Raw genomic sequence first — 57,671 nt, 5'->3', positions numbered from 1 at the left:
GACCTCCATTTTCCGCAAAAAGAAAACAGTCGCTATTTTCCTGGGGAAGAGTTTTTTGCCGGCACAGAACATATCCGGGTAGCGCCCTATACGATACCCTACCGTTGCCTGTACAGCCGCAATATCCCCAACCTGTTCATGGCCGGCCGCAACATCAGTACCACGCATGTGGCTTTTGGAAGTACCCGCGTGATGCGTACCTGCGGGATGATGGGTGAGGTGGTCGGTATGGCCGCATCCGTTGCCAAGGCGCACAACACAACGCCAAGAAGTGTCTATGAAAACCATTTGGACGAACTTCTTGCGATGATCAAAGATTAGAAAGGCGTGGAGTTGTACTTGCAGAAGATCTCAAATGCCCGGCTTAAGTGCGCTGTCATTGCGCTGTGGTTGCTTCTGGGAGCGGCCGCGGCGCATGCGCAACGCGAAGCAACCTTGGTGATTGCCCGTGCCGGCTATACCCTCCATGTCGATACCACCACGCTGGCCATGTGGGCGGAAAGCGCGCAAAAGCACATTTCTCCACATGTATTGGGAAATCCGCTCTTCGCCCATGCGACCGATACCGGCACCCACGGCATCCATGTGGCACGTGTGCTGCAATACGGTGGCGACTCACTCATCGCCCGTGTGACAAACACGGCCGGTTTGACCGCCAAAATACGCCTCCGGCTTGGTGATGATTTCTTTTCGATGACACTGACACCTGAGGGTCACACAGCAGTATCGGAGCAGCTGTATCGTATCGACTTCGGAGCCGCACCGCTCAGTCCTGCATATGGGCTGGGAGACCACGGTGGCTTCGGCGCCAGTACCGATGTTACGGGATTCAGGGACGATGATTTCGGAAACCGTAACAACGAGCATCGTTTTATCTCTACGTTTACCATTTTCCCGGCCCACAATTTTGCGCAGGTACTGTTCAGCGAGCAGACCAAGCGGGTGGCCATCACCCCAACAGAAAACAGGCTTGGCGTTGCCGCAGCAAAAGCCGCCACGGTTTACTATTTTTTCGGTACACCCAAGCAGATTTACCAGGCCTACAAACAGGTGAAGGCAGTGGAAGGTTATCCGGATCTGAAGCCGAAGTACCGATTTTTCGAGTTGGGCTACGAGGCATTTGGTTCGCTGGGTTGGAACACTTACCAATCTTCCGTGGAGCAGGACATTGCGGCTTATCTGGAGCACGGATATCCGCTGAAATGGGCGGTGGTGGGATCCGGATTCTGGAAGGGTGAGCGGCGCAAACCCACAGAAGGCGCTACCACGAGTTTCGGTATTTGGGATGATGCGGCTACTGCGGGCAGAAAGGATGGCCTGCCCAACCCGCGCTATCCGGATCCGCAAGCGTTCAAGGATTTTTTCCGGGCCCGGGATATCAGCCTCTTGCTGGGCTTGCGCGTAAACTTCAAGGCCCCCAAGAAGTATGGAGGCTTTTACACATCGGAGAACGACGGAAAATATATGCAGGAAGGTCTTGCGAAGAACTATTTTACGGGCGGCAGCGACGGAAAGCCCGAGACCTATCGGGTGAATTTTCCGCAGGGAAGTGTATTCCTGTTGGATGGTGAAAATCCGGAGGCCGTGGATTGGTACGTAGCAGGCGCAGACCGGTGGGGAGTGGATGGTTTTAAAGAAGACTTGATGCTCTTTGATGGAAAGAAACTTGATAACGATGCCAAGCTGAACAAGGTAAACGAAGCGTTGATGGATCGCGGGTACTTGGTCATGGCCAGGAACAGCGCATATTCGGTGGCTGGCGACATCCTCAGGCTGGAAGACACGAAGCACGGGTTTGACCAAGACCGTCCGTTGATCAATGGCCTTAATTATGCGGCGAGCGGCGTTTCAGCGGTTTACCTGGATATTGTAGCCGGTAAGTACCTGGAGAAGCCCTTGACCGATGATCAGAAGCTGTATTTCGTCCGCAATGCGATGGCCGTCGCCGTAAGCCCGGTAATGGCCATGGGATACGGGCCGTGGCACCTGGAATCCCCTACCTACGAATTCGCCGTGAAGAAGGCAGCCCATTGGCACGCGGCGCATGCCGCTTATATATACAGCGAAGCCGTCAAAGGTTATCACACCGGCTTTCCCTACGCCATGACCCCGCTGCCGCTGGCATTTCCCCATGATTCAGCCACGTACCGCTTAGCGGGAACGCAACGTCGCCAATATGCGTGGATGCTGGGGGAGTCCTTGCTGGCAACGCCGTTGTATGGCAATGATTATGCTACTGCCAAGACACGGAGTGTCTACCTTCCGGCGGGCAGATGGATGGATTATGAAACCAAACAGTGGTTCGAAGGCCCCACAACGCTGGAGAACTATCCGTTTCCCTTGGATAAGATACCGGTATTCGTTGGCGGCAAAGGCGTGGTCATCGAACAAGCCGACCAGCGTTACCACGCCCGGGTTTACCCGACATCGGATGAGCCGTTTACCTATCGCTTTTACTTCCCCGACGGTGAGCGTGCAGCCGTTATCCACAAATCTTTCGCCGGCTGGAGACCGGGGAAATACCGCATTGAAAACCGTGCATCGGGGCAGGCACAGATCATCGGGTTGGATGACCTGCAGTCATCGTTTGCCTTTCTGATCGAACCCGCTGTGGAATATCACTTAACACCCCTTGATTGATGACTATGAGACGTTTCGAAAAACAATCCTTTACATGGATTCTGCTGCTGCTGGCACACCTGATGCCGGCCTGCTTATTTGCCCAACAGGACGTGGTGCTGGAAAACCGGCACCTGCGCTTGAAATGGGTACCCACCGCCGATGGGTATGTGCTGCAGGAAATCGTCCTCAGTCCCGGTACGGATTCCCTCGCACTGGACGGTCCGGAGGGTAGCTACGTGGGGCTATATACGGCCGGCAAGCCCGATACGACCATAAATACCGGGCTGCTTTCCGAAGCGAAAGGCCATGTCTTTGACGAATATAAATACATTGTTAGCCGGTGGCGGGATTGCTTCCGTCCGGTGCCGCTGAATACGGCGGGCGAGGCGGTTTCGTTTTTTCCGTCAAGCGCCAGATCCTCGGCCCACGGGGTAGAATTTATGCACCAAACGGATCGGTTTACCGCGCAGATCACCTGGTCGCTGGATCGCCTTTATAGCCATGATGTGCTCGTGGAAATGCGTGTGACGGCCAGACAGGCCGGTTATTTTTCATTTGCGACGCCCACACTTTTCAACACCGAGCCGGGCAATCTGGAATGGGCCATGCTGCCCGGTTATTTCCAGGGCCGTGCCATCCAGCCGGACCTGCTGCGGGCGTATGCCTACGGGCAGGGCATCCCCAGCCTCCCGGTGGTGGTGCGCGAACGTACGGCAAGCACGCTGGCACCTTTCATCCAAAACAAACAGGGCGTGACGTTGGCCGTAATCCCCGAACCGGGCACGGCCGCTGATCCCTGGGTGGCCAGCAGGGATTCGCGCGACCAATGGCGGCTCGGGCTGTCGCTGATGAACCGCGGGGGCGGGCTTTCTCCCACACTGTACCATCCGGTGCTGGGTGAGGTGGATTCCTACCTGAATGCGGGTGAAGAACGCGTCTTCCGGTTCAGGTATTCGCTGCAACGCGCCGACTGGTTTGAGGTATACAAACACGCCATCTATGACGTCTATGACTTTGATGAAGCCGTGCGGCTTAAGAATACGCGGCAGTCACTTACCGACCGCGTGCGCTCAATGCTGGACTACCTGAAGGACGACTCGACATCGCTATGGAACGTCCATAACTACCAGGGGCTGGAGATAGGGGCGCAATCGTATCTTGGAGGAGTAGTGGGTGCCGATAAAGACGCGATGAAAAACGCGGATTACGGAGCCATGTGGATGCTGGCCCGCATTACGCAGGATGCCGTGCTGAACGAAACCCGGCTGCAGCCGGCGCGGAACTTTAAACTGACACAGCAGCAGACCGCAGATGGGTTTTTCCAGGGCGCAGCGGTTGGACAGTATTACTTATGGAAAAGCAAGCGGTTTACCGAAGAGTGGGGCGATTATGTGGAACCCATTGCCCTGACGTACTATACGCTGCTGGACATTGGCAACATTCTGCTTTTCGAGCCGGATGACAAGGAACTGAAAGACCGCCTGAGGCGGGGAGCAGACAAGTTACTGGAATGGCAACGGCCCGACGGAAGCTGGCAGGTGGCGTACGACCGGCATACCGAGCAGCCTGCATTTACCGATCAGCTGGATTTGCGCCCTACGTTCTATGGGCTCCTGGTGGCCCACCGCCTGCTGGGCGATAAAAAATACCTTCAGGGCGCTATCCGGGGTGCCGACTGGTACGTGCGTGAGGCCGTAAACAAGGGGCATTTCCTGGGGGTATGCGGCGATGTGCGCTTTGTACCGGACTTTGCGACAGGACAAAGCGCCCAGGCGTTGCTGGACCTCTATGAGCAGACGGGCGATACCGTATACCGCCAGGCTGCCATTGATGCGGCGAGGATTTACACGGCCTCTGTGTATACCCATCCGACACCCTCGCAACGGGTCAAGGAAGTAAAAGGAAAGCGAAAGGAAGATTGGGAAATTACGCAGGTAGGCCTTAGTTTTGAGCATGGAGGAACACTGGGCTCGGCAAACGGTGGCGGCCCGATCCTGCTGGCCAGCCATGCCGGCCTGTTTGTACGGATGGCGGGCCTGACGGGTGAGCGCCTGTTTTTGGATATGGCGCGCGCCGCTGCCTGGGGTCGCGATGCCTTCGTGGATCCGGCCACCCGCGTGGCTTCCTACTACTGGGCGCGAATGGATGCCGGGTCAGGCCCGTTCCCCCATCATGCGTGGTGGCAGGTGGGGTGGATCACGGATTACCTGATTGCGGAAATCGCTTTACGCTCTGATGGACAGATCAATTTTCCCAAAGGCTTCATCACGCCGAAGGTGGGGCCGCACCAGCCGTATGGTTTTGCCGACGGACAGATTTTCGGTGCTCCGGCAACGCTGTATCTCCCGGTAGGGGCGGTAACCGTTGAAAACCCCCGGGTGGATTTCATGGCGGCGAAAGCAACCCGTGGAACCGCAATGTACGTGATGCTATTGAACAACAGCACGACGGCGCAGCGCAGTTCGGTATCGCTCGAAGGGCTTGCGCTGCCGGCATATTCCACCGCCGTTTTATTAGATGAAAAGGGCGAGAAACTCGAGGACGTGCGGGTGGAAGATGGACGTTTCGCGGTAGATTTACCGCCTTTGGGACTGAAGGTAATCAAATTAACGAACTAGACTTAACTTGTATTGAGATGAACGGAATTAAACGATTGATCCTGCTGGTTTTGGCCTGTGGTTTTACGGGTGGCGTGTCTGCCCAATACCATATCCGGCATCCCAACGCCATCACGCTGCACGGCGAATGGACATTTGCGCTTGATCTGGCCGATCAGGGCGTAAGCGGTCAATGGTACCTTGATGGCATAACCCGGACCAATAGACAGGACATCGTGACGGTGCCGCACTGCTTTTCTTCCGATCCGCGTTACCTGTTTTACACGGGCACAGCATGGTACCGCAAATCATTTGCGTGGAAGCCCACGTCCGGCGAGCGCGTGATCCTGCATTTTGATGCGGCCTATTACCTCACGAAGGTATGGCTGAACGGGCAAGCGGTAGGTACGCATGAAGGGGGGTACACGCCTTTTCATTTTGATATAACCGACTACCTGAAGGACGGTGATAACCTGCTGGCCGTGTCGGTCAGCAACGACACCTGGAAGTTGAATACCGTGCCGGCGGTGAAGGATAATTACGATATCAACGGTTCGTATCCGGCCTGGATCAACTACGGCGGACTGGTCAGGCCGGTGTACCTGACCGTGGAACCCGAGGTCTACATCGAAAACCTGAAGGTGGAAGCGATGCCTGACCTGGACAAAGGCGATGCGGTACTGAAGACGAAAGTCCGCATACGCAATGCGTCAAAGCAGGCCGTTTCGCCCAAAGCCGATTTCACCGTGCGCCTCGGCGAGCAGACCGTTCCGCTGCGGTGGCAAACCGGCGCCGTGCGCATACCGGCAGGCGAAACGCTCACACTGGAATCCAGCAGCAAGCTTTCTGCCGCCCAAACCGAGCTGTGGGACGTCAATTCGCCCACATTGTATAACCTCGCGGCAGCGGTGGGCAACGATACCGTGGCGACAAACTTCGGGATCCGCAAAGTGGAGGTCCGCGATGCGCAGCTGCTGCTGAACGGCCGGCCTGTGCGGTTGGGTGGGGGCAACCGCGTGCTGGATTATCCGGGCTTAGGCTCACTGGAACCTGACTGGCTCATTGAGCGGGATTTCCGGCTTATGAAGGAAGCGGGCATGGAGTTTCAGCGCCTGACGCATTATACACCGGCGGAATATTTCTACGACCTGGCAGACCGGTACGGCATGCTGATCATTACCGAAGCCGGCAACTGGCAGCTTACGCCGAAGCAACTGGACAACGACACCATCCGCACGAAGTTCAAACAGCAATTCCGTGAGATGGTTGAACGCGACTGGAATCATCCGAGCGTCATTGCGTACAGTGTAGGCAATGAGTACCTGTCAGACGCGCCGGAGGGCCAGCGCTGGACCAAAGATATGATCGCCTACGCGAAGGAACTGGACGCCACAAGGCTGTATACCTTTGCCACCATGCGGCTGAATAGTCTGCCCGAAAAACCGGAGGACGAAGCCAGCCAGTATGTGGACTTTATAAGCGCCAATATCTACGGCAACCACGCCAAGGCGCTGGATCACATTCACCGGCTTTATCCCGATAAGCCGGTACTGATCAGTGAATGGGGCGTGCGGGCAGACAACGCAAAAGGTGAAGCCGGGCAGGTACAGCACATCACCGAGGTGATGGGTGAACTCCGGAAGCGCCCATACGTGGCCGGCGCAGCCTGGTGGACCTACAACGATTACCAAAGCCGCTACTACGGCAGCAATGCCAACGGCTACCGGCCGTGGGGGCTAGTGGGGCCGGATCGCTCGGCCCGGCCGGCTTATCAAGTGTACCAACAGGAAATGGCTCCGCTGACAGTGGAGAAAACCGGTTTTCAGCCCGGAGGTAAGGGTGTGCATGCGTTGCGGCTGAAAATAAGTGCGCGGCCCGATTTCCCGGCCTACAGGGTACAGGGCTATGTGCTGGAAACGCCACATACACGGGTGAGCTTACCCGACCTCGCGCCGGGTGAAAGCACGGAGATCACCTTGCCTATCACCGGATTCCAGGAGGATATTTTGCTGAAAGTCGTCAAGCCCACCGGTTATGTAGCCTTGCAGCAAACCATCACGTTGAACGAAACGAATTGATTTTACAGTACCCTATAAAGACATGATTCAAGAAGAAGAAATTGATAGAAGATATACCCGGACAATGACCTTGTCAACAGACCTGGTGATTACAGGCGGAGGGTTGTCTGGCACGTGTGCAGCCATCACTGCAGCGAGGCAGGGATTGAAAGTAGTGCTGGTGCAGGACCGGCCGGTGTTGGGCGGCAACGCCTCGAGTGAGGTGCGCTTATGGATATTGGGAGCCACCTCGCACATGGGCAATAACAATCGCTGGAGCAGGGAAGGGGGTGTCATCGACGAGCTGCTGGTGGAAAATACCTATCAGAACCCCGAAGGCAACCCCATCATCCTGGACATGATTCTGCTCGATAAGGTGATTCAGGAACCGAATATTACGCTGCTGCTCAATACGGCGGTATATGAGGTGGAGAAGGCGGGCCCCGATACCATCCGGAGTCTGAAGGCCTTTTGCAGCCAGAATTCAACTACCTATCAGCTGGAAGCACCCTTGTTTTGCGACGCTTCCGGCGATGGTATCGTAGGCTTTTTAGCCGGAGCAGCGTTCCGCATGGGCGCTGAAGCGCGGGAAGCGTTTGATGAGCCCATGGCGCCGGATGCCGACTATGGCGAGCTACTCGGGCATTCACTGTATTTCTACAGCAAGGATACCGGGAAACCGGTGAAGTTTACAGCACCCTCGTTTGCCATAGATGTATCTAAGGAGGTTCCGCGTTTCCGGAATTTCAAGGCCAATGAACACGGCTGCCAGCTCTGGTGGGTGGAGCACGGAGGGCGTCTGGACACGGTGCATGATACGGAACGCATCAAGTGGGAGCTGTGGCGCGTGGTGTACGGCATCTGGGACTATATTAAAAACTCCGGTAAGTTTCCGGAAGCCGAGACCATGACGCTGGAATGGGTAGGGATGATCCCGGGCAAGCGTGAGAGCCGACGCTTCGAGGGCGACTACATGCTGAGCCAGCGTGACCTGATCGAGCAGCGCACACATCCCGATGCGGTGGCCTACGGTGGATGGTCCATTGATCTGCATCCGGCCGACGGGGTGTTCAGCGAACGGCAGCCTTGCAACCAATGGCATAGCAAGGGCGTTTTCCAGATTCCGTATCGGTGCCTGTACAGCCGGAACCTCCAGAACCTATTCTTTGCGGGCCGGATCATCAGCGTCAGCCACGTGGCCTTCGGCGCCACACGCGTAATGGCCACCAGTGCCTACGTAGGGCAGGCGGTAGCGGTGGCGGCAGCATTGTGCAAACGTCAGGGTGTGCTTCCCCGCGCGCTTTACGAACAGGGGCACATGGTCCAATTGCAGCGCGAATTGATGAAGACCGGACAGCATATTCCCGGCCTTGCGCTGGCTGATGATGCAGACCTGGTCGCGCATGCGCGGCTGACGGCTTCGAGTACCCTCGCTTTTTCGGAATTCTCGCGCGAAAATTTGCGCTGGAAATCGCTTGACATCGGCGCTGCCCAGTTGGTGCCGGTGCATGCCGGCGCCGTGCCGGTATTTTCCCTGCCCGTTCGCGCCAGCGTCAACACCGCGCTGTTGGTGGAACTGCGGGTGAGCAGCCGGAAAGGCGGATTTACGCCAGATACGGTGCTGGCAACGGAATCCGTTGCGCTAGCGCCTGGAATAACCGACCTGGCGCTTGATTTCGGGGTTGTGCTAGAGGAGAAACAATATGTCTTCCTGACTTTCCTTGGAAACCCCGAGGTGCAGCTTCCCTACACCAACCAGCGGATCACAGGACTGCTCTCGGTGTTCAATGGTGTAAACAAGAAAGTGTCAAACAATGGCTACCAGCAGCCGCCCGTCGGCTCCGGGGTCGATGAATTTGAGTTTTGGTGCCCGCAACGCCGCCCGGAAGGGCAGAATATTGCCATCGCACTAGCCGATCCACTGCTGGCGTTCGAACCAGACAATATCCGGAACGGCGTGGACCGGCCGGTTATCGGGCCTAACGCCTGGGTGGCCGATCCGAATGACGTTGATCCATATGTCTTATTGCAATGGGATGCGCCTCAGACAATCAGCCGCATTGTGCTCGTGTTTGACACGGACGCAGACCATGCGATGGAGTCTGTACTGATGACTCACCCCGAACGGGTGATGCCGTTCTGTGTACGGAATTACTGGATAGAAGACGCGGCCGGGAAGGTGATCTACCGAAAGACGGATAACTACCAGACAAGGAATACTATTGTCTTGGACGAGCCAGTGACGACCGATAAGTTGACAATCCACGTCGCTCATCCGTCTGCAGATGTTCCGGCGGCCGTGTTTGCCATCAGATGTTATGGGGGGATGCAATGACGACACTTGACTACTGGGTAATTGCCATTTTCTCCATCGGCATACTGGTTGCCGGACTTTCCATGAGCGACCGCAAAGCCGATATGCAATCCTATTTCGGCGCAAGCGGAGCTTTGCCCTGGTGGATGAGCGGTTTGTCCCTGTACATGGGGTTTTTCTCCGCGGGCACATTCGTCGTATGGGGCGCCATTGCCTATGAACAGGGATGGGTGGCCATTACCATACAATGGATGATGGCCATTGCCGGATTCCTGATTGGTCGTTTCATTGCACCGCGATGGCGGCAAACCGGTGTGCTTACCGCAGCCGAATTTGTACAACAGCGATTCGGAAGCGGTGTCCATAAGTTTTATACGTATGTTTTTCTCCTAATGAGCTTCGCCTACAACGGGGCGTTCCTTTATCCGGTGGCCAAATTGGTGAACGTGTCGACTGGACTGCCTTCCCATTATGCGATCATGCTTTTCGGTCTGATGGCCGTGCTCTATACGACTTCCGGTGGGCTATGGGCAGTTATCGTAACCAATGTGCTGCAATTCGTGGTGCTCACCGCGGCGGTGGTGATCGTCGTGCCGCTGGCATTCGATCGGGTAGGCGGCATATCCACTTTCGTAGATGCGGCTCCCGAGGGATTTTTTAACCTTACGGGCGGTGAATACACCCCGTGGTTTATCGCCGCTTTCGGACTTTATAACATGGTGTTCATTGGCGGCAATTGGGCTTATGTACAACGGTACACCAGTGTGCCCACCAAACAGGAAGCGAAAAAAGTAGGTTACCTCTTCGGTTTGCTGTATCTGATCAGTCCGGTCATATGGATGCTGCCGCCAATGCTGTACCGATTGGTAAACGTGGATCTGGCGGGCCTCGAGAATGAGGGTGCCTATCTGATGATGTGTAAGGAGGTGCTGCCGGCAGGCCTCATGGGCCTCATGATTACCGGGATGATTTTTGCCACCACCGATTCGGTGAATGCATCGCTCAACGTATCCTCTGCGGTGTTTACCAACGATGTCTATAAACGGATAAATCCCGGGGCTACCAACCGGTCGTTGATGTGGGTGGCCCGCTTATCCACGCTGGCGTTTGGCATAATCACCGTTCTCGTTGCCCTGATGGTCCCTGCAATGGGCGGCATTGTGCAAGTTGTGCTTAGCATCGGTGCGCTTACCGGGGTGCCGCTGTATGGACCCGCTGTGTGGGCGTTGTTTTCAAACCGGCAGACCGGCTTTTCCATTTTGTTTACCACCATTGCCAGTTTGGCTATTAACCTGTTCTTTAAGTTTGGCGCCCCTTTACTGTTTGATGTTTCGCTAAACAGAATGCAAGAGACGGTGCTGGGTGTGTCTCTTCCCATACTCCTGCTGGCAGTCTTTGAAGTGATCTACCGAAACAAAGCCTATCGCGTGCCGGACGTTGCCGTGCCCGATAGCGCCAGAGATACTGACACGGGCTCATCACGGGGCAAGCGCCAAAGCGCCTTGGCTGCAAAGACCATTGCCGTCACCTTGCTGGGAGTCGGTCTGATAATTTTTGTGCTGGGATTATTTGCCACGCGCGGCAAAACAATTGTGCTGGTAACCGCCCTGGCCATCACACTGCTTGGCATCGGGCTGCTGGTTTCGCGGCCGCGTCAAAAGCGCGACCCTCGAGGTTCCACCTAACAAGTTGGTAGGTGGCAATCCTGCCCGGGTCATACGCATCATTGAGGATAACTAAGAATAGTCATAGGGTTGGTTTGCATTTGAAGTCACAATATGTAATTTCAAGTTTGGTTGGCTGAATGAAGAACATACTTATTCCGATCTTAAAGATTTCACCGGATTCATCAGTGCTGTTTTTACCGATTGGAAGCATACGGTGAGTAATGCGATTATTGCGGTCGACAGGCCGGCAAGGGCAAATATCCACCATTCGGCTTCAATGCGAAAGGCGAAATCTCGAAGCCAGTGATCCGTACAATACCAAGCAATTGGTGTTGCAATAAGGAAGGCGATAATTACCAATCCGAAAACATCCTTCAACAGCATGATCACAATGCTGGGCACAGTGGCTCCCAGCACCTTGCGGATGCCGATCTCTTTATTGCGACGGGCCGTATCAAAGAGTGATAGTCCCAGCAGTCCAAGGCATGCAATCACGATGGCCAGCCCAGAAAATATGCCGGATATGTCCCCGAACAGCCGATCGTTGCTGTACTGGCTTTGGAATTTGTTATCAAGAAAATAATGGTCAAATAAATTCCCCGGGAAAAATTCCTCATATTTTTCCTTGATGGCAGAAATGGTAGCCGTAATGTTTCGCGTATCCACTTTCACGGAAACAAAGCTGTTCTCGTTATATTCGGGAATGAGGAGGGTCGGTTCGATCGGATGATGGAGCGATTTTTGGTGGAAGTCGGCCACAACCCCGATGATATCCCACTCCTTGTCATGGATCATGATTTTTTTTCCGATCGCTGCCTCCGGTGTCGGAAACCCTAGCACGGAAGCCGAGGTACGATTTAATATGATATGGTGCAGGTCGTGCCAATCCGTGCTGAAGTCGGATGGCCGAAAGGTTCTTCCCGCCATCAACCCGATTCCGTATAGGTCGGTGAATCCTTCACTTACCCCCATAATCCGTGTTGTATGGCGCTTATTTGCATCGTCTCCTTGACGGCGTACATTGTAGTCCCTATCCAGTTCATCACCGGGTACCCGCCAGGATGTAGTTGCTTGTTTCACTGACGTGAACTGTTCGATCTCACTGATAAAGCTATTGACCCTTTTCACATACGTTGAGTCCCATCCGGTAAGCCGGGGCGGGTTGATAATCAATACCTGGTCGATATTGAGCCCCAGATCCTCTTCCATCATGAATTCCATCTGGCGTTGCATAATAAAGGAACTCGAAATCAAGGCCGTTGCGACGGCGAATTGTCCAACGATGAGTGCCTTTCGGAATCCGGCTCCCGTCGGAGAAGCGGTTGGTTTCCCTTTCAATATTGTCGCGGGTTTGATGGATAGCAACCGCAATGCAGGGTAAATCCCCGAAACGAGCATCCCCGATATAAGCAAAAAGACAAAACCGAAAGTCATTCCAAGACCACCGGATTCCTTGGGGATCAACAGGGAAAATGACAGAGGATGTTGGATGAGTCTGTTATAAGTGTCCTGGAGTATGACCACCAGAAGCACCGCCATTAAAAACGCCGCCATATTGACCAGGATGGATTCCGTCAAGAATTGTCTGACCAGTTGCCCACCCGTAGCTCCGGCTACTTTCCGAACACCTACTTCCTTTGCTCTTTTTAAGGATCCAGCAATGGAAAGATTCACATAGTTTACCCAGGCGACAAGGATGATCAGCAAGGCAATGGCAAACAAGCTCCAGACAGCCACGGCATTTCCAGTTTCCCCTATTTCATAGTCGAAGTTCGAATATAGATGCGCATCTGTGAGCGGTTGAAGATAAAATTCTTCCAGGCTGCCTGATACCTTGCTGCCCTGAAAATGTCGTTCGCTGAAGGCTCGCAGCTTTGTTTCCAAGGCTTTAGGATCCGTGCCGGGCTTTAACTGTATATAATGCCAGAAATCCGAGGCCGTAAAACTATGTTCGGCTGCCGCCCACCTACTATTTCCATCGGTGCCCATCCCTTTGTAAAGTGTAGCATAAGAGACAAGCAGGTGGAACCGTAGATGCGAGTTGGAAGGGGTGTCCCGGCTGATGCCCGTGATTCTGTAGGGCGTGGGATCACGGTCCAGAAAAAGTACTTTACCTATCAAGCGCTGGAAATCACTGCTCTCGGCGGGGAAAAGTTTCGCTGCAAGCGTTTCTGAAAGGATGAGGCCGTACGGATCGGCCAACGCTGAGGAAGCATCTCCAGCGATTAACGGGAACGTAAAAATCGATAAAAAGGAATCGTCGGCATACAGCACCCGCTGTTCCGTTAGCTTCCGGTCGCGGTAACGGACAATCTTTTCTTTTCCCGGTCTCACCCGTGTGTTTCCGATTACCTCTTCAAAATCGTCATTCAATGCCTTTCCTACAGCAGAATAGGTCATGGCGCCATGCTGGATACGCTTGCCTTCTTGGTAACGGTCATTGATCACCCGGTAAATATGGTCCGCGTTATTGTGGAATCGGTCATAGCTCAACTTAAAATTAACATATTGCAGGATTAGCAAGCAGGCAGCCATTCCCGTGGCCAGCCCCATGACATTGATTAACGAAAAAATCTTGTTTCTCCAGAGGCTCCGCCAGGCGATCTTAAGGAAGTTACTCAGCATGGTTCAAATCGAGCAAGAAAAAAGCCATAGTTAAAATCATGCCTATATACCGCGATTGGGTGGATCGGTATTTCTGGTGGTGTTCGGATACGAACACATTGTCCGGAAACGTACATTAGCAAATTAGTTGTGCACCTGTTTTTTTAATTTTCCCGCTAAGGGAGTTGGAACTGTTGGGATTCAAGAAGATCCGATTTTGATATACGTAAATGAAATAGAAGGTTTTGTGCAAAAATCAGGGTTTAGAAAAATTTACCGAAATAAGGTGTCTTATTTCAAGCAGATCAAAACGGATTCTGTCAAATATGGCGAGATTGACAACCGTTGATATAATCATACTAAATAATACCCCTTATAAGTAACGCGATTTGTACCTGTTCATTTGCGGCGATTTTACCTGCCGAGACGCCCCGACCTATACTTATTATCTCGAGCATACCAATCTGGGTAAAGTTGTTATAGACTTGGAAAACCAGGAGCCCGCAGACTATCCAAAAAAAGCCTGACCACCCACTTAGCATTGCTTTTGTTATTTAATGCAGGTACGGTTGCTACTCGGATAAAGATAATTGACAATCTTTTTTCAAAAAATAATAATGTATAAATTAGGCGATCGAATTTTATTTCAGTAAATTAACCGTTTATAACCATGTCTCAAACCGTACCCCTAAGCCATTCGTTTAGGCGACAAGCCGCCAAAGCCGTCACGTCCATTGCTTTATTTGCTGTTGTTTACCTGCTATTGATTTTATTGGCTATTTCATTAGTCGTTGTATGCGGATTCATCGCTATCAAAATGCTCCTGTTAACAAAGACTCCGCTAATAGTTTTTTTGGCCATTGGCATAGTTATTATGAGCTTTATCGTGCTATATGCCGTTGTCAGGTTCATGTTCAATAGCGTAAAAGTTGATCGGTCGGGCATGCTTGAGATTACTGAGCAAGCAGAGCCAAACTTGTTCCGCTTTATAAACGACGTTGCTTATCAAGTTCGTGCACCAAGACCGAAACGAATCTATCTTACGGCAGATGTCAATGCGTCAGTGTTTTATGATTCCAGTTTCTTGAGTATGTTCCTGCCGGTACGCAAGAATCTACAAGTGGGGGTTGGGCTATTAAATACAATGACGGTTTCCGAATTTAGGGCCATAATCGGCCACGAATTCGGTCATTTCTCCCAGCGGTCTATGAAGACAGGGAGTTATGTTCATTACGTCAATCAAGTAATTTACAACGCCCTTTATCATAATAACTCATATGGAAGCTGGGGTGAAAACCTGCCCGCTACGCTCGCTTTGCCCGTGCGATTTTCTGCTAAAATCATACAAGGCATCCAATGGGTTCTAAAGTCACTTTACCCTGAAGTGAACCTACAATACCTAAGGCTTTCGCGAGAAATGGAGTACCACGCCGATGCAACAGGAGCGAGTGTGGCGGGTAGAGAAGCTCTGCGATCTGGCTTGCTCAGACTGCCGATGTGCGAAGCGGCAATGACAGCTGTGTTTGAATTTTATCGAGCTCGTTCTGATGATAAAATTAGAAGTGCCGATTGCTATAACGAACAATCCGTAGCATTGAGATTGCTGGCAGAGGACAACGGGATATCCATAGTTGATGAATTGCCTGTCGTAACGCTGGCAGATTACGAACGGTTTAATCGGTCCAAGCTCCACATTGAAGACCAATGGTCTACGCATCCAAGCCTTCGGCAGCGTACTGAACGATTAGAACAATTGCCTGCAGATCAACCATCGGTCGAAACGGATCTGGCTATTTCACTTCTTACAAATCCGGCACGCACCAAACGTTACTTCACCGACCAGATTTTTACTCAACCCGGTTCCGTTGATACGGATAATGTCGAATTACCGCTTGTGGATTTCGAGCAACGGGTTGCCGCTGATCGGAGAGACAACAGTTTCCCCAGTGTATATCGGGGATATTATGATCAAAAGGATGTAATTCGCCAACCCAGCACCGAAATATTGGATACGAATCCGGTGGCGAATGAGCTGTTTACCGATGAGACGGTTAGTTTGGTTTATGAAGCAAGTGGTCTACGAAGCGACCTCGCTATGTTGCGCTATATAGCTGATGGGCAATCCGACATCAAGACCTTTGATTATGACGGCATACGATATCAGGTTGCCGATGTAGCACGAGTTATAGAGCAGTGCGAGGCACGACTTGCCAGCTTACTGGTCCATATTGGCACAAACGATTCGAAAATTTATCATTATTTCCATCAGGTCGATATTGTTAAAAATGGTGAAAATGCGCTTTTGGCGCAACTGTATTCTGAACTGGAATCGTACACAGTTTACTTTTCTTCCGCATTGGAAACGCTTGAGGAACTTCATACCCGTTCAGATTTTATGCGCCACACGCTTCCCTTCAATCAAATTGAGCATTGTATTAAGAATATGGCGAATGCCGAGGACGTATTCAAGCAACGTTTAAAGCAAGGCTTGGACGAAGGTTGGTTTAGTGAGGCCATTACTCCGGAAATCACCGATCATTTCCAGGAATATCTGGGCACCGGCTGGATATATTTTGCAGTTGATACATATTTTGACGACGAAGTAAGCAGACTCTTCACGGCGATGGGTTATTTTCATAACCTCTTACATGGAGAAAACTTCCGGCGCAAAAAGAAGCTATTGGAGTATCAGGCTGAATTATTACCGCTACGTGATGTTCAAACTTCAGAGGAATATATGCAAATTGATATTTAAATGGCTACCTTAAGCGGGGGGATTACCTAGAAATCGTCGTAGACGCTCATCCCACCGAGTGGATTGAATGCTCCAGCGGACCCGTTGCTTACTAGTAGCAGGCTTTTTTATTGATCGTACTGTCTATTTAACATACTTAACAATTCCTCTGTAACAACCCAGAGTCTTCATGCTATATAGTCAGTTAGTAAAATTTGTCTTTTCATCTGTTCGTTGATTTTGATGTTTATGGTCAGATGGAGCCTTTGATTATTTAAATAATTCCTATCCCTTCGTGATTTAACAATTATTTAAATCATGTCGGGTTGATAATTTAGGTTTATAATTGGTTAGTTTGAAAGCCCCGATTCTCGTCGTTTCAGGGCTTTGTTTTTAGTGGCTCTCTAGCGAAAGCGAATTCCGCAGCAACGTCGGGTTTTTAATTTTGGATATAGCCGAACTCCGGCCGGTGTAGCCGGAGGAGGGAGCGTTAAGATAGGGGTGAATTAAGCCTTTTTTGGCGGCAAATCGAAGGCTACGGCCTCATGCTCGAAGTGCCCGTTATGCGATCCATCGCAAAAGGGCTTGTTTTGTGAAAGCCCACAACGGCAAATAGAAAGTACCGATCTCCCTTGTAAGCCATAAGCATTACCATTTCTGTCTACGATTTCAAAATCGCCTTCAATTCTCACCGATCCGTTGTTATTAATAGTTAGTTTAGTCTTCGCCATTTAATTTTCTTTTGCTGTCAAAAATAGCGCATAGAAGTGATCGATGGATATCTACTTATAGTTTAGAAACATTATACTGTATACAAGTGCTGCGCAACCTGGTGCAACGCGGATAAACTGAAATTTTCGTTCAACTGGAACGTGAAGTCTTCCGGAAGACGAGCGATGTTGCATCTGATTTGCTCTTTAAGTGCTTGGTAGTTGTTCCCAAAGACTGCTCCACTTACCATGCGACATTTATCTGCCAACGACTTCTGCTTATTGGAAAATCCCATCTCCAATTTGCACCATCGTAAAAAAGAAGCAAAAAAGCCTCATCTATTAAGGCTTAATTTCAACCTGCGGGATGCTTTAGATATCCATGTCTTGCTAAAGTAAAAAACGGAAGTGCCACAACAAGCCAACAAATGACCCGATGATTAAGGCGACCACGTAATGCCATCGATGGTTTGAAGCCTCACCGACCGCCACGGCGTTGCGAAAATCGGGAGAGCCTATGCCCAGAATAGCGGGATTGTGTCGTCTCTCTTATTGTTTACGCGATTTTCCTAGTAACAGACGGCCCTGAGAGGCCCAACCACCGACAAACGCATCGGTGATGCCATCACCATTGAGGTCGCCGATCGTAATGTTCCAATTGCGGCCCACAACCGATTGGGGAACGACCTCCGCTGTCACATCGGAGAAATGCCCCTTTCCATTATTGCGGTATGCGCGCAGCTGTTCCTCTTTAAATCCCGGCACCGCAACAGCGCTCAGCAGCAGGTCGAGATGCCCATCGTGATCGAAATCCATTTCCCGTGCTGAATAGGTAGAAAATTCGTAGGCGGGCATACGCTGCGCAGTTTCATCTCTAAAGCGGGCCTGGCCGCCGTTGATCAGTACGCACGCCCGCGGGTTTTTGTCCCACTCACCGGCATTACTTGTAATGTTGGCAAACACAATATCCGGGTCGTCATCGCCATCCACATCGAATACCAGCGCCTCACGTGTTTCCAGCGGCTCGGGCAATTCGAGGTATTCAGCGAGCTCGGTAAATAGGCCTTTTCCGTCATTGAGCAGCAAGCGGTTTGGGGGCACTTCATTAGCCACCACCATATCCAGATGCCCATCCGCGTTAAGGTCGGCCAGCTTGATGCTTTGGGTAGCGTCATTTACTTGGGGAAGACTTTCCAGGGTACGGTCTATAAAGAAGCCCGGGCGGGCCGGATCATTTATCCAGAGGAAATTTTGCCCCGCTGCCCCGGAATTTCCCACGACAATGTCTGGCAAACCGTCGCCATTCACATCGCCTACATCCAATCCATTGCCTTCGCTCATCCCGGGAAGGCGGTCGCTCACATCACGAAAAGAGCCATCGCCGTTGCCGAGGTAGTATTCGTGAGTTTGGTCGTCTTCCGCCACAAACACCACATCCAGCTGGCCATCGCCATCAAAGTCGGCCACGCGCACGTGCTCGCTATCGTGTTTGGCAGCTTTGAATATATCTTTTTTCCAGGTAAGTTTGCCGCTGCCGTCATTAAGGTAAAGCCTGTTCTCATCCGCCTCCAGCGCAGCAATGACATCCAGATCACCATCGCCATCCACATCGGCGAAGGCAACTTCCAGAATATGGGCTTCGGGATCATACGGTACGTGGGTGGCTGTCACATCACGAAAATAATCGGTTTCCAACCGCTGCTGTGGGGATTCGCATGACCAAGTGGCAGCACCTACTGCCATCCATGTAAGCGTTCTTTTGGCCTTCGGGTTCATTGCGTTTCTAATTTATGTGGTCCGCAGGTTTCTTCCATACTTATTCCGTACTTATTAAGTCAACCTGCGTCGCGCTAATGTAGGAAATATTCATCGATTCACTCGGCCTGTCATGATACACAATTGAACTAACGTGCCATGGTCCAGTATTCCTTCAATCGCCGCCCTTTCCCTGTCAGTTATTTTTCGTCTGTCGATATGTTACGAAGAATTTTGTAGTCAATGTAGAATGTCCCGAATGGAATGAAACAAGCAATAAGAACTTTCCAAGTTGTTTCTTTAAATTTCCATTGTTGTTCAACGCCTACATGCAAAGCGTTAAACACAAACAACAGGAATAATGCACCGTGAATTGGTCCCAGATTTTTTGACATTGAAGGATTGTCAAAATAATACTTCAAGGGAACGGCTACAAAAACCAAAACAAGTAAGGAAATTCCCTCTAAAAAGGCTAACAATCGTAAACGTCCAACTGTTGTTGCGAAATACTTTTTCATAATTAAAATGTCCTAAAATTAGGTCTGCTTGACAATGGCGAAAAAGACCACGGGATAGCGATGAAAATGATGATTAGAGCAAGAGAAAACCAAATCAACATGGTCTTAAATTTTTCTTTGTCTGTTGGTTTTCGTTTTGCCAATGCAGAACCGATTGTCAATACAACAATAGAAGTCAGCATTAAAACGAGGTGTATTATACCGAAAAATGTTAAGTCCAAATTTTTAAAGCCGATTTCGGTTTCAGACCAAAAGTATTTTACAACCGGACTTTGTGTATAAAGTATAATTCCAATCATCAGTTGAATGTGTGCAACTGTTGCCGTCCAATGTCGGAAAGCATTGTCGGTTTTGGAAAAAGATTTGTTGTTGGCTACGCCAACATAAGCTCTGTAAATCGAATACACCAAAAAGGCTAAAACAAACCAACGTGTCAAAGAGTGTAGAATTAATAAAGTTGAATACATTTTATGTCGTAATGTTTTCTGTTTGGTGGCGAAGATAAAATAAAAACATACCAATTAGTATGTTTTTGAAGAAAAAAAACTATTTCAAACTGTTTAAGTAGAGTTTGAGTTGCTTTAAATAGGGTAGATATGCCTTTTTACTGTTCTCTAATTTTCCAAAATTTCGTATTCCCCAATATCCCGACATTACGAACATTGTTACTTGTTTTGCATTTATGTCATTGCGGACGAAGCCGTTTTTCTTTCCCTGTTCAATAGAGGCGGTCATTACTTTTATCCATGTTTTTGTCAGTTCGTTTAAAGCGTTGTGAAAATCAGCGTTCCAAGGTGTCATTTCTTGTGTAAAGTTTGAAGCGGGACAACCATACTCAACTTTTAAAAATTCATTTTTCATTAAAAGGTTGTCCATTAGGTTGTAAATGGCGTCTAACGGATTTTGTTCATTTTGTAGTGGTTCAATGAAACTGCTTGTAAGTGTCGGTTTTAGAATCTCGTTAATGATTGCAAGTCCCATTTCATCTTTGGTTTTGAAATGGTAGTAAAACGCACCTTTTGTAACTTTTGTCGTGGCGATAATGTCATCAATGCTCGTTGTCTGATAACCTTTAACGTAAATCAGTTCAAATGCTTTTTGTAGGATTGCCAGCCGTGTTGCCTCTGCTTTTTTCATAAAAGATACTGTTTAGTATTTTTGCAAAGGAAGGTAAACTAAATCGTCAGCACAAGTTTTTTGTTATCAGTTTGAAGGCTTTAAACCCAAGTTTGCGAAAACCCCGTAATAGGAAATGCATCCTAGCCGCTGTTTTATGTCTCGCAATACTTGTTTTCCATAGCGGTTCGGCCTTTTGTCATCCTTTCAAATTTTAATAGTTCGGTATAAGGATCGCCTGTCAGCCCAAGTGCTAATGCAAATGCTGGTTCTGTCTTCCGTCCTTGCCGTTTGAGTTCAATAATTTGTTGTCTGAATTTTTCTCCATGTTTGTTTAGCAAATTATGTTCAACGATTAAATGCCTGTATGCAAACTGTTGTCTTGTCGGAATACTTTGTCCAAAAATCTCAATTTCAAAACCGTCCAAAAAGAAATTGGCAACGATAGCCAAAGTGTCTAAACTGGGTTGCTCTCTGATTGTAAAACTTCTTTCATTACCAAAATTGTCTGTGACTGATTTTTGAAACTCTTGTTTGTCTGCGAAACAGCAAATAATATCAAGGTCGCTATTTTCAATGTCAATGTTTATGGGTATTGTCCCGACAAGAACGGGGTCAAACTGTTTAAGTTTTGATAAAACTTGGTTGTTCGTCAAGATAGAGTATGCTTGTCGTTGTCGGTCGTTGCCGTGTTGTAAATATTCTATATTGTCAAAATTCATATTCACAAACTTAGCTTTTGGTCACGATGACTGGATAAGGATGAAGTCGGAACGTTGTTTGGTTTTGAGTTTGAATGCCTGAAATTCTAATTCAAACCGTCTGAAAAACCGGGAGGAGGTCAGATAATACACCAAAGATGATCAATTTTCATGACGGAGTTTGAAAGTTAAAACTGCAATTCCACATTCATAAGGCGTTGCATTTATCAATGAAAGTGTTTGCCTGTGGTCAAGCAAATCAAAAATCCTCAAGCCTTTGTTTATCATCACGGGGTTGACAAAGAGGTTGAATTCATCAATCAATCCTTTTTCAATAAGCGATGAAACAAATCCTGCACCGCCATACACAATCATGTCTTTGCCTTTCTTGCTTTTGAGGTCTTTGATTGCAGTTACAAGGTCCCCATTTTCAACAAAAACATTTTTTCCATCAATTGTTTCCATTGTTTTGCTGAAAACAATTTTAGGCATGCTAACCATTCGGTCGGCGTATGCAAACATCTCAGCCAATGCCTTATCGCCGTTTTTGGCTTGTAGGCGGTTCACCGTTTCTTCGAAATGCGGAATAAAAACCTCGGCCATTTTCCTGCCAAGAAGGATGGCATCACAACCATCGCGCAGGTTATTCGCGAACGCTTTCAGCTTGTCGTCATATTCCCATGTCCGCCAGTCGAGATCACCGTTTGGGCCTCCGACATATCCGTCAACGGATATCTGCATCAGCAATTTTAGCTTTCCCATTTTCCATAATTTTATTTCGTAAAGATAGCTGTGATATTCCGCAACGATAATGGGTGAATACGACATTTTAAGATCATATTGTGACAAGGAGTATGGTCGTTATACGTTGCTCCTCGTCGTCAATGCCGATTTTTAGTATATTATCACTGCTCACTGGCCATAAATAATTTGATCGCCGCGCTATTCTTTACATCGAATCGATGCGGCTCACATCGTTCCGCCAAAGGATGAAGGCCTTTCGTTAACCTTGGCTACCACCTCGTATCCCAGACTATCAAAGAGTGCGCTTAATTCGCTGAATCTAATAGGAAGGGGTATCCACCGATTTGGGGTATTGGATTCATATCCAACGATAAAGGGTTGTTTTTCCGTGTTGAAGTATGGCTCCACTCGTTTTACAAGCATTTCTTTTTCCTGGATATAGTGGAGCGAATTGGCCATTAGTATGCCGTCCAACTTGGGCAAAGTTAAACCTTCCAGGCTGATATCCGCTAGCTGGAATTGGATGGATACGTTGTGTCCTGCGGTTTTATTCAGCTTTTGTGGCAAACTATCCACGGCTATAATGCTACTTTCCGGAGACAATAGGATTTTAGAACTAAATCATCTTCCAGCGTTAGATGGCCTCCCGAAAAGATATTAGCGATACTCACTTCACATAAAAGTCAATCTGTACACACCATCCGTTAACCGGAATCCCCGATCCGTCAATCGCCCTTTCGCGCCAAGCGTGCCATTTCACAATTTTGAGGGCATAAATAGTTATTTTAAGATCTAGCGAAATGAAAAAAACGATTAAAACAGCCACTATCGCACTGGCGCTTGCCGCTGCCCTCACATCGGGCTGCGAGACCACTCACCTGGACCTGGTAAACACCGGGTTCGATGCGGAATTATTTCGCAAAAACCTGAAAGCCGCCACCGATGGGAAAACGGTAGGCTACTCTTTTGCCATCAGCCAGAACGGCAAAGTCGTCAAGTTTGATGCCGGTGGATCAGCCCGTACCCAGAAAGATGGAGAGCTTGCTTACGACTATCTTACACGGCAGGGCACCGGCAGCACGTCAAAGACGATCACCGCTTTCGCCGTCCTGCAAGCCCTGGAAGCCAAAGGCGATGATGAAAAAGCACGGCTTGTCGATCTGTTACCCAAGTGGTGGGGTATCCCCGAGGAAAACCACCCGCTCACTGTGGCTATGTTGCTGCAGCACTACGCTGGCCTTACGCCAGTCGGGAAAGATTACAAATCGCTGCGCGAGAGTATGCAGATACCAACTACCGGCTATGGCAAGGCGCATTATAAGTACACGAACAACAACTACTCGATTTGCCGGGTGCTCCTGTACTGTATCGTGAATGGCACAGCAGACCTGAATGGCCTTAGCGATGAGGCCGCAGATGAGGTCGTGTCGCAATTCTACCGCAATTATGTACGGCAAAACATCTTCAAGAAGGCGGGCATCCCCAACTGGTCGCAGATCAACGTGGGCCCGTGGAACGAGAACGGCCCGGTGGATAGCGAAAGCGGCGACCGCCGGATAACGCTCTATTATAATTTCCAGCAGCCGAATCTTGCCGGCGTAACTACCTGGACCACCTACCTGGAAGCCGGGCCCGGCGGCTGGTATATGAACAGCCCGGAAATGGCGGCAGTATTGGCGGCTGGCGAACAAGGAAAACTGGTAAGCGCCCCCATGATGAAGCGGATGAAGGAAGAGTTCATGGGCTATGACGGAACGCGTGATGGAAAGCACGGCACCTATTATTTTAAGAACGGTGTCTGGGCTGATTCCCAAACACGGGGCATCTACACGGTGGTGATGCACTTCCCGAACAATGTTCAGGTAGCGTGGCACAGTAACGCCCGCGTAACACAATTGGGATCGCCCGAAACGCTGATTCAAAAAGCGTATGACGCCTCTTGGCGATAACGTCATCTACCTCAAGCGCACAGCCCCGGGCCGTAAAGGTTTGGGGCTGTGTCGGTATCTTTATTACCGGGTTGTCATTATCCTGTGGCTGGTGTATTTCATTGTATTTTGGGGCCTCGAAGGTTTGCTGAAAGGAGCGGTGAGAAGCATACAAAACGGTAGGGCGTTATGCCATCATATCCATTGTGATGATGAAGGCCGGATTTACTACTTTTGCCCAGACATGGAAACCCTTCACAGCAAGGATAGCCTGCGAAATTGGCTGATACGCTATAGTTTTTTCTTTTTAGGATTGGTGTGTTTCGGATTGGGCGTTGCCATTTCCGTCAAAATGCAGCATTTGGGCTTACATCCTTGGGACGTGCTGAATATCGCTCTTTTTGAGCGTTTTGGGCTTTCTATCGGCACGTGGACGGTTATCATTGGCTTTTTGTTAATAACGATTTCGCTAGTGGTCAGTCGAAAGTATGTGAACCTCGGAACCTTTCTGAACGCTTTGCTTATCGGCCCTATTATGGATTTCTTTCTTTGGTTGGATATACTACCCAGTCCCACTTTTACCTGGACGGATTACCTGTGGTTGTTGGTAGGAATCGTAATAGTAGGCACTGGGGGAGGTTTGTACGTATCGGGCGGAATAGGTGCCGGCCCCCGTGATGGCTTTATGCTTTCCATAGCGGAGCGTACTAAGCTTTCTGTCAGCAAAGCGCGAATTATCGTTGAATGTGTTGTGTTGCTCGTGGGATACCTGCTGGGAGGCCCCGTATTCCTGGTTACCTTTCTTTATACGTTTATCATGAGCCCCATTTTCCAATATTCACTAAAGTTCTTTACGCAACTTAAGAACGAGCTATGTGACCCGGCTCCGAGCCGTTGAGCAATATTTTTTTTACATGACAGTGTTTAAGTTGATCCGGATGACACAGTTCGCGTTACACTACCAAATAAAAGCCGGATGTTCGTCCGGCTTTTATCGTTTTTGAAGGTATTATTAAGCCCCGCTATAAAAATTCTTCTGAGCTATTTGCTCCATAGCTTAAAATTTAAAGTAGCCGTCATAGGATCACGCCAGTACCTTCTCGTAAGCCCTTCTTGGACTCCCCCTGAAATACACTTCTCCGCAATAGACATATCCCAACTTTTCAAACGTCTTCGTCATCGCCATATTATCGAAGTTGGTATCTGCCTTGACACTGCGAATATGATTGTCAATCGCATAATCTTCAACGAATGCAAGAATCCTTTTGGCCAAACCTTTTCCTACATGGTTCTCTGCAATAGCTATCCGGTGAACAACAACGAAATCACCGTCCGTTAACCATTTACCTTCGATCTTTGCATATTCGGGTTCATCATTCACCAGTATTGCAACGTAACCAATAATCGTATTTTTGTCCGTCAGAACAAATCCAGCCCCCCGCTCAATATCTTTTTGTATGACGTCAGGATTGGGATAACCATCCTGCCATTGGTTACTGCCTTCCTGTTTTCTCCGGATAATAGCCTGCTGCAGTATATCCCAAACCGGATGCAAATCTGTAATCTCCGCCTTTCTAAATGTATATTCCATATTTGAACAATTAAAATGTATGTAAGCATATAAGTAACCGTCTCGGACGTTCATTTCTTCATTGCCTATTTACGTTGCTGTACCTTGCAAAGCATCAGGCACACGTAACCCTAGACGCCCTATATAATAAATCTGAATTGCTCATCTTAACTGAACGTCAATCATCTCTTTTACTACCTCATTTCCGGGGAATGCAGTAAATTTATTAATGAGCACGCCTTCTGTGTTGTATAACAGATATGACGGAATACCCTCGAACCCGAAATGATCCATCATGTACTCCCATTGAGCGTTTGTCAGGTAATAATGTTCGCTACCTATTCCATTTATTTTTTCTTCCCACAGTTTTCGGGGTGAAGACCCGTTGGTAAGATATACAAATACAACATCCTTATCCCGAAAATAGCCCTTTGTAACTCTGAATTGTTTAATCGCTTCCAGGCAAGGAGCGCACCATGTTGCCCAAAGGTCAATAAACACCACCTTGTCCTTATATTTGGAAACAATAGTTTCCATGACCTTATCTTCCGTAACAGTCGAGACATCATTGACGACAACAGGCGATTTTACTTTGTCCAGTTCAATAACCTGTTGGTTTTTCCGAAAGAGTATTTTTGCGATTTCTCCATCTTTCCAATATTGGGTTATATGCTCTTTTTGTTTTTCGGTTAGGGGTTCTACCTGTTCATTGAGCTGCCGACCATAGGCATTGGCCGCTAAAATATCATAATATGGGCCGTCATCGAATCCAACCAGATCCGCTAAAATAGCTTTCACGCTTGCCAACCAGGAGGGGATGTCGCTTTCTCCGATCACCGGGAGCCCTAATACTTCATTTTGGAGAATTAAGTTCTGAAATTCAGCGAATGTGAACGTATGGAGGTATTGCGGATCATTGAGATCGAAGTCTTTCAAAAAGCGAAAATATGACCGGTCAATCATTTGGATTTCAGGCTTACCAACTCTATCCTGAGTTGCATTACGATAATTACGCTTCATCTCTGCTTCGTAATCGAAGACTTGTCCCGTATATAGGAATAAACGAAAATCTTTAGCGATAAACCCTTTAAACTCCTTGGAGAATAATTCATCATGATCTACAAATTGTGCCAATCTTTTAGATACAGTACTTCTGGCTTTATCCAAGAACTCATCTGTACTTTTATCATAGAGCCGTGGATATACCAGATCTGGTCTCTCTGGTCTATATTCAATCATTTTGTTTAACACCTCCATGCTCTGCCTCATATCATATTGATTCATGGCAGGCGTAACAGCTGCATTTTTGATACTAAGATCTGAATCATAGGCGATATTAATCTGAGTAGAGTCATTGTTTATCGATTTGACGTAAAGGACCTTATGGTGATTTACGCTCGTGTACAAACCGAATAAAGAAGTCTCGGTTTCCATATCAAAGTCCAGTGAGAATTTGCCCGATTGGTCAGCGAGAACTTGATGTCTAACATTTTCTCCCGAAATTGGATGTTGAACAGTAATCGTTACGGTAATGCTATCCTTATTTTGACCATCTGGAGTGATGATTCTTCCTGTTATTTTGGATTTTCCCGCTACGATGGCTGTCCCGCCTGTATTTTTCTCTGTTGCGGGGTTACATGACAAAAAGAACAAAAGACTACATGCGAAAAGAAGTTTTATTTTAATCATTGTTATCTCGATTTCAACCTCGGCAAAATTTAAAAAAAATCTGCTGACATAAAGTGATTAGGTAAATATAGTCGCCAAATCTACCGCTCCGTTTAGTCATAAAGCCTCTTAGGCTTTTGTTAGCTTGGGCCGGTTTTCTTGGGGCCAATGGCAATTGTCACTTTGTTACCAAGGACACCGTCTTCAATCTTCACTGCCTTTTTCACGAATGCTTTGTCAAGCACGGAGAAGCCTATTTATAGTAGCGAGTGAAGATAATCCGCTGTGTTTTTCAAACCGTTTTTTCTAAGGTTTTCCAATACCCGGTACACATCGATAGCCGGATTTCTCCTATTTACCACCATGCGCCTGAAGGCTTCCACTGCTCGATCGTGGTTTAAATCAACAATATCAGCAAGGAAATCATCGGCAGACCTTGCCGATAAGCCGAATGACGCCAGGTAGTCCTTTGGAAAATCTATCAGGTTGTTGGTCACGATAATGTTGGCATTTGCCTTGATAGCTGCGGCTAATACATGGCGATCTTTTTCGTCCGGTAGATCGATGGTGCTTATCAACGGTTCATAGTTGGTTACAAGTGCATCCGGAAATGCTTGGTTAGCGATGTTAGATCTTCTTTTTGCCTCCTGTTCACTTATGCCTTTCCTCGTCATTACCTCTTCCCATTCGTCGAAAATATGCTTACTCCATTTGGGCGTAAACAACTCAAAGTGCGCAAACCAAAACAAGAGATCCCTGATTTCTATTGGGTAGATCACATTGGTGTCAAGTACGCATATAAACCGTACACTATGCACCATAGAGTCCGAGTTCTTCGTCAGACTTCATCATTTCCGACAGCAAATCTTCCCTTTTCTTTTGCGATTCCCTTTTGTATCCCATCACGTCTTCAAACCGCACCCTTCTGTGCCTACCCACCATTGTGAAGGGTATTTTGCCTTCTTCGAGCAATTTGACCAAGTGGGGCCGGGAGCATCCCAGCAATTCGGCTGCCGCCTGTGTGGTCATTTCGGTAGCAATGGGTACCAAGGAGACAGGTTTTCCCTGGCTGGTGGCTTTGAGAATCTCGGCCAGCAATTTAAGTGCTTTCAATGGTACCTTTATCTTTTCGGCAGTTTCTTCTATTTCGATTTCAGGGTTTTCCGTACGGAGCCTTTCCAAAGTAGCAGCAAGCGTACCGTAAGATTGCATTGCTGCTAATTGTTCTGCTTTGTTAGGTCTTTCGATATTTGCTAAGTAATCCATGTCCTCATTTATTGCATACAATATAAACGAAATATTCGAAACAAACAAAATAAAGAAATGCAAGCATTTTCAGTTTCGATCGTAGCTGATTTAGCTTTGTTTATCAAGCCTACGCAATGTGTCCACTTTCGATTTTATTTCGAAACACTCGGAATCTTCATTTATCACCATAAAATCCGCACGGCGATAAATTTACCCTTGCATGATTTTTGAAAGTGGCGGGCGCATGATACATTTTCCAACAAGTTGTACTCGGAATGGAAGTCGGGCAGATAAAGGCAATCTTGATGTGCTTTGTATTAGGGAAATAATGAGCAATAAAAAATTTACAGAAAAAATTATATTTTACATTCATGAAAGGATTTAAAATAAATATTGGAAATAAATATCTGTGCCCTGCTGTAAAAGAGGGAGTTGTGCTAATAACTTTTGATCTCGAAAGGGGCATGAACATAAGTGGCTTAGATTTACAACTTGGAGAAGAATTAAAATGGAGGGGAATAAAATTCAATACTAACGAAAAAATTGTAATATCTCCAGTTGAATTAGGTGACAACAGCTCAGAAGCGGAAAGAATCCCTATTGTGAGTAAAAGCAATATTGACAGCGGTAAAATGCTTGCAGAATACAATGAATTGAAGGATATATTAGCAAAAAGCGGATTGTTATAATATGAGAGTTTTAGAGATCCACTTCAATAGGCAAACGTTTTTCGCGCCTGCAGAACCCGTTATACCTGTTTTAATATATCAAAGGTACGGGGGGGGATTATATCGATATTGAAGGGTGGGAATTTAAACCCGGCGATAAGGAGATTCCTAAGGAACGTTTTAACTTAACTATGCAGAAGGACGACTCCTTGCAAGTTGAAGTAAAAGTGATCGATCCAGATCTTGCGTCGAGATTAATCGAAAGCAATGTCAAAAGCCAAGGCTATTTCGAACTTACCGACCAGGATTTTAACGAAATGCTGGATAAATTCCATGCATTAGAAAGGCACCTCAAGCAAGAAGGGCTGATTCGTGATAATGGAGGCCGGTAACATTGCCAGAGAGAATCATCCTAACCCAGCTATTATATCGCTGATTTCCTTTGCCCGGTTTACCACCATAAAGTGTGAACCGTCAGGTATCACATGGTCTGCTTTTACAAACCGATAAGGCAATATCCGGTCAGCGGTGCCATGTATATGTATGGTATTTGCTGGTACAACGTTGTTGTTCCAAGTGGCGATGCCATTCACTGCCCATCGGAAGAACGTCGGATCCGTATCGGCAAGTATATCCGCCAGCAGCGATCTATCCTCGGGCGTCTCTGCTCCGAACAGCCAATAGAGCCATCGATTCGTTTTTGTTATCTGTGAGTCAGACATCAATTGGTGCAGGCTCAAGCCTCCAAGCCATCGGTAATAACGAGGTATTTCGGCCCTGCTTTTAGCAGATGATATCAGAATTACGTGTTCAGCCTGCACGTATTTACTTACCTCCATGGCCATCATGCCACCGAATGAAAGCCCTACCAATATCGGTAACGATGCGGTTATTTGAGCAGCAATACGTTCAGCATATCCAGTTATCGATTCATTTGCCAATGGGGGCACCCAACTAATATGTCGTATTTCGCCGGGAAATTCCAATCCTTGAAATGCCCGATGGTCCGCACCCAATCCACTGAAGAGATAATAGGTTCTCATTCAAATTTAAAGAAATGCCCAAGCATATTTCGGAAAGTCAGATATCGTTTCAAATATAAGAATTACGCTCTTCGTTTTAGCACATTGGGAATCAAGCGTTTTTCGTGTACTGTTGATGCAAAGTTATGATATTTTTTAACGGCATTGTTTTAAAGCACCTGCGGCTTAATCTCAAACAAGTAAGGCCACATTTTCCCGGTTACATAGAGCGTGCTGTCCTGCTTGTTGTAAGCAATGCCGTTCAGCTCGTTATTTTCGGGCTTATGATCATATATCCCAATCAGATTTATCTTTGATTCAACGACGCCATTTAGCGGGTTGATTACCACGATATAATCTTCTTGGTAAACATTTGCATAGACCTTTCCGTTGATATACTCGAGCTCATTCAATTGGGTTATGGGCCCCTTATCGTCAAATACCGGCATGGTATGCGTTACACGGAATGTTTTCGGGTCAATAAAGTACAATACATTTGAACCATCCGTTTTGATCAGTTTCGTGCCGTCATACGTTAGTCCCCAGCCTTCGCGCGGCTGATCATAATTGAAGGTCCTAATGAGCCCGAACGAATGCTTGTCAAATACGAAGCAGGTGTTTTCCCGATAGGTCAATACATAGATACTATCCCCCACGAAGGTCATCCCTTCACCGAAATAGCTATCGCCTATTTTTTTTGACCGGGTGACTTTTCCCGATTTCAAATCAACCGTCCGCAGTGTTGAAGCCCCCTTGATACCGGTCGTCTCATAGAGTATTCCATCCTCAATTTGCAAACCCTGCGTGTACGCGGTGGAATCGTGCGGAAATTTGTTGACAACATCATACCGGAACTGCTTTGCTGGCGGGGGCACAATGGTAAACGTAGCGAAAACCCGCAATCTTTTGCCGGTGTTGAGGAATACGAGGGCGGAGGTGGTGTGTTGGCCCATCTTCAGTTCATCTGGATTGACAACCAACCCATCAGCTCCATTTTTAACGTTGAAAACCTCGTTGTCGATGTAATACTGAATCGAATCGATATTTGAGGGCAATCCTTCTATCGTCAGGTCTATGGGCTCACCTAGTAAAATTCTCTTGCCTTCCTCCACATCTCTAAAATGTAGCTCTGGAGATCCTGTACATGACAGTAAGAAAATAGCTAATGAGAAACACAAGATTTTTATTTTCATTACTTTCTTGATTGGAATGTATTTTCCTGATCGCCGGATACAACGACTCGGTTTTCGCTTACAAGTTCCGCCAATACTCCCTCCAAGACCTTCTCTTCCTTGCCGGCAATATATTAGGTGCTTCGGCGTATTGAGAAAGCCGCAACCAATCAACCACGGGTTCACAGGGCATCAAATGGATTCACTAATTTAATTTTGTTGATTCGCTCAAAATCTTTCGTATTGCGGGTAATCAACGTCAATTCATCTGCCAACGCAGATGACGCAATGATAGTCTATTCCCATTCGTTGCGTAGGTCTTGAAGTTGGCGGTCTATCTCATCTTTATTTTGGGGAGTCATTGCCCCTTTGTATTTAGCGATGAGATCTTTCTTCAATTCTTTATCGGTCGAGGTCTGCCTGCGAACACGGACGAGCTTCAGCAATTCCAAATCCTTGAGCAGGTTCATCGCCTTATCGTTCAAAATATCTAATGTCACAGTTTTCATAATACACAAAGATAGCAAACTTATTTAAGCAAAGTAATGCACTTGCGATCCTCCGGATTGGATAGGATGACGTTAGGTTCGGCATTACCCGGGTTTCAAAGAATTTACTCCCAGTAAACAGGTGTTTGCTCCAAGCGCCCCCTTTACGCCAGAACCAAGGTCTAATTATCCGATGAATAGCTTACGCTGGCATTGGCACAGGCACCAAGCCCCCTGTCCCGATAAATAGCGATGGACTGACGGTAAACGTCAGGTTGGCCCCAAAGGGTATGTAATTGGTTTATTTGCTAGCATTCATTTTCCCTGTTTTCGAGGATTGTGTGGAACCAAACCGCCCAATACCTTTGTATTGTTTACTTGATGTATTGGGAATATGAAAATAAGGACTATCGCGCTTGCTTTTGTTGCTGCTTTCGCTCTGTTGTCATGCGGCAAAAACGATGATACAAATCCCGACGGGGAGGGTGGTGACGCCTCTAGGCAGTTGGCAGGAAAACTCATTTACACCTTCACCGGCAATGTGTACCAGTTGGACTTAACGACAAACCAGCAAAGTGTCTTGTTCACCTATAATACGTATGGATTCAATAACTGGGACATGAGCTGGGACGAGCAGTTTAGGCTGACCAGCGAGCGGGAGGGCGGGGTATTTGACGTTGCTAAAATTACGCTGGTACGCAACGAAGATGGTGCTATTGTAGATGAGTTTGACTATGACTCGCCGTACGGAACGGATACCGATATAGCAGCTTTTCTCTCGCCGGACAATACGAAAGTGGCATATAATCCGACTTTTGACAATGGTATTGTCATTACGGATCTGGACGGGAACTTAATTGTCCACTTGGAGTCTGTAAATGTCTCACAGGAAACCGTGGCATTTGGAATCAGCGATGAGGTATTATGGCTTCCCGACAATAGTATTTTATTTACGCTGAACGACCGCTATATACTCAAGTCCGATCCCCCATATACCAGCCTTTCTTTGGTAAAAGACATGCCCTACACCCTATGGGGCAACCTAAGGGTGAATAAACAGGGTACCCAGCTTTCCATGATGGTAAGCAATCATATCTATGTGATGGATATGGATGGTAATAATCTGAGGCAAGTAACGGAAAGCAGCGATGGAGAAATCCATGCCGACTTCTCGCCGGACGGGAAACACTTGCTGGTAGCGAAAAAAATCGGGCCGACATTCTTTTACTGGAATCTCGCCATTGTCCCGAATGACGGGCAGGTCTATAATATGGATAACAGCGAGGATGTAATCATTATAAAGCCTGAAGGTGAAACGACCCTGCCAGCGGTTGACGGTAGTACATTCTGGATAGAATAATCAAAGGAAAGCGTTTCGCTTAAATGTATTTCATTTCCGAAGCTTTATAAATTAAAGCAGCTACGTTGCTTGCATTGAATTTTTTGAGTAACGTTTTTCGATAGCTTTCAACGGTTAGGTGGCTGATAAAGATTTTTTCTCCAATCTCATGGGAATTGAGTCCACGGGCGAGGAACTCAAGCACTTCCTGCTCCCGGCGTGTCAGCACCGGGAAGGTGTCTTTTGTCTTCGGATGATTAATCAGCCGGTCGATTTCTTCACTCAGCCCTATTTTTCCGGCTACCACTGAATGAATGCAGTCCAGTATTTCCTCTGCAGAAGCATTCTTCAGCACATATCCCGATGCGCCTGCATCGAGCATGCGCCGGATGACGCTGTACTCGTTGCTGTTGCTGATTCCGACCACTTTGATGTTACGATTGTGTTTTACAATTTGGTCGCATGCATCAATACCGTTCATGTCGGGCAGGTTAATGTCTAGCAGTACCACATCCGGATTTTCTTTTTCGATAAAAGCCATTGCAGGCCCTGCCTCCCTAAAATCGGCCAGTAATTCAAATTCAGGGATGTGCTGGATTATGTGGATGAATCCCTGTAAAACTACAGGATGGTCGTCTACGACGATGAGTGTGATTTTTCTTGTCATACGGGAATTTCGATGCTGATGGTGGTGCCTCGGTCTGGCTGCGAATCTGTTTCCATCCGGCCGTTTAGCAGGGCAACCCGGTTTTCGATGCTTTTTAGTCCTATTCCTCCGGTTTTTAAGTACGATGTGTCAAATCCTTTTCCGTTATCTTCCACGGTGAGAAACAAATGATCCTTCTCGTCACTGCACTGTACGAGGATCTGAGAAGCGCCGGCATGTTTAAGCGCATTGTTGAGCAATTCCTGAACAATGCGGTAGACATTGGTCATCACACGGTCGGCATACGCCTGTTTCAGATCCAATCCCTGAAAAACAATACGGGTACGCTCGGAATTGCGGAATTTGCACAAGTCCGAAAGCGCGTTTTCCAGCCCGATGTTAAGTAGCGCCTCGGGCATCATGTTTCGGGCGATACGCCTTAATTCATTGGAGGCTTTGTTTAAGTCTTCTATTGCAATCGGCAACTCTTCTTCATCCGGTTGCACAGTAGTGCTGGGGCTGTGGGAATTCAATGCGGATAGACGAAGCTTTATTCCTGCTAAAAGCCCTCCTAAACCGTCATGCAGGTCACGGGCAATTCGATTTCGCTCTTCTTCCTGGGCCTGGAGGATAATTTGGTATTGGTTCAACTGCTCCTTTTGTGCGATGGACTGGAGTCTCGCCCTCGCGAGTTTCCACAAAAAGAATGCAATTACAAATGCCAATAAACCCAGCGATGCTAACAGGATAATCCAAATCCGGCTCTTATTCAACGCCAGCCGCTGTTTTTGATTCGTATCCTGTAACCGGAGTATTTCGTTTTCTTTTTCCAACGAATGAAATCTCTTTTCGAGTGCGATGATTTCATTCGTTTTGTCTGCGCGGTAAAGGCTATCTTTTGCCAAAGCGTATCGCTGCATTTGTTCAAAAGCTACCCGAAAGCTACCCAATTTGTAATCGATGTCGGCCATTTCACGCAAATGCAACAGGCTGTCTGCCCCGGTGACGGCGAAATTATAACGATTGGATTGCATAAGCATGTTTTTTGCGTCCTTATAGTTTCCTTCATCCCGATAGGTCTGAAATAATTCGTAGTAACTGTCGCGGATGGCCTTATCATCGTAACCTGTTTTCCCAAGTGCTATGGCCTTCAACAGATAAGCTTTTGCTTGGTCATATGCTTTTATATGCCGATGATAACGGCCCTCTGTACGATAATAATAGGGAATTTCCAGAGAATGGGGCATGGACTTGCTCAATGCAGACGCGTGGTCGAGATACTGCCTGCCTTTTGGCACCTTGTTTCCCAATATAGCCGCATTTGCGGCATAGATGTAAGCTGTAAAAAGATTCTTCTTGTCACCTTCCCCGCTTTTTAAAGCGTGGATGGCCTGATTGAAATACCGGTCGGCTTCGTCATATAACAATTTGTTGGTGAGCAGTAAGCCAATGTTTGTCAAGCCGTTGGCAGCCGCTAAGCTGTCTCCGGCAAGGCGGGCGTAGGGGATTGCCTTGTCAATGATGGTCTGCATGTATGTTTCCGGGCGGTCCTCGATTTGATAAAGGATGCCGTAATTATTCCAAACCTTGGAAAGGTATTTATAAGAATCGGGTGTTTTATATGCGGAAAGCAAACTATCGGCAAGCATGTATTTCTTTCGGGCGACTTCGATATCGTGACTGAAAACCACGTTGGCCGTATAAAGATGGATCAATCCGTATTGAAAGTTTGAAAGGCGGTCCGGAAGTAGCTTTTTTGCTTCGTCAATAAAATGATATGCCCGGGATGTATCTATTTCGCTCCAATAAAGACTTAAATCAAGATAACCGGTGAATTTTTTATCTTTTTCCACCGTATTTTCAAGGATAGCAAGAACGCTGTCGGTGTATTGCTTTTGGGCCGCTTTCCATTGCGCGAACGCTTGGTCGTTGGCAATAGTAAGCAAACAAGAACACAGGCCGATAATCCGATAGATGTGAACCCTTAAAACATAGCGGCTCGATAGTATGCTATATCTACTTATCACCTGATGGTAGTTGAATTTACAGCAATATAAACATACAAAAATAAAATTAAAGCAAAGTCCGCTTGGAATACTAATCCCATTGGGGCGGATTCCCGTTATCTTTCAGGTAACGGGTTTCTTTTTATCATCCCATTGTCTTTTTAACATGTCTTAACAGACCTGCTGTAACAAATCGGGGCCGGAATGCGTTATATAGTCAGTTAGTAAATTTGTCTTTTCATAATTTAGGTTTATAATTGGTTAGTTTGAAAGCCCCGATTCTCCCCGTTTCGGGGCTTCTTTTTTGAACTATGCAGGTCGTTTAATGTCAAGGGTTAGCTGTAACTGTGTCCGTTACGGAAATACCGATTATTGTCAGGGCAGGGGAGACCGAGCCGATTTTCCCCTCAGATATTCAGGCAATACGTCTTCGTTTTTTACGGGCAAGCTATACTTAATTGCTAAATACAAATCTCGCTTGGAAATAAGGTGTTGATTGGCGTCAAATTGTGCGGTCATATCCACGAAATTATAGAGTATGTGCTCATCGGATAATTCTGTTCTTTGAAGTCGGCAGCTTATCAACTACCAGTATATGGCTTTTTGAGTTGGCAACCTGTGGCGCGTGAAGATCTGGTTGTCAGCAGGATTGATTACCTTTGTGTAAAGGTTGATTACGATGATAACTCAAAACGCCTATTGATCTTGTTCGTATGAAATTACCATTGCTCGCGTTTTCGCTTCTTTTCCTTTCATCGGCCGATAAGGACGTTCGAAAAGTGTTTGACGTGCACCTTCATGGTCACGATCAAATTGCCGTACAGCTTGCCGCGCTGGAGGAGGCAGGCGTGTATCGGGCGGCAGTAAGTACATCGTGGGATTTACAAGATAGCTACCGGGGTAGGTCCAAAATTGATTTCTTGTACGGCCTTATGTTCCCCTGCTCCGAAGGCCGGGTTCCCTATAGTCTCCAGCCCTGTTTTTCCAACGGTCAGGACTGGCCAGCCATCCAATGGGTCGAGGAACAGATAAAAGCGGGAAAGATTGATTTTTTAGGCGAAGTCTTGAGCCAATACTATGGTATTTCGTCGTCAGATTCGTTGTTGTTTCCCTATTACGCATTAGCGCAGCGGTACAATCTTCCTGTTGGCATACATACCGGCGGAGCTGGACCCAATCACGGCGCGCTAAACTTCAAGGAAGAACTTGGTAACCCTTTGTACCTAGCAAAAATGCTTTCAACGTTTCCCAAGTTAAGGGTCTGGATCATGCATGCCGGAGACAGTTACTATACCGATGCAATTACCATCATGGAGCAATACAGCCAAGTCTATGCAGATATTTCCGTTCTGTCCAATCCAGCTATTGTATCCGCAGATCGTTTTGCCACTATCATGAATGCTTTCGTGGAGGCCGGGTTAGAAGATCGACTTATGTTGGGCACCGACAATGGCAACGTACAGCAAGTCATTGCCGCCGTAGACGGGCTTCCCTTTTTATCAAAGCACCAGAAGGACAAGATTTTTTTCCGAAATGCGGTGCGTTTTTTTGATAGCCCTTAGCCCCAGCCGGTTTTGTAGTCCGAACGGTCAAAATCGAATCCGTCGTGTTCACGGTATGGTATAAGAGGAAGAAAGGGATTCCATTTGCTATCAATAGCAAACATGGTAGTATGCTAAAAAGTCCGTAGCTACTCAGGCAACTTCTTTATTTTCCTCAGGCTTTTGTTAGCTTGAGCCAGTTTTCTAGGGGCCAAAACTTTGCCCTTCAACTTATTCAGCTGTTCGTCAATGGTAATTGTCACTTTGTTACCAAGGACAACGTCTTCAATCTTCACTGCCTTTTTCATGATATACAAAATTATGATTTTTTCCTTTTAATGAGAAACCCCTTAGCTGCCAGTTTTTTATTGACTTCCCCCCAGAAAACCGGAGCATTTAAAACTAGAGATTCGGTGATTAAATCACTACTTTTAAACGGGAGGAATATCCATGAAAAAATCGAAGTTCACCGAGGCCCAGATCGCGTTTGCGATCAAGCAGAGCGAGACAGGTACGAAGGTGGAGGAGGTGTGCAGGAAGATGGGCATCAGCGAGGCGACGTTCTACAACTGGAAGAAAAAGTATTCAGATTTAGGTGTGCCCGAGTTGCGGCGGTTACGGCAGCTTGAGGAGGAGAACGCGCAGCTGAAGAAACTGGTTGCAGATCTCAGCCTGGACAAGCAGATGCTGCAGGACGTATTAAAAAAAAGTTTTGAAGCCTTCTCAGCGTAGGAAGATGGTGATCGGCCTGGTATCGGACTACCGTATTTCCCTTCGCCGGGCGTGCGAGGTATCGCTGCTGAGCACCTCGGTCTGGTATTACCGGGCACACCGCCGGGAGGATCTTCCCATACGGCAGCGGATCCGGGATATCGCCCAAACGCGGGTCCGCTACGGCCTTTGACGTATCTATGTGCTGTTGCGCCGGGAAGGCTGGCGGGACAACCATAAGCGGGTCTATCGTATTTATAAAGAAGGGGGGATCTGCGGGTCAAGCGCCCACGGCGATGTCGGGCGGCTTCCCCACCGGTCGGAACCGCCGTCATTTTCCAGTTTACACGATTGCTGGAGCATGGAGTTAGCTTCGCTGCTACTTCGTGGTTGTCGCTGATGCGCTCTTTGACGGCAAGAAAATACGCTGCTTAACGATAGTCGATAATTATAGTAGGAGATGCATGGCCATCCATGTTGACCAGGGCATAAAAGTTGTCCAGGTTGTGAAATCCTTGAAGGACTCCGCTTATTCGGGGATGGCGGCCAAAAGAGATACGGGTGGATAACAGCTTCGAGTTCATATCCAAAGACGTGGACTGGTGCGTCTATGGGCAAAATGTTGAACTTGTCTTTTCCAGACCCGGGAAACCGACGGATAATCCGTATATTGAGTCGTTCAATGGAAGCTTCCGGGACGAGTGCCTCAACGCCCAGAGGTTCCTGTCATTGGAGGATGCAAGGGAGAAAATCGAAGCAAGGCGGATCAAGTATAATACGTCCAGGCCACACAGTAATCTCGGGAATCTGACCCCGAAATGTTCATAGAAAATCAGGTCAATAAAGCCGAATTCTCTATTTTAGCATGGTTCGGGAATTGGGAGGAGGTAACACCTATCTCTACAAATTGTAAATTAACTAGTGGTGAAACCGAGATGCAAATAATATTGACACGCAGGGCCATCATTATTTGCATCGAGCTCTCATCAGCCCATAAAAAATAGTCAGATGAAATGGAAGCCCCTATTAATCGTGTTAGTCGTAATAATTGTTATTACCAATTTACCGATGATTACAAAAAATTTTATTGTTCTATTTGACGGTAAAGACCATTTTAGATATGCCAATGCAGATGCGTCCTTTACCAGAATTCAAGGGTTTGGCTTCAAGGATGGTTTTTTTTTCCCTAAGCAAATAGAACGATTTATTGAAGAGGAAAAACCTTCTCAAGAAAATTCAACGTTATACCGTTTATATCGGATTAATCCATTCTGTTTTTGGCGGTGGTCTTACTATTTATCTACAAGTGTTGATTTTGAGTATAAACCATGGAAGGAGATTGAACCTAACCGGGTTCCTTACGATCCGGAAAATAGGTGGCAAGACTTTTAGATATAAGTTCTTGGAGATTTTGCGTCGGAAATTGGAGTACTGCCCTGTTCCAGGCAGACCCTCAGGGCACCCCGACTCGGCCAGTTCAATCGTTGCCCCTGACGGCAATTGTATTGTACATGGAGTTTATGGCAAAAGGGGTAAAATTGTATGGGATATAAATTCCGTTGACATTATTAGTTTTATTTATTAGCTTTGGGTAAGGACCTGATAAACAGTGTAAGTATGATCATGGATAAACCCAAAACCATTATAAAATATAGGCAGAAATGGAAAAGATTATTGAAGATATACGGCATATATTAGAGCAAGCCGGAAGAAAGGTCTGCAGCGCAACCAACTCTGCGATGATAGAGGCTTATTGGCTGACCGGACAATTGTAAAGTACTCGGTGCCGAAGAAGAACTAGCTGCTGAGATTGAACGGGAGAAACAGGTTAACGTTCATTGCAAGCCGCTTATGGCAACTAGCTATAAGGACACATCTATCAAAAATAGGGAAATGACAGGATCTATAATACACTTCTCGATGAACATGTTAAGTCATTTATATGGCAAGCGCAAATTTTGGAAAGGACCTATAGGGACCGATAAAGAAACCTATTTATCTTGTCTACTCCTTCTATTTCTAATACCAGTTTCCCTAAATGCCCAAACCAAAATTGAAATTGGAGAAAACCGAATTGCCAAAAGTACGTTTGTGGCTAAGCCGTCAAAAGATGGACGCCATATTATCATTAATGAGAGTAGCAGGATCATAGCTAAACACGAAGATACCCCGGGTTCTATGCAAAGTCCTGGAGGCGTGAGGTTAGCTAAACCGAACAGCATCACTCTGGCTGTCAGAAAGGAACTTGGAACAGGAAGGATGCAGGAACTGTCACCTGAAAAATACATCACTGTTGTCGTGTATCATAACGGTAAAGGAAAAACAATCGCTGTACAATTTTCGCTTGATCCGAACAGTTTGATTACCTTGGAAGAGATTGAAAGGTTGAACAAGGCAATTAAGAAAAATGTTTCGTTCGTGATTCCATTTGAACCGGGAATTGATAAATCAAAACGATTTATACCAACTGCGCAAATTGTTCGTTTTGATAGCTGTTCAATTTGTTCGTTGAGATAAATAATGAAGAGTCTAATTCCCCGATTCTCCCCGTTTTGGGGTTTCTTTTTGGCTCGTCAGATTGACCGTGTAGCCAATTCGGTGGTCATGATGGGATTTCACTTTTTGTTGACCCTTTTCTTCTTAATCTTCAACATCCGGTGGTGGCAATTTCGCAATAGGAGGGAGCAATGAAAAATCAGATCAAAATAAATCGGGTCATCAGAGGCTTCTCTCAAGAGACATTGGCGCAGGCGGTCGGAGTAAGTCGGCAAACGATCAACGCTTTGGAAGCTGCGAATTATATGTGGATAATACCTGTAATTGTTTTGGCCTGCCCTAAACCCTGTATAATTGACTAAAGTTTCCTATCATTGTGTTTAAATCTTCATTAATTGGCAGGAGTTAAGCAATTAGCGGGACAAGCCCTTTGGTACGGCATAAGTAATATTGCAGCCAGGTTCCTCAACTATTTACTTACCCCCATCCTTACCTATTTGATGGCAGACGCCGCGGGCGTGCACGACTATGGAGGTTACAGTTTATTGTACGCCTGGATTGCCGTTGCCAATATTATCTTTACCTATGGATTTGAAACAGGCTACTTTCGTTTCTCTATTAAAGAGGGGATAGATCGGGATTCGTTATTCCAGACCGCGTTCGGTTCGATCGTAATCAGCACGTTCGTGTTGATCCTCGTCATTTCCCCTTTTAGCGGATCGATAAACAGCTTCCTGAATCTCGATGGCCATCCCGAATATATCCTATGGGGTTTGTTCTTAATCGGACTGGATGCATTGTCCGCAATTCCCTTTGCAAAATTGAGGCAGGAGAACCGTCCGAAGAAGTATGTTTTCGTCAAATTATCGGGTATCGTTATCAATATTGTATTGACCCTGTTCTTACTCGTGGTGTTGCCCAGATATGCAACAAACCACCCCGACGGCGCCCTTGCCCAGTGGCTCGGCATGAATAATCGGATTGGCTTGCTCTTACTGGCCAATATCACACAAAATCTCGTCGTTTTTCTTTTACTTTTTCCGGAATGGAAAAGCTTCAGATTTAAGCTTAATACAGTGCTCTGGAAACAACTATTCAGCTATAGTGCACCGATGATTTTCATCGGTTTGGCCGGCATGATAAACGAAGTAATCGATCGGCAGATGCTGGCCAGCCTAATCCCATCACATTCTGATGCACAAAGCACCGTAGGCATCTATTCCGCAAATTATAAACTGGCCATATTTATCACACTGTTTATTCAGGCTTTTAAAATGGCCGCAGAGCCCTTTTTCTTCAATCAACCAAAAGGCAAAAGTGCGCCGGCCCTCTATGCAAGGGTGATGAAATGGTTTGTTGTTACGCTTGCGCTGGCCTTCCTATTTTCAGCGTTGTACCTCGATATCTGGCAATATATGATTGGCGCATCCTATCGATCCGGGCTTGGTATCGTACCCATTCTATTAGGTGCCAACATATGTCTGGGCATCTATTATAACCTATCCATATGGTATAAACTGACTGATCGTTTACGTGTAGGCCTGTACATCAGCCTGCTGGGTACGGCCATTACCCTGATCGGTAATTATTTTTTAATCCCCTATTACGGTATGTACGCCGCGGCGTGGACGACGTTGGTTTGCTACGCCACGATGATGTCAGTCGCTTACTTTATGGGGCAACGGCATTATTATATCCCATATCCAGTGAAAAGGATAGCTGTTTATTTGTCCGCTATGCTGATTTGTTTTGCGATAAAGAGTAGCATCAATTCTGTGTCGAGCTCATGGAATACAACATGGCAGCTGGCTTTAAGGTTGCCGGTAGCAACTCTTCTGACAGTATCGTATCTTTTACTCATTTTGAAATTGGAGCGTAATGAGCTGATAAACCTGCGTTTCATTCCTCAATGGTTGAAACGACCACATTAGGGTATATCGATTCGGCGTTTGTCAAATTGATTTATGCCCTAAATCGCTAACTCAATTCCCAGGTTAATGTTGTAAATAAACCGGAAATGATGTTCGGATATGGTGTTTTCACGCAGATCTACATCGATATTCGGTCCGTTGATTGAAGTTTCACCATTTGTGATAAAAAAATACTGCATGCCCGGTTGTCCGTAAATGCGCAATGCAAAGCCCTTCGTAAGCGGAAAGCGGTAACCGAGCTGCAGGAATGCCGCGCTGCCAGCTAAAAATTGTGGGGAGTCATATTCCCGCTGGCGTTCGATTTCGCTACTGGAGCTTTTGGTGAGCCTGCCAATGTTAAAAATTTCCACCCGGACGCCGGTGAACAAACCGTAGCCCTGGAAAGGGAAGATTGCCGCGTCGCCGAATATCCCTAATGATGCCGCTTGCAAGCCCCCCACGCCGTCAAAGGAAAGCGGAAAATTACGTGTGGCAATGCCAACTTTGAACTCCGCATCCTTTCGGATCAGACTGACCGGTTTCCGGACATATATTTCACCACCGAACCGGTTATTGCTTCAGCGGTCTATGTGGCTGGGAACGTCGCTCAAAAAGCCGATTTGATTGTGTTGTGTAGCGGTGCTGATTTCGAGACCCTTTATCCCGATCGGTTTGCGTCATTGCCTATTACCAAGTGCAAATTGCAGATGATGCGCTTGGTACCCCAGCCCAATGACTGGCGCATCGGACCGCCCTTATGCGGCGGACTGTCGAGGGGAAATCGGCCCAATGCCTTTCTCAGAGAGAGCCCGAACAGGTTGCCGACAGTCGTGAAACCGATCGTGACCCCCCGGGCTTTACCTTCTCATTCTCATTGCCGTCAATATATTCCTAAAACATCGGCTCCTGGCGATTGTCCCAAAAGAAAAGAACTTTAATACGATCTTGCCTGACCTCGTAAAACACAGAAGATATTTTGTCAATCAAAGCCCGCCTAATATTGGGATCAAATTTGGTAGCCTGGTATAAATATGGATTCTGGCTGACTAGTTCCAATACTTTGATAGTACTCTTCTCGAAACGTTGCTCATACTTTTCACCAAACCGCTCCTTGATCTGTGCGCAAATTGCATCGAAGGTTTCGACGGCACGTTCGGATAGATCGATAGGTAAACTCAACGTTTATTAGCAATTTTTTCCTTGAATGCCTCAAAGGTAATCGTACGCCCGGCATCGACATCCGCTTGCCCCCTTCTTATGCCCTCGATTACATGCGAGGGTAATACCTCTTCATCTTGGCGTTCAAAAGGAACTTTGAGAGCCTCAAGAAATGCTCTAAGTGCTTTTTCTTGCGACTTATTCGGGTGCACGATGTATGTGTCCATACTAATTTCTCCTTAATTACTACTCCGCTAAGGTACTAAAATTTGCTGAAAACGTAAACAGCAATGGCTTGGCAATTTCTATTTCCAAGTGTAGCTCCGTATTGTCGGTAAGCATTTGCCTGATACGTGTAAAAACACGCATGATTTGAATATTGACAGCTACCGCCCTTTCGCTATTCAGAATACTGGACAGCATGGCCACCCCCTGCTCGGTAAAGGCAAAGGGAGTGGCAGGACTGAATTTGACTCCTTCAGGTAGGTTATCACAAATTGTGATAAGCTCCTTCCATTCATCTTTGGTAAGCTGAAACATAAAATCATCTGGGAACCTGTTTTGTTTCCTTTTCACCGCTTGTTTGAGTGTACGGTTTTCCACGTCGTACAATGCAGCAAGATGAAAATCCAACATCACTTTCTGTCCTCTGATGTTGAAAATTTGATTCATTACCGATTCGGTAGCTATCACTATTTCACTGTTATCTAGTTCGGTTTTGGCCATAAGTTGGTTGTTTAATCTTGCGGACACAGTTTGTGACTTCAAGATGTAATATTTATGATAGTGTAAATATACGTCATTATAGCATCTTTTACAATAGGATTACTGTAAAAATGCTAAAAAAATTATTTTTTTAAAGAGATGATTGGGCATAATAAATACTTTTCGGATAATCTTGTGGATGTTCAATAGTCTTCTCATTTTCTATTGGTTAGTTCACTTGTTCTTTTATACATAAAGGTTCTGAAATTGTTCCTGGCGAAAAATAAAATAAGCTCTCCTACTCCTCCACTAATATATAGGTGATCTGCATTTCGTTGTTTATAGTTCCGTTTTCCTCCTTTGAGTTGATTGTGACTTTCCTAGAAGTGCTGATTGCTAAAGACGACATAAGATCAATTTTTCCCTCGGTGATGGCTGTATATGTAATGTCTAGATTGGGGAAATTTTCCGGCGGTTTTTTCGTTTTGACGCCTTCCAAAACTTTCCTGCTATGCTCCAAAAGCAAATCTCCATAATTAGGAACTTCAACTTCTTCAACGAATGATATATGGTTTTCTGGGATAAAATCTCTAACAAAAAAGATTGCTTGTCCGACCGCTTCCTGGTTGATTAGGCTGCTATATACAGGCTTTGTGTATTCCAATGTGTCTTTTATAGAAATATTTCCAAACATGAGGTGTCCAAAAATTCGGTAAATATCAGAAAAAAGCTGGCCGTACAAAATCTCTTCCTTATTGGGTGATTGAATTGCTCTTTTCAAACTCTCTTGATAGGTGGATTCTTCTATCAGTTTGTTTTGATGTTCGACATATTGACTAATATACTCGACTATCTCGCTATCATTTTCAATATCAATTACAGCCTGCTCCATGTCTAGCCGAATTGTAAGACTGGGTCGAACAATTTTATGAATAAAGTCAAAGAGCGTATTAACAGTTGTGTCATTAAATAAATACTCAACTGATAATATACAGTATGTTGTCTTTTTTTCTAAGACATTGAAATGTAAGGAGTAGCGATTTTCTGTATCTCTGTTTGGAGAAAGGTTTCCCGTGACAGTATTTTTATCGGTCACATCATACTTAAAAAATTGGCCTTTGGTAAAATTGATCTCTGGTTGCCAAGTTTGCTCTTTGGCTGTTTGTCCAAAGCCTTTGTGAAAAAAAGCGCATATTAAAATATACGTGATCAACTTTAGTCTTTTCATATTCTAGTTGTCGGAATTTACGATACAACACCCCTTTTGGTCAACTAACTCAATTCCGGTCTAAACCGTTCAAGCGATTGCCAATATTTGTCTTTGTAAATGTCGTATTCGACATCTAACTTCTCCCGATACTTTGTGATTAGGTCGTGAAGAGTTTTTGAGGGCTTCCTAAAGTCATTACAGGCAAAATAGACTATTCTTTCATTATCCGCTGTTTGTCGGCCTATGTTTAGATAGCCGTCAAGATCTTTTAACTCAAGCATTATTTCGTCTTCAAGGCTTTGAAGCAGTCCATAAGTGCTGTTGTCAGGCAGACCGTTGTTTTTATCGCCGTTGTAGGCGACTTTAACTTTCAAAATCCACGGATGCGACGCTTTTGCGTCCCAATCAAGTAAAGTGGTATTGATTATCGCAATTAAGGGGCGTTGGTTTTTAAGCGTCGCTTCCAAGCTCGAATAATTATCATTAGCTGTATTATAACGAAGCCCGCTGTATTTTTCGATAAATTCCTTTTCCCTCCAAACTAGATAATCTTTTAGTTTGGCTATTGGGATCAGCTCTTTTTCGGTCTGGTCCGGCGGAATTATCTCTAAATTGTCAATCATGGTGATGGCGTTCAATTCGCCGAGGTAGTTGTCGAGGAAAATGTATGTTCCATTGATGATTATCGACTTGTCTTTTTCATTGTAATCTTTGTGAACGATGGCAATTTCCACTTCGTCGGGATAGCGTTCGTGATCGATGGCATAGAAAAAAAGGTTTTTACTATCAAAAATATAGCCCGCCATCTTGATGCCCACATTGTCTATCTCAAGAGCCGGTTTGAGCGCTGTAAATTTCCAGTTAGTAATCGTAGGCGCTGCCTTAACCAGTTCTTCAACGAATACAATATTTTTGACAATTCCGTCCGGGGTAAACACTAATTCAGCGGTGTTGCTGTCGTACATCCCTGTTAGGTAGTAAAATCCGTCTTTAAGTTCCCCAAGCTTGGGCGAAAGTTTGCTGAAAAAGTCAGCTTCTGGATTCTTGCCACCTTTTACAATATTGTAAAATGCTTGTTCGTTTGCCATAAACCAGCCCCAAAACTCACTGTAGGTCGTTATGGTATTTTTTTTCGAGCCAAAAATCTTCTGTAAAAAACTCATTGTTTATTCGGTATAGTCATTTTCCGTTTATAGGCTACATCGGCAACAAATAAGTTAATGACATAGCCTCAACTTTGTTAATCCACCAAATTTCCGCTCGCTTCAGGCCCAGGTCACCATTGGTTTCTTTAAAGGTAGGAGAATTTGTATAAAACGTCCAAATCCAACCGACAAATAAATTACGATCGCTTTACGTTCTCGATGGCTATTAATCAAAACTCAATCTTTAAGGTTGTCCCATCTAAAATGCGACCTTTAGATTCGGTGACTTTCAGCCGTTGTAATAAACAAACCTGTTGAAATCAAACTCAAATTCGATCAATGCATTTATTTGTGCCTCTTTAGCTCTGTCAACTTCGTAGCATTATCAACGGCTCCTTCTCGCAGGCAACGTTAACAATTTGATCCTGACCGAGCAACTGAAAGTGGCGGAATGGGCCGGGAAAATCAGCCGTGGCAAAGGTGTCCTTGCCAATGAAATCAAGAAATACCGAGTTTTCGCAGATACGTAAATATCGTCCCTCCACACAAGTAGTGGGATCGCCATTATCGAAACTTTCGTTGAGCACAGCATACCCGATGTACTTTTCAAACGTGATAAGAAAACGAGGACTTTGCTCATCGTACGTCACGGGGATATTATCCCTTTCTTCACCGACATTGGGTAGAACGATCTGAATTTCCAACCCATTACCAGGCAGCTCAGTTATCTTTTCAATGAAGAATCGCTCGTTATTGTTGATTTCGTCGAAGTAATGCAAAACCTGTGACATAGCGTTTCTATTTTTTACCACCTATCTCATAACCGATACGGGTTTGTGGTTTGTCTTCCCGTTCGATGAACTTACTCAGGTAACTGAACAATACCTCAATTTTCTGGTCCTGTTTGATCATTTGTTTTTCCACCTGTTCCACGCGGAGGAATACGTCCTTATGCGCGAGCAGCATCTCCCTTATTTTGGTGTAGATGCGCATGATCTGAATATTTACCTGTATTGCCTGCTCGCTGTTCAATATGCTCGATAGCATTAGCACGTCATGTTCAGTAAAAGCGTTGGGTTACCTCCCCAACTTGAAGTCGCAATTTGCGACTTCAAGTTTTCAAATTCTTCGTGAGTGAGCGTGAACATGAAATCCTCTGGAACCTCGCTATATTACGGCGGACCTGTTCGTTCAGCCGCTTGGTTTCGACCCCATACAAATCTGCCAAATCGCTGTCAAGCATTACTTTTTGATCCCGGATGAGGTATATTTTGCTGATAACTACCTCGTCAGGTATTACCGTTTTCTTGATGGTTTCGTTTTGTGTAGATTCGGTTTTAGCCATTGATTGTAGGTTGTGTCTGTGAAAACTTATCTATAAATATCCTTTCAAAATTTATTGCGGTCAACGCCACATAAGCACCTACGCCATAAACGTATCACCACCGTCAAAATTCCTTGCATCAGGCCAGGCTGCACTGGTCAGCTATAAAGGTAGGGCGTCAGGATTTAATTTCCAAACGTGGAATCAAATGTTTATCTTCATCCTAGGTTTAGGTTGATAGCCCCTAATCCCATTGGGGCGGATTCTCGTTATCTTTCAGGTAACGGGTTTCTTTTTATCATCCCATTGTCTTTTTAACATGTCTTAACAGACCTGCTGTAACAAAGCGGGGCGGGAATGCGTTATATAGTCAGTTAGTAAATTTGTCTTTTCATAATTTAGGTTTATAATTGGTTAGTTTAAAAGCCCCGATTCTCCCCGTTTCGGGGCTTTTTTTGTGAGTTTTATGGTGATCGAAACTGCTTATTGACACCTCATGGTTTCAGAAATTCTGTCTCGCCAAGCAGTTCTGCTGGCTTCCATTTGATTGGTTCTGCTAATTCGATATTCCCTATTTTGTATAGCTCAATATCCTTGATCGTTGAAAATGTCATCCGCACGTGAAGGCGTGTATCGGAGAAATAGTAATATCCGGCCACAGGCGTTGCTTTGCTTTAGCTAAGTCTCTTAACTTCGGTTTGTGTTGATTCAGTTTTTGTCATAAGTTGGTCGTTCCGTCTTGAAGTCACAAATTGTGACCTCAAGATAGATACTCTACTTGAGGTAAATAAAGGTGTTTAGTTTTTGACGTCCAATAATAGAAATAACTTTTTTTCGGGAAGATTACCCCGAACGGCTACCCTGAGCGGCCGGATTGCAGGCACCGCTACGATCCGTTCCCGTGGTCAATCAACAATCCCTACCCAAAGAAACACCGTGCTGAAATATACCCATAATAAACTGAACACCAGATGCACAGTGGTCTCGAATGCTTTTCCGCGCCAGAGTTCGGACGCGTAGCCAAAAAATTGAATAGCCAGTCTGATTACCCAGAAAATACCCAGGCCCGATGAAATCGCTTTCCCCAAACCGGTCGAAATCAGCTCATCCGTATGCGTTAGGCATAGTAAGCCCATCAAGAATACAGTCAGCGCAATGAAGAACACATGTACCAGCATCATCTGCCGATTGATCAGACTCAATCCCATCAGTTCTTTCCGCCAATTGAAATACCTGGGAAAAAACATGTGGATAAAGGCTAAAGCCACCAGTAGTACGCCGGTTATTTTAAGATGTACTGCCATGTTGTTCCAGTATGAATGTCGTAATAAACGGTGTAGACCTTATTTCCTGTTTCACGATCAAGCCTGCCGCCTCAAATGTCCGTAGCCACGATGCCCGTTTGTAAAAATGGAAAAACCCGAGTGAAAACGCCAGAAAATTATTGATGTCTCGTAGATGCTCCGTTACAACCACACTTCCCGAAGGTCCGGTTATCCGGCCTATTTCCTTGAAAAACCGCATACGTTCCTCCCTGTTACGGATCTCGTGCGCAGCCAGCATCACTACTGCCAAGTCAAATGCTCCATCAGAAAAAGGCAAGTTGTCCGCGGTAGCCGTAATGGTCGCCGGATGGGGCGGATATGCTTTTCTTGCCCGTTTGATAGACACTTCGGTATGTGTTTCTGGATTATAGAAGTCGCAGATGGTCACGGCACTTTTGCCATATTTGTGCATCAAGATTCCGCTTATTTCATCGAATCCCGCATGGATGTTCAACACCCGAGATTCGTGGGCCTGCAAACCGATATTGCCGAGCCATTTCAAATGGTATAGATCGGAAAGATCATAAATGTATAAAGACACGGCTAATGAAGTAACAATACAGAAGGAAGCAAAGATAGCTGTGATCACGATCAACTGCCGGACGCCATCCGGAAACGCGTCTGCCCATATCCACGCCGATGCTATGGCTGTGCCGGCTATCAAGTAGAAATGCCAGTTGAAGCGGATGATATTTACCACACCTTGGTACGGTTTCCGTTTCATCCCCACTTTTCCACCCTTCCTTTTTTCCAATGGTAAGATATTTTCGATACCTCAAATGCACTCGCCAATACCACATCCCGGAGTTGCAGTTGGTCAAAGAAGCCTATCGAATAATTATGGACTGCAAGCGGGGCCGGGTTCCAATTCTGGCGCACTCCTTCAACGATCACTACATTCTTTTTTGCTGTGTCGTACGCGAAGGTATATGGCATCGGCCCCGCAAACTTCCGAGCTTCTTTCCAATCTACAAATGGGGAGCCAGCGGGCAGCATTACATCCTCAGGAGAATATGCTGTGGAAACTTCAAATCTGGATTTATCCGAACGTATCATTGTCGATGTGTTGTTTGCCACCACGCTGATATCGGTAGTCGAATATGTGTATTGGGTAAAGATGTTTCCTAGAAAAGTCATTTTATCCTTATCCGTTTCGGACCGGAGGATATACAATCCCCTTAGGCGTTTTCCGGACAAGGTCCTGTAGCGGACAAAAATCCGATAGCCGATCAGGAAAAAATCGTTGCCCATCCATTTCGGAAAACCGGCAGGCCGCAGGTTCTTTGTTTGTACCATGGCAACCGCTACGAAAGCCCATTCGTTCCGCAGCACGTCCAATTCGAGGCATGACGGAATTATATCAGCCAAATGCACTTTCGGTACGGCAAACGTTAATGTCACCGAATGTTCGAAGAACGCGTCAACTGCAAACGGATGATTTTTCAGTATCGTCATAGTTAAGCACAAATTCCCAGTAATAGATAAGCCCGATGAACAAAGCGGCGAATACAGCGTTTACCCGCCCCCAAAGCAGTAAGTCCGGTGCCAAAAAGAATTCCAGTATATTCATTGTTGCTACCAGTATTATTTGAGCAATGGCATTTGTTCTCGGTATCCACCCAGTTAAAATCCACGCTGCCACTCCCATTTCGGCCAGCCCAATCAGCAAGGTTAGCGGTCTGGAAAAGCCATCCCCCAATATTCTGGCTACGATCTGTTCGTGCCTTGGGACCAAGCCTAATACTTTACAAACAAGGCCGTTTGTTAGCCATATTGCTGCTAGGGAGCAAGTCAATGCACGGTATACTGTCAACGAATATTGGTTAATGTATTTAAGGCAAATATAGGCTTTATGGTATAAGCTGATTTTTTTTACCTCATAAAAAATAAAACGATACCTTTGAAGCGTCCGAAAAAACAATCAAACGATACGGATATGCCAAAAACCAAATTACGAGAAGACCAGCATATTGAATTCAAGAGTTCGTTTACTGATGCTGTCATTGAGTCGCTTACAGCCTTTGCCAATAGCAGGGGTGGCCGGGTGTTCGTCGGTGTGGATGATAATGGCAAGCCACTAAAGGGTTTTACTTTAGGCAACGAGTCCTTGCAGAAGTGGGTAAACGAGATCAAGAATAAAACCCAGCCAAGTATCATCCCCGATGCTGAAGCAATTGACTTCGAAGGAATCAACGTCGGCGTATTATCCGTAAAGGAGTTTCCGGTAAAGCCCGTTTCGTTCAAAGGTCGGTATTATAAGCGCGTAAACAATGCCAATCATCAGTTGACGTTGACAGAAATCGCTGACCTGCACCTGCGCTCTTTCAATACCAGTTGGGATAGTTATTTCAACCCCGATCGGACACTTGACGATCTTGCATTGGAAAAAGTAGTGAAGTTCATTGAGAAATGCAACCAGGGAAAGGAGACACCGCTCTTCGATGACCCGTTGACTGTGTTGACCAAGTTTGAATTGATCCGGGATATGCAGGTGACCAATGCCGGATTCCTATTGTTTGCGAAAAACGATGTCTTTCAGGCGGCCATTGAATTGGGGCGGTTTTCGACACCTACCAGTATCAAGGATGGGGTGACTGTCCGCAGCGATCTATTCAGTGAAGTGGAGGAGGTGCTAGCGTTCATTCGGAAACACATCAATAAGGGATATGTCATCACCGGCGACCCGCAACGGGAAGAACGCTGGCAATACCCGATGCCGGCGCTTCGCGAAATCGTTACGAATATGGTGGTTCATCGCGATTACATGAATAGCGGTGACTCATCGGTAAAAATCTTTGACGATTATATCGAGTTTTTCAATCCCGGTCATTTGCCGGATACAATCACCATCGAGCAGTTGCTTGCCGATGAGTATTCATCCTACTCCCGCAACCGTAAAGTCGCTGCTACTTTCAAGGAAGCTCAATTGATAGAAAAGTATGGGTCGGGTATCAGGCGGATCCGAGAAGCGTTTGGACAATACGGCTTGAAGGCCCCTAAATTTGAAAACTTCCAGCATGGATTTCGGGTTGTTGTGTATGCTGAGGCGGCAACCGAAATCGATAGAAACTCGGGGAAAACGTCGGGGAAAACGTCGGGGAAAACGTCGGGGAAAACGTCGGGGAAAATCTTAGCGTACATCCGAGAGAATCCCGATATCACAATACCTGAGCTTTCGCAATTATTGGAAATTACTGAGCGTTCTATAGAGCGAAATATCAGCCAATTGCAAAAGAAAAAGAAATTATCGCGTATCGGTCCGGCCAAGGGTGGCTATTGGGAGGTCATCGGTGACTAAATTATACATTCGTAGCTGATTTCCAGGAAGATTACATGATCGTTAACCAGACAATAATGTTATGCCGAACAAAGTTTACATCAAGTTAATATTTAGCGCCCTTTTTCTCTTCCTAGCTATTACAGTCAGCGCTCAAAACAATAGCAAAAATTCAAAATCCGGTTGGACATACACAAAAAACAGTAGTGTTGTAGAATTAAAAACAAACGAAAAAGATTCCCTAAAGGTGGATTTTTTGTCAATAAAAGCAGATACAGGACTTACAATATTGCAAAACCAATTTGGCATCCCCGAAACTGATAGTGGAATGATAAAAATTGAGGCGTTTATAGATAACGTCATCAGTCAGAATGATTCTACGTCCCCTGCCATGTTTGTACATGTTAAAATGGGTGCTAAAATTGTAGCGTTGAAAGATCCCAGAATCGTTGATCTATTAGGTCGAAGTTCATCAGGAAAAGTTACGATTTCTATTCCATTTGATAGGAAAATAAACAACTTGTATTTAGGTTTTGTGCTTAATCCCAATAGCCTCGTCAGCTGTAGGAATTATCGCATTAAGATAACACAAGGGGAGTTTAGTAAAGAATGGGAATCAACCCATAGCTCAAAATTTCAAACGGTTACTGATTTTGCTGCGAACCTTCAGCTTTTGGGGAAGGTGTGGGGATATCTTAAATATTTCTCTCCAAAAATAAGCGACGAGGATATAGCTTGGGACAGAATCTTGATTAATAATATTGATACACTGTTTAAAAACACGGATCGGGAGAATTTTCTGCACGTCATAACCAAATTGGTTGATACGGCGACGTATGAAAATAGCTGTACGCTAACTTCTTCCCCCGGATTGGATAGCGCCACAGCGTTTGAAAAAATGAATATTGATTATACGTGGATATTCGACAGTAGTGTGTTGGACGAAAGGTTAAAAGATCAACTACTGTCTTTGTCGAGATGTTACCAGCATTTTGAAAATGATTATGTAAAAACCCCTGTTGAAACGGGTAAGCCATCACCTGAATTTGCTGAAGACGGCTATGATAAAAATTCTCTTTCGGAGTATCGATACAGACTACTTTCGCTATTTAGATACTGGAATATTATTGAATATTATGGCCCATATAAATACCTGGTAAAGGAAAGATGGTCTCACATATTAGAAGAGCTGATTCCGGAATTTACCGCTGCCAACACTTCCTCAAAGTATACCCGTGCTCTTCTTAAGTTGAATGCATCTATCAAGGATGGCCATGCCACAACCAGTTCTTCTCTGCTTCCCCATTTTTCGCTGAGCGGTAATGGAAGTCTGCTTCCCTTTAGATTGACTTTATTAGATGGCAAAGCCTACGTGGCAAAAATAGATACCCTGTATGCAAAACACACAGGTATGAAGCAGGGAGATGAAGTGGTTTCCATCAATGGATACGGGGTTCAATATCTGATAGAAACGTTAAGATCGGGTATTAGTCACGTCAGACGCGAAATGAAAGACCGTGTAATTACTCAACATAACTTACTTGCTAGGACACCTATACAAAAGGATTCTTCCATTGTTAAATTTGTATCAAACGGGGCCATAGGGCGTGCCAGTGTTTATCAGGACCAGAACTACTTTAAGCAGTATGATTTTAAACCCTTTTGGACGTTTCAGAAACGTACAACAGGTGGTAATGGCGCATATCAACTAATAAGTGACAGTATATTATATGTTAACGTTGAGAAATGGAAGAATACGGATGTTCCTACCACCAAAAATTTATTAGCTGTAGCAAGCAATGTAATAATAGACTGTCGGTATTATCCCAGCTGGGATTTTATAGAATTTGCGTCCGTTTTTTTTCAGGATACCACTGATATGATCAAGTTTATGGTGGTACAAAATTATCCGGGGTTGTTGAAAGAGCAGGTGGCTCGATCAATACCTAGTAGCGATTTTCGCTATAAGGGGAATATATACGTATTGATGTCAGAAGAATCGCTTAGTAGACCGGAAATGCTTATTATGTTTCTAAAAAGCATAAAAAAGAACATATATTTCGTTGGGAGGACCTCGGCCGGAGCAGATGGAGATATTGCATCAATACCTATGATTGGGAGAAATAATATGGAATTTATCTATTCCGGGTTAGGTGTTTTTTTTCCTGACAACACAGCCACACAGGGAGTGGGTATTGAGCCCGATACGTATATTACGGAGACTAAGGCAGAATTTATAGATGGAGAGGATGTTATACTGAAAAATACGATCGATTTGATACAGAAAAAGCGCTTTCCATAGTACAGATCTCGGATCAATGCCGAAAGGTCAGAATCAAAACTTAAGTAACCGCCCTTTACCGAACGATACGCAGGGTCGTGTGAGAGGACTCATTTCATAAACCTTTAATCCGTTGTGCGGGTTTGAGAACGTTATAGTTTATCGTGGTTAAATTGACAAAATAAGTTGTACATTATCCGGAATTCAGTATATTAGAAAAGTATCTCGCATTTTTCTATATGCCAACTTAAAGACGAATTTCGAGAAGATACGGCGGATTTGCAAATCTATTCTGTCAAAATACCTTTATGCGGAGATTTTAGGTTATAACGGGGACAATAATCATCGGATGTGTGACTAGCCTATGGGTTTTGTATGAAAAAAAGTATGAAATTTTTATTCTTATTGATTGTTTCTTCCGCAAAGCTTGTTGCGCAGCAGAAACTCACACCAGATCATTTCATGATGAACGAGAGTAATCTCGTGTATAAACAGCCGGAAGGTTATCGTTATTTTGAAGCTGAAACCCGGATCTTCCTTCCACTGATCGGTAAAGGAGGTTTGGGTGTGTTGGATTACCTGATCAATACGAATAATGATATCATGATCGGAGTTTCTGCTATTCCGTTTCTGGAAGCGGATGACAATGAATTACGCCTACGGGTTGCTCTTACAAATGGCGTAAATAAAAACAACGATGCTACAATGGAAAGTGTTCATCCGAATAATAATTGGAAAAATATCATGAGAGCCTTTGCAGACTCCATGAAAGTTGCGGACTTTAAATCCGACGATCTGAAGTCGCTCAATGCTGATACCGTCGTCGTCTTCCCTGTCAGAATGGAACAACCGCACCTTGGGAAATACGATAAATGCAAATGCCTAATTATGCATAAGGATTATGCTGGAGTCGGACGGATATTGTATTTTGTACCACGATCAAAATGAGCATTTAGTGGATGCGGAAATCAGGAAGACGTGGGGGATGCTGGTATTCAGGCCTGATAGTCTGGACAACCCGGCTTGGCGGAAAAAACTGAGTACTCGTTAACCCATTGTCGATTTAACAAATCTTAACAAATTCGTTGTAACAATCCGGAGCCTTCATACGTTATATAGTCAGTTAGTAAAATTTGTCTTTTCATAATTTAGGTTTATAATAGGTTAGTTTGAAAGCCCCGATTCTCCCCGTTTCGGGGCTTATTTTTTGAACTATGCAGGTCGTTTAATGTCAAGGATAGCTGTAATTGTGTCCGTTACGGAAATACCGATTTTCGTCAGGGCAGGGGAGACCGAGCCGATTTTCCCCTCAGAGATATTCAGGCAATACGTCTTCGTTTTTTACGAGCAAGATATACTTAATTGCTAAGTACAATTTTCGTTTGGAGATAAGGTATTTATTGGCGTCAAATTGTTCGGTCATGTCTACGTAATTATAGAATATGTGCTCATCGGATAACTCTGTTCTTTGAAGTGCCCAATCGATATATTTTAAATACTGGTCGGGTTTGCTTTTAATTTTATTGCATTGGGCAACATATACAGCGTATAGAGAATCTCTACTCTTTGAATACCGTTCCGGATTTAATTCGGCATCCCGCTTGAGCTTTTCGTAGTCAATCTTATAAGACACCAATTGGCTGAGCGCCATTGACATCGAATCATTATCGATTATTTGTGAAAACCCTGTGTGGCTGGTTGAAAATAATAATATGATTAGTATACTTTTCATGATTATTTAGTTTTCTATATTTCACAATTGACTTAGTAGGTATAGTTACACCGCTTGTTTTAAAAATACTGACCGGGCTTTTGAGGCTTCTTGAGCACAATTACTTCCTTTGTTCGCGTAACTTTATTGTTTGTTCATTTACGGCAATTCATTGGTTACGATAAAGATAATAAGTATTGTGGTTATTTTCTAGCTTTCACCTCTTAAATTTTATACACGGCACTTCAGAACGAAGGGCACGGGCGAAATTGTGCATCTTAGCCATAACTATCGGCGCTATAGCTTTTGGTGCTGGCGCCAGTCTGATTGGAATTATTTAGTTTTGGGTGTAGCTAGCTAGGGTAAGATTACAGCTGGAGTATCCGTCCTATATGTTCAATTCCTCGAATTCGGGGCATCAAATGGATTCACTAATTTAAGCTTATTAATTCGCTCAAAATCTTTCGTATTGCGGGTAATCAATGTCAAGTCATTTGCCAATGCAGATGACGCAATGATGGCATCGGGCAGTTTTAGGTTACATTATAACGTTTTCGGATATCTACGGTTAAATCCTTAACAGACTGTTCCAACTCGATGACGTAGGCATCACCAATGAATTTTTTGAGAACCTTGATGTCGTTGGTAGTGGCCGTTTTCCAACAAAGTAATTCAATCTCCGTAATCGCTGATATAATTGGGCGGGTTTCTTTCAATACGCCATCCATAAACCGCTCGGCATTTGGGGGGAACTGACTTTGTAGGTAATAGATAACCGTATTGGTATCCCACAGATAGTCTATTCCCATTCGTTGCGCAGGTCTTGAAGTTGACGATCTATCTCATCTTTACTTTGGTGTAGTCGGCAATTGTAACTGCACAAGAATTGGGAAATAAGAATGCTCCAAAATTGGCAACAAGAATGCACAAAAACACGGCAGGGTTTTTAGGCCCTGCCGAATAAAATACGATCTTCATTGATT

53 protein-coding genes and 2 pseudogenes (1 of these 55 running past the window's edge) are annotated in these 57,671 nt (G+C 45.8%); 22 read left to right on the top strand and 33 right to left on the bottom strand.

The window, feature by feature from the left end:
• The 6 genes in view from ACFQRK_RS22200 to ACFQRK_RS22175 are tightly spaced (at most 22 nt apart) and all read left to right on the top strand, a layout consistent with a single transcriptional unit that may run on beyond the window.
• Positions 1–321, top strand: partial view of an FAD-dependent oxidoreductase gene (locus ACFQRK_RS22200; protein ID WP_379010454.1) — the 3' end only. The gene continues 1,479 nt to the left of window position 1, outside the view; the window shows 321 of its 1,800 coding nt (coding positions 1,480–1,800); its start codon lies off the left edge, out of view; its stop codon occupies positions 319–321.
• 6 nt (positions 322–327) lie between these two features.
• Entirely contained in the window at positions 328–2,640 is a 2,313-nt protein-coding gene (locus ACFQRK_RS22195) for a hypothetical protein (protein ID WP_379010453.1), read from the top strand.
• Positions 2,641–2,645: 5 nt separating this feature from the next.
• Positions 2,646–5,240 carry a beta-L-arabinofuranosidase domain-containing protein gene (locus ACFQRK_RS22190; protein ID WP_379010452.1) on the top strand — a complete coding sequence of 865 codons (2,595 nt, stop codon included), beginning with the start codon at positions 2,646–2,648 and terminating at the stop codon, positions 5,238–5,240.
• Positions 5,241–5,257: 17 nt separating this feature from the next.
• Positions 5,258–7,297, top strand: a complete 2,040-nt coding sequence (locus tag ACFQRK_RS22185) for a glycoside hydrolase family 2 protein (RefSeq protein WP_379010450.1) — start codon at positions 5,258–5,260, stop codon at positions 7,295–7,297.
• Positions 7,298–7,319: 22 nt separating this feature from the next.
• Positions 7,320–9,611, top strand: a complete 2,292-nt coding sequence (locus tag ACFQRK_RS22180) for an FAD-dependent oxidoreductase (RefSeq protein WP_379010449.1) — start codon at positions 7,320–7,322, stop codon at positions 9,609–9,611.
• Positions 9,608–11,275 (top strand): sodium:solute symporter family protein, encoded by a 1,668-nt coding sequence (locus ACFQRK_RS22175; protein WP_379010448.1) that lies wholly within the window; start codon positions 9,608–9,610, stop codon positions 11,273–11,275. Before ACFQRK_RS22180 ends, ACFQRK_RS22175 begins: the two co-directional genes overlap by 4 nt.
• A 132-nt stretch (positions 11,276–11,407) precedes the next feature.
• Here ACFQRK_RS22175 and ACFQRK_RS22170 read toward each other — a convergent pair whose 3' ends face one another.
• Entirely contained in the window at positions 11,408–13,882 is a 2,475-nt protein-coding gene (locus ACFQRK_RS22170; protein WP_379010447.1) for an ABC transporter permease, read from the bottom strand.
• A 649-nt stretch (positions 13,883–14,531) separates the two neighbouring features.
• Here ACFQRK_RS22170 and ACFQRK_RS22165 point away from each other — a divergent pair.
• Positions 14,532–16,616, top strand: coding sequence for a M48 family metalloprotease (locus ACFQRK_RS22165; RefSeq protein WP_379010446.1), 2,085 nt, complete (start codon positions 14,532–14,534; stop codon positions 16,614–16,616).
• 485 nt (positions 16,617–17,101) lie between these two features.
• Here ACFQRK_RS22165 and ACFQRK_RS22160 read toward each other — a convergent pair whose 3' ends face one another.
• The 8 genes from ACFQRK_RS22160 to ACFQRK_RS22125 form a co-directional block, all read right to left on the bottom strand.
• Complete coding sequence (locus ACFQRK_RS22160; RefSeq protein ID WP_379010445.1) at positions 17,102–17,326, bottom strand: CDGSH iron-sulfur domain-containing protein; 225 nt, start codon at positions 17,324–17,326, stop codon at positions 17,102–17,104.
• Between the two features lie 528 nt (positions 17,327–17,854).
• The gene (locus ACFQRK_RS22155) at positions 17,855–19,081 is read right to left on the bottom strand and encodes an FG-GAP repeat domain-containing protein (RefSeq protein WP_379010443.1); all 1,227 of its coding nucleotides are present in this window, start codon (positions 19,079–19,081) and stop codon (positions 17,855–17,857) included.
• Positions 19,082–19,260: 179 nt separating this feature from the next.
• Positions 19,261–19,578: a DUF3817 domain-containing protein gene (locus tag ACFQRK_RS22150; RefSeq protein ID WP_379010442.1), complete on the bottom strand. Its 318-nt coding sequence runs from the start codon at positions 19,576–19,578 to the stop codon at positions 19,261–19,263.
• A 2-nt stretch (positions 19,579–19,580) separates the two neighbouring features.
• Positions 19,581–20,015, bottom strand: a complete 435-nt coding sequence (locus ACFQRK_RS22145) for a hypothetical protein (protein WP_379010441.1) — start codon at positions 20,013–20,015, stop codon at positions 19,581–19,583.
• A gap of 109 nt (positions 20,016–20,124) precedes the next feature.
• Positions 20,125–20,715 carry a TetR/AcrR family transcriptional regulator gene (locus ACFQRK_RS22140; protein ID WP_379010440.1) on the bottom strand — a complete coding sequence of 197 codons (591 nt, stop codon included), beginning with the start codon at positions 20,713–20,715 and terminating at the stop codon, positions 20,125–20,127.
• A 134-nt stretch (positions 20,716–20,849) separates the two neighbouring features.
• Positions 20,850–21,416 (bottom strand): DUF4269 domain-containing protein, encoded by a 567-nt coding sequence (locus tag ACFQRK_RS22135; RefSeq protein WP_379010439.1) that lies wholly within the window; start codon positions 21,414–21,416, stop codon positions 20,850–20,852.
• A 141-nt stretch (positions 21,417–21,557) separates the two neighbouring features.
• On the bottom strand, positions 21,558–22,157 hold the full coding sequence (locus tag ACFQRK_RS22130) for a dihydrofolate reductase family protein (RefSeq protein ID WP_379010438.1): 600 nt from the start codon (positions 22,155–22,157) through the stop codon (positions 21,558–21,560).
• A gap of 207 nt (positions 22,158–22,364) precedes the next feature.
• The gene (locus tag ACFQRK_RS22125; protein WP_379010437.1) at positions 22,365–22,715 is read right to left on the bottom strand and encodes a hypothetical protein; all 351 of its coding nucleotides are present in this window, start codon (positions 22,713–22,715) and stop codon (positions 22,365–22,367) included.
• Between the two features lie 224 nt (positions 22,716–22,939).
• Between ACFQRK_RS22125 and ACFQRK_RS22120 the strand changes: the two genes are divergently transcribed.
• Positions 22,940–24,088 (top strand): serine hydrolase domain-containing protein, encoded by a 1,149-nt coding sequence (locus ACFQRK_RS22120; protein ID WP_379010436.1) that lies wholly within the window; start codon positions 22,940–22,942, stop codon positions 24,086–24,088.
• A complete protein-coding gene (locus ACFQRK_RS22115) occupies positions 24,069–24,965 on the top strand; it encodes a YitT family protein (protein WP_379010434.1) in 897 nt (298 codons plus the stop codon). The genes ACFQRK_RS22120 and ACFQRK_RS22115 overlap by 20 nt, the downstream gene beginning before the upstream one ends.
• Before the next feature lie 186 nt (positions 24,966–25,151).
• On the opposite strand, the gene ACFQRK_RS22110 is transcribed toward ACFQRK_RS22115, so the two are convergent.
• From ACFQRK_RS22110 to ACFQRK_RS22095, 4 genes are all read right to left on the bottom strand, one after another.
• Entirely contained in the window at positions 25,152–25,658 is a 507-nt protein-coding gene (locus tag ACFQRK_RS22110) for a GNAT family N-acetyltransferase (protein WP_379010433.1), read from the bottom strand.
• A gap of 141 nt (positions 25,659–25,799) precedes the next feature.
• Entirely contained in the window at positions 25,800–27,326 is a 1,527-nt protein-coding gene (locus tag ACFQRK_RS22105; RefSeq protein WP_379010432.1) for a TlpA family protein disulfide reductase, read from the bottom strand.
• 236 nt (positions 27,327–27,562) lie between these two features.
• A complete protein-coding gene (locus ACFQRK_RS22100) occupies positions 27,563–28,126 on the bottom strand; it encodes a PIN domain-containing protein (RefSeq protein ID WP_379010430.1) in 564 nt (187 codons plus the stop codon).
• Complete coding sequence (locus tag ACFQRK_RS22095) at positions 28,116–28,571, bottom strand: helix-turn-helix domain-containing protein (protein ID WP_379010429.1); 456 nt, start codon at positions 28,569–28,571, stop codon at positions 28,116–28,118. The genes ACFQRK_RS22100 and ACFQRK_RS22095 overlap by 11 nt, the downstream gene beginning before the upstream one ends.
• 353 nt (positions 28,572–28,924) lie before the next feature.
• Here ACFQRK_RS22095 and ACFQRK_RS22090 point away from each other — a divergent pair, with 353 nt between their 5' ends.
• Together ACFQRK_RS22090 and ACFQRK_RS22085 are read left to right on the top strand one after the other, a co-directional pair.
• Positions 28,925–29,242: a hypothetical protein gene (locus ACFQRK_RS22090; RefSeq protein WP_379010428.1), complete on the top strand. Its 318-nt coding sequence runs from the start codon at positions 28,925–28,927 to the stop codon at positions 29,240–29,242.
• Positions 29,243–29,412: 170 nt separating this feature from the next.
• Positions 29,413–29,613, top strand: a complete 201-nt coding sequence (locus ACFQRK_RS22085; protein WP_379010427.1) for a hypothetical protein — start codon at positions 29,413–29,415, stop codon at positions 29,611–29,613.
• 15 nt (positions 29,614–29,628) lie between these two features.
• Here the strand turns inward: ACFQRK_RS22085 and ACFQRK_RS22080 are convergent, their stop codons facing one another.
• The 3 genes from ACFQRK_RS22080 to ACFQRK_RS22070 all read right to left on the bottom strand — a co-directional run bounded on the left by ACFQRK_RS22080 (position 29,629) and on the right by ACFQRK_RS22070 (position 31,924).
• Positions 29,629–30,264, bottom strand: coding sequence for an alpha/beta hydrolase family protein (locus ACFQRK_RS22080; RefSeq protein ID WP_379010426.1), 636 nt, complete (start codon positions 30,262–30,264; stop codon positions 29,629–29,631).
• Between the two features lie 149 nt (positions 30,265–30,413).
• Positions 30,414–31,436, bottom strand: a complete 1,023-nt coding sequence (locus ACFQRK_RS22075) for a glutaminyl-peptide cyclotransferase (RefSeq protein ID WP_379010425.1) — start codon at positions 31,434–31,436, stop codon at positions 30,414–30,416.
• A 275-nt stretch (positions 31,437–31,711) separates the two neighbouring features.
• Entirely contained in the window at positions 31,712–31,924 is a 213-nt protein-coding gene (locus ACFQRK_RS22070) for a hypothetical protein (RefSeq protein WP_379010423.1), read from the bottom strand.
• Positions 31,925–32,297: 373 nt separating this feature from the next.
• Between ACFQRK_RS22070 and ACFQRK_RS22065 the strand changes: the two genes are divergently transcribed.
• A complete protein-coding gene (locus ACFQRK_RS22065) occupies positions 32,298–33,263 on the top strand; it encodes a TolB family protein (RefSeq protein WP_379010421.1) in 966 nt (321 codons plus the stop codon).
• A 19-nt stretch (positions 33,264–33,282) separates the two neighbouring features.
• Here the strand turns inward: ACFQRK_RS22065 and ACFQRK_RS22060 are convergent, their stop codons facing one another.
• Positions 33,283–33,909, bottom strand: coding sequence for a response regulator (locus ACFQRK_RS22060; protein ID WP_379010419.1), 627 nt, complete (start codon positions 33,907–33,909; stop codon positions 33,283–33,285).
• Positions 33,906–35,915 (bottom strand): sensor histidine kinase, encoded by a 2,010-nt coding sequence (locus ACFQRK_RS22055; RefSeq protein ID WP_379010418.1) that lies wholly within the window; start codon positions 35,913–35,915, stop codon positions 33,906–33,908. Before ACFQRK_RS22055 ends, ACFQRK_RS22060 begins: the two co-directional genes overlap by 4 nt.
• 692 nt (positions 35,916–36,607) lie before the next feature.
• Between ACFQRK_RS22055 and ACFQRK_RS22050 the strand changes: the two genes are divergently transcribed.
• Positions 36,608–37,456 (top strand): amidohydrolase family protein, encoded by an 849-nt coding sequence (locus tag ACFQRK_RS22050; protein ID WP_379010417.1) that lies wholly within the window; start codon positions 36,608–36,610, stop codon positions 37,454–37,456.
• 128 nt (positions 37,457–37,584) lie between these two features.
• On the opposite strand, the gene ACFQRK_RS22045 is transcribed toward ACFQRK_RS22050, so the two are convergent.
• A complete protein-coding gene (locus tag ACFQRK_RS22045) occupies positions 37,585–37,743 on the bottom strand; it encodes a hypothetical protein (protein WP_188747639.1) in 159 nt (52 codons plus the stop codon).
• A gap of 142 nt (positions 37,744–37,885) precedes the next feature.
• Between ACFQRK_RS22045 and ACFQRK_RS22040 the strand changes: the two are divergent.
• The 5 genes and pseudogenes from ACFQRK_RS22040 to ACFQRK_RS22020 all read left to right on the top strand — a co-directional run bounded on the left by ACFQRK_RS22040 (position 37,886) and on the right by ACFQRK_RS22020 (position 42,573).
• Positions 37,886–38,974, top strand: a pseudogene (locus ACFQRK_RS22040) (IS3 family transposase).
• A 180-nt stretch (positions 38,975–39,154) separates the two neighbouring features.
• The gene (locus ACFQRK_RS22035) at positions 39,155–39,538 is read left to right on the top strand and encodes a hypothetical protein (RefSeq protein WP_379010415.1); all 384 of its coding nucleotides are present in this window, start codon (positions 39,155–39,157) and stop codon (positions 39,536–39,538) included.
• 528 nt (positions 39,539–40,066) lie between these two features.
• Positions 40,067–40,663: a hypothetical protein gene (locus tag ACFQRK_RS22030; protein WP_379010414.1), complete on the top strand. Its 597-nt coding sequence runs from the start codon at positions 40,067–40,069 to the stop codon at positions 40,661–40,663.
• 170 nt (positions 40,664–40,833) lie between these two features.
• Positions 40,834–41,004, top strand: coding sequence for a helix-turn-helix transcriptional regulator (locus ACFQRK_RS22025; RefSeq protein WP_379010412.1), 171 nt, complete (start codon positions 40,834–40,836; stop codon positions 41,002–41,004).
• A 33-nt stretch (positions 41,005–41,037) separates the two neighbouring features.
• On the top strand, positions 41,038–42,573 hold the full coding sequence (locus ACFQRK_RS22020; protein ID WP_379010411.1) for an oligosaccharide flippase family protein: 1,536 nt from the start codon (positions 41,038–41,040) through the stop codon (positions 42,571–42,573).
• Positions 42,574–42,611: 38 nt separating this feature from the next.
• On the opposite strand, the gene ACFQRK_RS22015 is transcribed toward ACFQRK_RS22020, so the two are convergent.
• Entirely contained in the window at positions 42,612–43,004 is a 393-nt protein-coding gene (locus ACFQRK_RS22015; RefSeq protein WP_379010410.1) for a hypothetical protein, read from the bottom strand.
• Here ACFQRK_RS22015 and ACFQRK_RS22010 point away from each other — a divergent pair.
• Positions 42,999–43,490, top strand: a complete 492-nt coding sequence (locus ACFQRK_RS22010) for a hypothetical protein (RefSeq protein WP_379010409.1) — start codon at positions 42,999–43,001, stop codon at positions 43,488–43,490. The two genes, ACFQRK_RS22015 and ACFQRK_RS22010, sit on opposite strands and share 6 nt — an antisense overlap.
• A 237-nt stretch (positions 43,491–43,727) precedes the next feature.
• Here the strand turns inward: ACFQRK_RS22010 and ACFQRK_RS22005 are convergent, their stop codons facing one another.
• From ACFQRK_RS22005 to ACFQRK_RS21955, 11 genes and pseudogenes are all read right to left on the bottom strand, one after another.
• Positions 43,728–43,937, bottom strand: a complete 210-nt coding sequence (locus ACFQRK_RS22005; protein ID WP_379010408.1) for a DUF2683 family protein — start codon at positions 43,935–43,937, stop codon at positions 43,728–43,730.
• Between the two features lie 19 nt (positions 43,938–43,956).
• Entirely contained in the window at positions 43,957–44,436 is a 480-nt protein-coding gene (locus ACFQRK_RS22000) for an ORF6N domain-containing protein (protein ID WP_379010406.1), read from the bottom strand.
• Positions 44,437–44,713: 277 nt separating this feature from the next.
• Complete coding sequence (locus ACFQRK_RS21995; RefSeq protein WP_379010405.1) at positions 44,714–45,643, bottom strand: hypothetical protein; 930 nt, start codon at positions 45,641–45,643, stop codon at positions 44,714–44,716.
• Positions 45,644–45,687: 44 nt separating this feature from the next.
• Positions 45,688–46,788 carry a DUF695 domain-containing protein gene (locus tag ACFQRK_RS21990; protein WP_379010404.1) on the bottom strand — a complete coding sequence of 367 codons (1,101 nt, stop codon included), beginning with the start codon at positions 46,786–46,788 and terminating at the stop codon, positions 45,688–45,690.
• A gap of 350 nt (positions 46,789–47,138) precedes the next feature.
• Positions 47,139–47,561, bottom strand: a complete 423-nt coding sequence (locus tag ACFQRK_RS21985; RefSeq protein WP_379010403.1) for a hypothetical protein — start codon at positions 47,559–47,561, stop codon at positions 47,139–47,141.
• A gap of 7 nt (positions 47,562–47,568) precedes the next feature.
• Complete coding sequence (locus ACFQRK_RS21980) at positions 47,569–47,817, bottom strand: hypothetical protein (RefSeq protein ID WP_379010402.1); 249 nt, start codon at positions 47,815–47,817, stop codon at positions 47,569–47,571.
• A pseudogene (locus tag ACFQRK_RS21975) lies at positions 47,817–48,013 on the bottom strand (ORF6N domain-containing protein). Before ACFQRK_RS21975 ends, ACFQRK_RS21980 begins: the two are co-directional and overlap by 1 nt.
• A gap of 986 nt (positions 48,014–48,999) precedes the next feature.
• A complete protein-coding gene (locus ACFQRK_RS21970) occupies positions 49,000–49,398 on the bottom strand; it encodes a hypothetical protein (protein ID WP_379010400.1) in 399 nt (132 codons plus the stop codon).
• On the bottom strand, positions 49,382–50,173 hold the full coding sequence (locus ACFQRK_RS21965) for a class I SAM-dependent methyltransferase (RefSeq protein ID WP_379010399.1): 792 nt from the start codon (positions 50,171–50,173) through the stop codon (positions 49,382–49,384). Before ACFQRK_RS21965 ends, ACFQRK_RS21970 begins: the two co-directional genes overlap by 17 nt.
• Complete coding sequence (locus tag ACFQRK_RS21960; protein ID WP_379010398.1) at positions 50,140–50,874, bottom strand: DUF2071 domain-containing protein; 735 nt, start codon at positions 50,872–50,874, stop codon at positions 50,140–50,142. Before ACFQRK_RS21960 ends, ACFQRK_RS21965 begins: the two co-directional genes overlap by 34 nt.
• Complete coding sequence (locus ACFQRK_RS21955) at positions 50,840–51,214, bottom strand: DoxX-like family protein (RefSeq protein WP_379010474.1); 375 nt, start codon at positions 51,212–51,214, stop codon at positions 50,840–50,842. The genes ACFQRK_RS21960 and ACFQRK_RS21955 overlap by 35 nt, the downstream gene beginning before the upstream one ends.
• A 141-nt stretch (positions 51,215–51,355) precedes the next feature.
• On the opposite strand from ACFQRK_RS21955, the gene ACFQRK_RS21950 reads away from it, so the two are divergent.
• The 3 genes from ACFQRK_RS21950 (at position 51,356) to ACFQRK_RS21940 (ending at position 55,925) form a co-directional block, all read left to right on the top strand.
• Entirely contained in the window at positions 51,356–52,717 is a 1,362-nt protein-coding gene (locus ACFQRK_RS21950; protein WP_379010396.1) for an RNA-binding domain-containing protein, read from the top strand.
• Positions 52,718–52,778: 61 nt separating this feature from the next.
• The gene (locus ACFQRK_RS21945; protein ID WP_379010395.1) at positions 52,779–54,998 is read left to right on the top strand and encodes a S41 family peptidase; all 2,220 of its coding nucleotides are present in this window, start codon (positions 52,779–52,781) and stop codon (positions 54,996–54,998) included.
• 366 nt (positions 54,999–55,364) lie between these two features.
• Entirely contained in the window at positions 55,365–55,925 is a 561-nt protein-coding gene (locus tag ACFQRK_RS21940) for a hypothetical protein (RefSeq protein WP_379010393.1), read from the top strand.
• A gap of 361 nt (positions 55,926–56,286) precedes the next feature.
• On the opposite strand, the gene ACFQRK_RS21935 is transcribed toward ACFQRK_RS21940, so the two are convergent.
• Positions 56,287–56,709 carry a hypothetical protein gene (locus tag ACFQRK_RS21935; RefSeq protein WP_379010392.1) on the bottom strand — a complete coding sequence of 141 codons (423 nt, stop codon included), beginning with the start codon at positions 56,707–56,709 and terminating at the stop codon, positions 56,287–56,289.
• 512 nt (positions 56,710–57,221) lie between these two features.
• The gene (locus ACFQRK_RS21930; RefSeq protein WP_379010390.1) at positions 57,222–57,497 is read right to left on the bottom strand and encodes a hypothetical protein; all 276 of its coding nucleotides are present in this window, start codon (positions 57,495–57,497) and stop codon (positions 57,222–57,224) included.
• Positions 57,498–57,671: the final 174 nt, after the last annotated feature.

Source organism: Parapedobacter sp. GCM10030251 (assembly GCF_042666505.1).
In the GTDB taxonomy this organism is placed as follows: Bacteria; Bacteroidota; Bacteroidia; order Sphingobacteriales; family Sphingobacteriaceae; genus Parapedobacter.
The sequence above is the reverse complement of the archived record's forward strand: the minus strand, read 5'-3'. Positions and strand labels throughout refer to the sequence as shown.

Coding starts and splice junctions, on each gene's coding strand:
- ACFQRK_RS22035 (WP_379010415.1), top strand. CDS start 39,155: ATGAAATGGAAGCCCCTATTAATCGTGTTAGTCGTAATAATTGTTATT.
- ACFQRK_RS22115 (WP_379010434.1), top strand. CDS start 24,069: ATGACGCCTCTTGGCGATAACGTCATCTACCTCAAGCGCACAGCCCCG.
- ACFQRK_RS22085 (WP_379010427.1), top strand. CDS start 29,413: ATGCAGAAGGACGACTCCTTGCAAGTTGAAGTAAAAGTGATCGATCCA.
- ACFQRK_RS22075 (WP_379010425.1), bottom strand. CDS start 31,436: ATGAAAATAAAAATCTTGTGTTTCTCATTAGCTATTTTCTTACTGTCA.
- ACFQRK_RS21985 (WP_379010403.1), bottom strand. CDS start 47,561: ATGTCACAGGTTTTGCATTACTTCGACGAAATCAACAATAACGAGCGA.
- ACFQRK_RS22135 (WP_379010439.1), bottom strand. CDS start 21,416: ATGAATTTTGACAATATAGAATATTTACAACACGGCAACGACCGACAA.
- ACFQRK_RS22140 (WP_379010440.1), bottom strand. CDS start 20,715: ATGAAAAAAGCAGAGGCAACACGGCTGGCAATCCTACAAAAAGCATTT.
- ACFQRK_RS21950 (WP_379010396.1), top strand. CDS start 51,356: ATGCCAAAAACCAAATTACGAGAAGACCAGCATATTGAATTCAAGAGT.
- ACFQRK_RS22155 (WP_379010443.1), bottom strand. CDS start 19,081: ATGAACCCGAAGGCCAAAAGAACGCTTACATGGATGGCAGTAGGTGCT.
- ACFQRK_RS22120 (WP_379010436.1), top strand. CDS start 22,940: ATGAAAAAAACGATTAAAACAGCCACTATCGCACTGGCGCTTGCCGCT.
- ACFQRK_RS22045 (WP_188747639.1), bottom strand. CDS start 37,743: ATGAAAAAGGCAGTGAAGATTGAAGACGTTGTCCTTGGTAACAAAGTG.
- ACFQRK_RS22175 (WP_379010448.1), top strand. CDS start 9,608: ATGACGACACTTGACTACTGGGTAATTGCCATTTTCTCCATCGGCATA.
- ACFQRK_RS22110 (WP_379010433.1), bottom strand. CDS start 25,658: ATGGAATATACATTTAGAAAGGCGGAGATTACAGATTTGCATCCGGTT.
- ACFQRK_RS22080 (WP_379010426.1), bottom strand. CDS start 30,264: ATGAGAACCTATTATCTCTTCAGTGGATTGGGTGCGGACCATCGGGCA.
- ACFQRK_RS21960 (WP_379010398.1), bottom strand. CDS start 50,874: ATGACGATACTGAAAAATCATCCGTTTGCAGTTGACGCGTTCTTCGAA.
- ACFQRK_RS22170 (WP_379010447.1), bottom strand. CDS start 13,882: ATGCTGAGTAACTTCCTTAAGATCGCCTGGCGGAGCCTCTGGAGAAAC.
- ACFQRK_RS22150 (WP_379010442.1), bottom strand. CDS start 19,578: ATGAAAAAGTATTTCGCAACAACAGTTGGACGTTTACGATTGTTAGCC.
- ACFQRK_RS22100 (WP_379010430.1), bottom strand. CDS start 28,126: ATGGTGCATAGTGTACGGTTTATATGCGTACTTGACACCAATGTGATC.
- ACFQRK_RS22050 (WP_379010417.1), top strand. CDS start 36,608: ATGAAATTACCATTGCTCGCGTTTTCGCTTCTTTTCCTTTCATCGGCC.
- ACFQRK_RS22030 (WP_379010414.1), top strand. CDS start 40,067: ATGAACATGTTAAGTCATTTATATGGCAAGCGCAAATTTTGGAAAGGA.
- ACFQRK_RS22165 (WP_379010446.1), top strand. CDS start 14,532: ATGTCTCAAACCGTACCCCTAAGCCATTCGTTTAGGCGACAAGCCGCC.
- ACFQRK_RS22095 (WP_379010429.1), bottom strand. CDS start 28,571: ATGGATTACTTAGCAAATATCGAAAGACCTAACAAAGCAGAACAATTA.
- ACFQRK_RS22090 (WP_379010428.1), top strand. CDS start 28,925: ATGAAAGGATTTAAAATAAATATTGGAAATAAATATCTGTGCCCTGCT.
- ACFQRK_RS22105 (WP_379010432.1), bottom strand. CDS start 27,326: ATGATTAAAATAAAACTTCTTTTCGCATGTAGTCTTTTGTTCTTTTTG.
- ACFQRK_RS22180 (WP_379010449.1), top strand. CDS start 7,320: ATGATTCAAGAAGAAGAAATTGATAGAAGATATACCCGGACAATGACC.
- ACFQRK_RS21935 (WP_379010392.1), bottom strand. CDS start 56,709: ATGAAAAGTATACTAATCATATTATTATTTTCAACCAGCCACACAGGG.
- ACFQRK_RS22185 (WP_379010450.1), top strand. CDS start 5,258: ATGAACGGAATTAAACGATTGATCCTGCTGGTTTTGGCCTGTGGTTTT.
- ACFQRK_RS22160 (WP_379010445.1), bottom strand. CDS start 17,326: ATGGCGAAGACTAAACTAACTATTAATAACAACGGATCGGTGAGAATT.
- ACFQRK_RS22065 (WP_379010421.1), top strand. CDS start 32,298: ATGAAAATAAGGACTATCGCGCTTGCTTTTGTTGCTGCTTTCGCTCTG.
- ACFQRK_RS21980 (WP_379010402.1), bottom strand. CDS start 47,817: ATGCTATCGAGCATATTGAACAGCGAGCAGGCAATACAGGTAAATATT.
- ACFQRK_RS22025 (WP_379010412.1), top strand. CDS start 40,834: ATGAAAAATCAGATCAAAATAAATCGGGTCATCAGAGGCTTCTCTCAA.
- ACFQRK_RS21930 (WP_379010390.1), bottom strand. CDS start 57,497: ATGGGAATAGACTATCTGTGGGATACCAATACGGTTATCTATTACCTA.
- ACFQRK_RS21995 (WP_379010405.1), bottom strand. CDS start 45,643: ATGAAAAGACTAAAGTTGATCACGTATATTTTAATATGCGCTTTTTTT.
- ACFQRK_RS21970 (WP_379010400.1), bottom strand. CDS start 49,398: ATGGCAGTACATCTTAAAATAACCGGCGTACTACTGGTGGCTTTAGCC.
- ACFQRK_RS22005 (WP_379010408.1), bottom strand. CDS start 43,937: ATGGACACATACATCGTGCACCCGAATAAGTCGCAAGAAAAAGCACTT.
- ACFQRK_RS22130 (WP_379010438.1), bottom strand. CDS start 22,157: ATGGGAAAGCTAAAATTGCTGATGCAGATATCCGTTGACGGATATGTC.
- ACFQRK_RS22070 (WP_379010423.1), bottom strand. CDS start 31,924: ATGAAAACTGTGACATTAGATATTTTGAACGATAAGGCGATGAACCTG.
- ACFQRK_RS22060 (WP_379010419.1), bottom strand. CDS start 33,909: ATGACAAGAAAAATCACACTCATCGTCGTAGACGACCATCCTGTAGTT.
- ACFQRK_RS22190 (WP_379010452.1), top strand. CDS start 2,646: ATGAGACGTTTCGAAAAACAATCCTTTACATGGATTCTGCTGCTGCTG.
- ACFQRK_RS22000 (WP_379010406.1), bottom strand. CDS start 44,436: ATGGCCAAAACCGAACTAGATAACAGTGAAATAGTGATAGCTACCGAA.
- ACFQRK_RS21945 (WP_379010395.1), top strand. CDS start 52,779: ATGCCGAACAAAGTTTACATCAAGTTAATATTTAGCGCCCTTTTTCTC.
- ACFQRK_RS21940 (WP_379010393.1), top strand. CDS start 55,365: ATGAAATTTTTATTCTTATTGATTGTTTCTTCCGCAAAGCTTGTTGCG.
- ACFQRK_RS21990 (WP_379010404.1), bottom strand. CDS start 46,788: ATGAGTTTTTTACAGAAGATTTTTGGCTCGAAAAAAAATACCATAACG.